This is a genomic window from Curtobacterium flaccumfaciens, from assembly GCF_004361695.1.
Classification (GTDB): Bacteria; Actinomycetota; Actinomycetes; order Actinomycetales; family Microbacteriaceae; genus Curtobacterium; species Curtobacterium flaccumfaciens_B.
The window spans coordinates 57,672-113,226 of the sequence record NZ_SNVW01000007.1; the positions used below are offsets into that span (position 1 = coordinate 57,672).

Consider the following 55,555-nt stretch of genomic DNA (forward strand, 5'->3'; position numbering starts at 1 on the left):
TGCCGGTCACCGTGACGCGGTCGCCGACGTCGACACCGAGGTCGGACGCGGCGGCGGCCGACAGGCCGACCTCGTCGTCGCGGCCCGGAGCGAGCGCAGCGACCGGCCCCGCGACCGAGCCCGAGCCCGACGCGGGCATCCCGAACAGGGCGACCCCGACCGCGGGTCCTCCGGCGCCCGAGTCCGCACCCGGACCCGCAGCCGCCGTCGCGCGGCCCTGCACGATGCCCACCGGCACCACCTGGTCGACGCCGGCCGCCGTCTGCCAGCCGACCCGCGCCTCCCGGCCGATCGTGGACTCGCCGAACGACGGCTGCCCGCTCGAGGGTTGCTGCAGCACCAGTCGGTCGCCCGGCAGGTCCAGCACTGCCGAGACGTTCTGCGCCGCGAGCCCGCCGGTGAGCCCCGCGAGGAACCCGACGAGCAGGGTGATGAGCGCCACGACGGAGCCGATGAGCACGAAGCGTCCGCGGGCGAACCGGAGATCGCGCCAGGCGACGAACACGGTGGTCCTTTCCCGGTCGCGGACCCTCCGCGACCATGCATCCGAGCCTCCCCGGGACGGTCCGCTGCGACATCGCCGACGAGGTTGGTCCGCCGATCGAACTTTCGGTTGATCCGCCGCGGTGCGCGGCTCCGTACGCTGGGACGGACATGGCGCACAGCACCCTCACCCCGGTCTTCGTCGGTCTGCGGACCGGCCTGCACGTGCTGTTCGCCGCGCTCCTCGTGCTCGTCGTCGTCCGCATCGTGGTGGTCGGTGCGTCGGGCTCGTGGGTGCCGCTGACCCTGTCTGCGCTGTTCGCGGGCGTCTACCTCCTCGGTGCCCTGGTCGCCCGTGCCGCCGGAGCACGCCGGACCGTCGTCGGAGCGGTCTGGATCGTCGCGCTCACCCTCGTGTGGATCGCGCTGCTCGTCCTCGTGCCCGAAGCGGCGTACCTCGTCTTCCCGCTCTTCTTCCTGTACCTCCACGTCCTGCCGCGCGTCGTCGGCCCGGCCGCGGTGGTCGTCGCGACCCTCGTCGCCGTCGTCGCCCTGGGCCTGCACGGCGGTTTCACCGTCGGCGGGGTCGTCGGTCCGCTCGTCGGCGCGGGCGTCGCGCTGCTCATCGGTCTCGGCTACCGGGCCCTCGCACGTGAGGCCGTGGAGCGTGAGGCCCTCGTCGCCGAGCTCCTCGCCACCCGCGACCGCCTGGCTGCCACCGAGCGCGAACAGGGCGTCCTCGCCGAGCGCGCTCGGCTCGCGCGGGAGATCCACGACACCGTGGCACAGGGGCTGTCGAGCATCCAGATGCTCCTGCACGCGGCCGAACGCGCCGACGGCGAGCGCCCCGGGCTCGACCACATCCGGCTCGCGCGGAAGACCGCCGCCGACGGCCTCGCGGACACCCGGCGCTTCATCCGGGAGCTCACGCCGCCATCGCTCGACCAGGGACTCGCGGCGGCACTCCGCCGACTCGCTGAACAGCAGTGGACGCGTGACGGGCTGACCGCGACCGTCGAGGTCCCCGAGGTGTCGCTGCCGATGGACGTCCAGACGGCGCTGCTGCGCATCGCCCAGGGCGCGGTCGCCAACGTGGTGCAGCACGCCCGTGCGACCACCGTCCGTCTGACACTCGGCGTGACCGACCGGGAGGCGCGACTGACGGTCGCCGACGACGGCGTCGGTTTCGACCCGGTCACCGCCCAGGCGCGCGCCGGGTCGACCGACTCGTTCGGGTTGCGTGCCATGCAGGACCGCGTGGAGCAGTTCGGCGGACGACTCGACATCACCTCCGGCCCCGGCCGAGGGACCACGCTCGTCGCCGCCCTGGAGGTCCCGTGATCCGCGTCCTGATCGCCGACGACCACCCGGTGGTCCGCGCCGGCCTCCGCGCGCTCCTCGACGACGAGGACGGCCTCGAGGTCGTCGGCGAGGCGTCGTCCCCGGCCGACGCGGTGTCGCTCGCCGAGACGCTGGCACCCGAGCTCGTCCTGATGGACCTGCAGTTCGGCCAGGAGGCCACCGGCGCCGACGCCACCCGCCGGATCCGGGCGCTCGACGCGGCGCCGTACGTGCTCGTCCTGACGAACTACGACTCCGACGGGGACATCCTCGGCGCGGTCGAGGCGGGCGCGAGCGGGTACCTGCTCAAAGACGCCCCGCCGCACGAGCTCATCGCGGCGGTCCGAGCGGCGGCGTCGGGCCAGAGCGCGCTCGCACCGGCGATCGCCGGACGGCTGCTGGCCCGGATGCGAGCGCCGCAGGTCGCACTGTCGGCCCGTGAGATCGAGGTCCTGCGGCTCGTCGCCGAGGGCGCGTCGAACGGCGACGTCGCCGCGCGCCTGCACATCAGCGACGCCACCGTGAAGTCCCACCTCGTCCACGTGTTCTCGAAGCTCGGGGTCTCCTCACGGACGGCCGCCGTGTCCGAGGCGCGATCGCTCGGCATGCTGCGCTGACGTCGGCCGGTGTTCCGGGCGATCCCCTTGACTCGGCGGCAGTGAAACGTTCTGATGGACCCATGATCGGGCGCCACCGCGCGGCACTCTTCGCCACGTCGACGATGACCGGGTTCGGGATCGCGTCGTGGATCACCCGCACACCCGCGGTCCGTGACGAGCTCGGCGCGTCGATCGAGGCGATGGGATTCGTCCTGCTCGGCCTGTCGATCGGGTCGATGATCGGGATCCTCGGTGCCGGAGCCCTGGTGCGGCGGCTCGGCACCCGGCCGCTCATCGTGCTCGGCGGGGCGCTCCCCGTCACCGGGATGCTCCTCGTCGCGCTGCTCACGCCGGCGCAGTCGTCCGTCGGGGTCTGGGTGGGATTGTTCCTGATCGGTTTCGGGTCGGGCGTCGCCGAGATCGGCCTCAACGTCGAGGCGGCGGCGGTCGAGCGGCAGCTCTCCCGCCCGGTCGTGCCGATGCTGCACGCCTGCTTCAGCCTCGGCACCGTGGTCGGCGGCCTCGCCGGCATCGCCCTCACCGCCGTCCGGACGCCCGTCCTCGTGCACCTGCTCATCGCCACGGTGGTGATGGCCGGGCTCGCGACCTTCGCCGCGACGAACCTCCGCCCGCTCCCCCGTGCGACCTCGGTCGAGCCGTCCGACGTCGTCGACGCAGCACCACGGCTCCGCGCCGTCATCACCGTGCAGGTCCTGCTCATCGCGGTGATCACCCTGGCGATGGCGTTCGCCGAGGGCGCGGCGAGCGACTGGCTGCCACTGCTCATGACGACCGACCACGACGCCCCGGAGGTCACCGGCTCCCTCGTCTTCACCGGCTTCGCCCTCGCGATGTTCGTCGGTCGCTCGGCGGGCTCGCCCCTCGTGGCGCGGTTCGGTCGGGCGCCCGTCATCCGGGTGTGCGCGATCGTCGGGGTCGTCGGGGTGCTGCTCGTGGTCGTGTCGCCCAACCCGTGGCTCACCGCGGCTGCCGCCGGGGTGTGGGGCCTCGGGATCGCCCTCGGGTTCCCGCTCGCGATCTCGGCCGCCGGCGACCACCCCACCGACGGCGACCGGCGGGTGTCCGTCGTCGCGACCGCGGGCTACATCGCCTTCCTCGCCGGGCCGCCCGCGCTCGGGTTCCTCGGCGAGCACCTCGGGCTGCAGACCGCGATGCTCGTGCCGGCCGCGCTGCTCGTCGTCGCGCTGCTGGCCGCTCCGGCCACCCGCAACCGCACCCGCGCGGTGCCCGACCGGACGACCGTGGGCACCTGATGCCCGGTTGCACCCGAGGGCGGCGGCGGATCGTGGACAAGATTCGCGCGACCGAGCGCCGTCCACCAGGATGAACCCGTGCTCGTCTCCATCGTCTACATGAGCCGCGCGGTCGTCCCCTTCGACGACGCCGCTCTCGCCGAGCTGCTGCGCGAAGCGCGGCTCCGGAACGAGGCACTCGGCGTCTCGGGCATCCTGCTCGCGAAGGACGGCCGCTTCATGCAGCTGCTCGAGGGCCCGGCGTTCAGCGTCGACGACCGGTTCGGCGTCATCGCGAAGGACCGCCGCCACGGCGAGGTGAAGTCCCTCATCCGCGAGGACATCGAGCGCCGCCGGTTCGACGGCTGGTCGATGGCGTACCACTCGCTCGACGACACGGACGTCGCCGCCGAAGAAGGCTTCAGCCCGTTCCTGTCCGACACCGTCGACTTCCCGCGGTCGTTCGACCGCACGACCGCGGCGTGGCTCCTCAAGTGGTTCCGCGACCGCGAACTCCGCGACGTCTGAACTCGGAACCCGGACCCCGGACCCCGACGCCAGCACACCGGCGACGCCGACCGTCAGCCCCGTGCGAACGCCAGGCTCTCCTCGACGATCCCGACCACCACGGCGAGCTCGTCCTCGTCGCGCGGCCCGTAGACCATGAACTCGGTCCCGAAGTCGGCGTAGCCGTGCGGCTCCGCCCAGCCCAGCGCCATCAGCTCCCGGCCCCGCTCGGGTGGCAGCACGAGGTGCACGCTCGTGTCGTCCACACCGTGCAGGTGGACGGGCTCCAGCCGGCGCCCCGGCGCGAGGGACCGTTCCGGCGCCGACTCGGCCTCGCGGTCGGTCGGGAACACGGCACGCGAACTCGCCGGTGAGACCTGGCTGTGCCCCTCGACGACGTCGGGCAGCGCGAACACCGCGGCGACGAGTCGGCCCCACAGCTCCGGCGGCGCGAGCTGGTCGACCTGGCGGTGCGGCCCCTCCACCGAGGTCGTGGGCACGGATCCTGCACGAGGTTTCGTCATGTCGCCAGTCTGCCGCGGATGCGTCCGGTGACGGCGACGACACCGCCGGCGGCGAGCAGCACCAGGCCGATGCCGCCCACAGCGAGTCCGAAGAGCGCGAGGATGCCGCCGCCGATGTTCGCTCCGCCGCCGTCGTCGACCGTGACGAAGAGGGACCACAGCGCCACGGAGACACTGACGAAGCCGATGGTGACGAAGAACGTCGCGACGGTGGTCAGCACTCGGGCTGCGCTCCGCGCACCGTCGGGGATGCTCATGCGGTCAGTCTGCCGTGGCGAACGTCTCCGCCGCCACTGCGAGCAACCGCTCCCGGTGCCGCGGATCCGCGGTCGCGCCGAGCACGACCTGCCACATCGTCCCGACGCGCTGGGACAGGTCAGCCCGACCGGTCCGGACGTCCGACACCAGCTGCACGCCCGTGAAGTACGGCACGAGGGTCGCACCGAGCTGCTCGGCGGACAGCTCGGTGCGGAGCTCTCCGCTGGCGATCGCCAGCCGGAACACGTCGACGATCCCCGCGATCCACTGCTCGTAGAAGCTGACGGTCGCCGCCGCGAACTCGCCGCGCTCGAGCGACAGCCGGATGCCGGCGCGCACGATCGGGTCGGTGCGGAGCAGGTCGGCGATGCTCCGTGACGCGGCGATGAGCGCGGCCGTCGGTGATGTCTCGGCGTGGCTCACGACGTCGAAGGTGCGGGCGTTCTGCTCGTCGATGACGGCGAGCGCCATCGCGAGCTTGGTCGGGAAGTGGAAGTGCAGGGCACCCTGCGAGACGCCCGCGGCGCGGGCGATGCCCGCGACGGTCGCGGCGGCGTAGCCGGCGCGGTCGAACTCCTCGGCCGCGGCCACCAGGATCAGCGCACGTCGTTCCACGGTTCCAGTCTCACTGACGGGAGGCGCGGTGCGGGCCCGCACCGCGCCTCCAGTCCGAGGGTGGTCACGTCAGGCGACCCGGCGGGCCCGGCCGACGCCCACCGGAGCGCACCGGTGATCAGGTGAGCGCGAGCAGGTTGTTGACCTGTTCGTTGATCCCGGTGAGCGTGCGGATCGACTTGCCGTTCGCGTAGACGTCGTCGAACGCGGGCTGCAGGAGCGCCTGGACGTCGGCGGGGTTCTTCGTCACCGGGAACAGGAACGTGGTCTTCTCCTCCACCTGGCGGGTGAACGCGGACACGTCGAGCCCACGCTTCCGGAACGAGGCCACGGCGGCCTCGGTGCCGGCGGGACGCGCGGGGAACACGATGCCGGCCTTGCCGACGATCTCCTGCGCGGTGTCGCTGCCGAGGAACGCGACCCACTTCGCGGCTGCCTCGGGGTTCCTCGCCTGCTTCGTGATCGAGTCACCGAGCCCGTTGAACATCGAGGCACGGTGGCCGATCGGTCCGACGGGCGTCGGCGCGAGGGCGATGTCGAGGTCCTTCATGTTGAGGTAGGAGCCGATCATCCACGAGCCGTTGAACGACAGCGCGCACTTGCCGGCACCGAGCTGGACCTCCGGACCGGTGGTGGTGGAGAACACCCCGTACTTCGCCATGTAGCCCTTCTCGGCGAGCCCGTAGTACCAGGCGAGGGTGTCCTGCACGACCTTCTCGTCGTAGCGGAACTTGTCGCCCCAGGGGTTCTCGTTCGTGTAGAACCAGTCGACCGACCCGGTGAAGGGCGACCACTGCGTCTGCCCGAAGCCGTCGCCGCCGGAGCCGTTCGACGAGATGCCGTAGACCGCGACGTCGTGCTTGTCGAAGCCGGGCTCGTCCCCGCGGCGGCCCTTGGCGTCGACGGTCAGGTGCGCGAGCATCCGCTCGAACGAGCCGCCGTCGTCGGGGTTCCACTCGAGGTCGGCGAGGTCCGCGTCGGAGACCCCGGCCTTCGCCATCGCCTTCCTGTCGTAGAACATCGCGATGGTGTCCCAGTCCTTCGGGGACCCGTACCGGTGACCGTCCTTCCCCTTCCAGAGCTCGGCGAGCCCGGACTGGTAGTCGTCGTCGCGGATGCCCTTGGTCGCCTCGAGCTCGTCGAGCTTGTAGAGGACGTCGAGGTCCGAGTACTGCGGGAACTTCGTCAGGTGGTCGGTGAAGACGTCGGGCGCGGTGCCGGCGATGAACCCGGCGGTGAGCTTCGTCCAGTAGTCGTTCCAGCCGAGCTGCGTGATCTTCACGGTGATGTCGGGGTGCTCCTGGTGGAACGCGTCGGCGACCGCCTGGTACGCGGGCAGCTGGTTGGAGTCCCACAGCCAGTAGCTCACGGTCGTGGCACCGCTCCGCGACGCCGTTCCGGTCCCACGGCTCGGCGAGGAGCACGCGGCGAGCGCACCGAGGGCGAGGGCGGAGGCGCCACCGGCGAAGAGCGCGCGGCGGGAGAGTTCGTTCGTCATGGTGTTGTCCTGTCCGACCCGGGTCACTTGATCCCGGAGAAGCCGATGGAGTTGACGATCCGCTTGGCGAAGAGGCCGAACAGCACGATCATCGGGAGCGCCGCCACCAGGGTCGCGGCCATCAGCCCCGCCCAGTCGGTGCCGGACTGCGGGGTCTGCGACTTGAAGACGCCGAGTGCGACGGTGAGCACGCGCGAGCTGTCGGTGTACGAGACCATGAGCGGCCAGAAGTAGTCGTTCCAGCTCGTGATGTACGTCAGGACGGCGAGGGTCGCGATCGGTGCGGCCGCCATCGGGATGACCAGGCGGAAGAACACCCGGACCTTGCCGGCGCCGTCGATGAGGGCGGCCTCTTCCACCTCCTTCGAGATGCCGAGGAAGAACTGCCGGAGGAAGAACACCGCGAACGGTGTCATGAACATCGTCGGCAGGGCGATGCCGAGCAGGTTGTCGACGAGTCCGAGCTCCTTGATGAGCGCGAAGTTCGGCAGCAGCGTGAAGATCGCGGGGACCATGAGCCCGGCGAGGAACACCGCGAAGACCTTGTCGCGGCCGGGCCAGCGCAGCCGGGCGAAGGCGTAGGCGGCCGCGGCGGAGAAGAACACCTGGCCGACGGTGACGAGGGTCGAGACGATCACGGAGTTGCCGAGGTAGCGCCAGAAGTTCAGCGCCGCACCGGAGCCGCCCTGCTCGAGCGCCTCCTTCGTGGACTGCAGCCCGAACACCCGCTCGAAGCCGCCCAGGCTGAAGCCGACCGGCAGCAGCGAGGTGGGGTCGGAGTTGATCGCGCCGTTCGAGGACAGTGCGGTGCGGAGGATCCAGTAGAACGGGAACAGGGTGATGACGATGACGGCGATCATCGCGATCCAGGCGAGGACGCGGCCGACCGAGGGACGACGGCGGTGGCCGGCTCCGGGTCGGGGCTGACGCTTCGTGGTGACGGAGCGGGTGAGTGTGGTGGTCATGATCGAGACGCTCCGTTCAGTCCAGGTCCGACTCACCCGAGCGGGTGAGGCGGTACTGGATGATCGTGATGATGCTGAGGACGACGAGGAGCGCGACCGACACCGCTGAGGCGTAGCCGAACTGGAACCGGCCGAAGGCCAGGTTGTAGATGTAGTTCTGCACGACGTTCGTGGCGTTCGCGGGGCCGCCCTGCGTGGTGACGGCGACGGTGTCGAACACCTGGAACGACCCGATCACGGTGATGATGAGCACCAGCGACAGGATCGGGCGGAGGAGCGGCACGGTGATCCGCCAGAACATCTTCCACTCGCTCGCGCCGTCGATGCGTCCGGCTTCGTACACGGTCTCGGGCAGCGACTGCAGGCCCGCGAAGATGAGCAGCGCCGTGTAGCCGACGTGGCGCCAGACGTTGATGAGGGCGATCGAGGGGATGCCCCAGACGTCGCTCTGCAGGAACGGGATGCGGTCGAGGCCGAGCGCGGCGAGCATCTCGTTGCCGATGCCGAGCTGCGTGTCGAGGATCCACAGCCAGACGAGCGCCGCGACGACGTTCGACACCAGGTAGGGCGCGAGGACGATCCCGCGCACGAAGGTCGACTTCGTCAGGCGGTGCATCATGACGGCGATGAACAGCGCGACGACGGTCTGGATGACGATGTTGATGAGGACGTACTCGACGGTGACGACCATCGAGTGCCAGAAGATCGAGTCCTGCACGAGCCGCACGTAGTTCTGCAGTCCGGTGAACTCGGGCGGGGTGAGCAGGTTGTACGAGGTGAAGCTGAGGTAGATCCCCCGGACGGTCGGCCACGCGAGGAAGACCGCGAACCCGATCGCCGCCGGGGCGATGAAGACCAGTGCGAGCCACAGGTCGTTCCTGGGCCGGCGTCGTGGGGAGGACGTCCGTGCACGGGCGAGATCGGTGGACCGATCCCTCCGTGGGCAGGCGGTCGTCAAGGGTGACGACACGGGGCTCTCGGTGGCCATCGCGACTCCTTCGTCTGCGGTGGACTGACGTGCGGCAGTCCGTGAGCCGGGAATCTACACGTGGGGACGTCAGCCCGCAAGGGTCGCTTCCCCGTTCTGATACAGGGGTTGTCACGAGTAGACAACCGTGCGAGCATGGCCTCCGATCGCATCGGAGCGACCCGCTCGGCGACACATCCCACACCCCTGGAAAGGTCACTGATGATCTCTGTCGGAATGGTCGGCGCGGGCCAGTTCGCCCCCCAGTTCGCCAAGCTGTTCAAGCTGCACCCCGACGTGGACCGCGTCTACGTCACCGACCTCGTCGACGACCGCGCGTCCGAGCTGGTCGAGTCGCAGCACCTCGACGGCACGTTCCCCGACTTCGACGCCGTGCTCGCGTCGGACGTCGACGCCGTCGCGATCTTCACGCAGCGCTGGACCCACGGCCCGCTCGTGGTCAAGGCCCTCCGCGCCGGCAAGCACGTGTACTCGGCCGTGCCGATGGCGATCTCCGTCGAGGAGATCCGCGACATCATCGAGGCCGTCCGCGAGACCGGCCTCACCTACATGATGGGTGAGACGAGCTACTACAACCCGGCGACGGTCTTCGCGCGCAAGCAGGTCGCCGAGGGCGCCTTCGGTCGCGTGTTCTACTCCGAGGGCGACTACGTCCACGACATGGACCTCGGCTTCTACGCCGCGTACCAGTTCAGCGGCGGCGAGGACTGGAAGCGCACCGCCAGCTACCCGCCCATGCTCTACCCGACCCACTCGGTCGGCGGTGTCCTCGGCGCGATCCCCGGCCACGCCGTCAGCGTCAGCTGCATCGGCGTCAAGGACGACCGCGGCGACGGCGTCTTCGACAAGGACGTCAGCCAGTTCGACAACGACTTCTCGAACGCCACCGCCCTGTTCGAGCTCGACAACGGCGGGGTCATGCGCATCAACGAGATGCGCCGCGTCGGGTACCCGTCGCACATCCGCGAGTCCCGCTTCCGCTACTTCGGCACCGAGGCGAGCTTCGAGCAGCTCGCCAAGGTCAGCGTCTGGCAGGACAAGGAGGACTCGCACGACATCAGCGACCAGATCAACACGAAGGCGACGATGGACCTCGACGACCCGCGCCTGGCCGGGGTCGACCCCTCGCTCCGTGACGCGTTCGTGTCCGGGTACGCCGAGGTGCACGACACCGACCGCCTGCCGGCCGAGTACGCCGGGGTCCCGACCGGGCACGAGGGCAGCCACCAGTTCCTCGCCGACGACTTCGTCCGCGCGGTCGTCGACCGGACCCTGCCGCCGGTGAACGCGTGGACCGCCGCGCGCTTCACCCTGCCGGGGATCATCGCCCACCAGTCCGCGCTGCAGGGCGGTGTCCGCCTCGAGGTGCCGGACTTCGGCGACGCCCCTGAGCCGGCCGCGACGGTGTCCTCGTCTAGTATCGCGAGCGAGTAGCAAGTGGTGTTCGGGTGTCGGTCCGCAACGGGCCGGCACCCGAACGCGGCTTCCGGACCCGACGAAGGTGGCTGACGTGACCGTCCCGACGACCCCGAGGGCGGTCACCCGCGCCGACGTCGCCCGGTACGCCGGCGTCAGCACGTCGGTGGTGAGCTACGTCGTGCACGACGGCCCGCGGCCCGTCGCCGCCGAGACGGCCGCTCGCGTCCGCGAGGCGATCCGGGTCCTCGGGTACCGCCCGAACGCCAGCGCCCAGGCGCTCCGCACCGGCTCGTCCAAGATGCTCGGCCTCATCGTCCCGGAGCTCGACAACCCCTTCTGGTCGGAGCTCGCCGTCGCCGTCACGCACGCCGCGGCCGCGCGCGGGTACGACGTCCTGCTCGCCAACAGCGACGGCGACGTCGCCCAGGAATGCGACCGGCTCCGCACCCTGTCCGCCCGGCAGGTCGACGGCATCATCGTCACGAGCATCATGACCCGGCCCGACCTGTCACGGGTCACCGACCCGGGCATCCCCATGGTGCTGCTCAACACCTTCTTCGAGGTCCCCGACCACCCGAGCATCGGCGTCGACGCCCTCCGCGGCGCGTACGACGGCACCCGGCACCTCGTCGAGCACGGGTACCGGTCGATCGGGCTCGTGATGGGCCACACCGGGTCGATGGAACTGCGCGAACAGGGCTGGATGCGCGCTCTCCGCGACGCCGGCCTGCCGGACGGCCCGATCGTCCGCACGGACTTCAACCGCCGCGGCGGGTACGAGGGCGGCCTCCGGATGTTCGCGGACGAGAACCGCCCACGAGCCGTCTTCGTCAGCTCCGACATGCAGGCGGTCGGCGTCCTCCGCGCACTCTGGGAGCTCGGACTCTCGGCACCCGACGACGTCGCGGTCGTGTCCTTCGACGGTGCTGCCGAGGCGGACTACACCAACCCCCAGCTCACGACGGTCCGGCAGCCCATCGAGACGATGGCCTCGGCAGCGGTGGACCGGGTCCTCGGTCTCGACGCCGACAACCAGTGGCACCGCGACCTGGTGCCCGCCGAGTTGGTCCTCGGCGCGAGTTGCGGGTGCGACGCGCGTCGCTGACGGACCCACCTGTGGGCCTGGAGGCGCGTGGCGGGCCCGCCTCGCGCCTCCAGTCTCAGAAGACGCCGAACCACTTTCGCGCCCGGCTTTCCGCTTCGTCGTACGCGGCTAGCCAGGATGCGGCGTGGCGCGCTCGCGCCTTCTGGAAGATCGCCAGCTGGATGCCGACCATGAACACGAACACGACGAAGAGAGCGATCCAGCCAAGGTACGAGAGCGCGACGTCACCCGCGCGCCCGGATTGACCCGAGAGCATCGGCGCTGTCACTGCCACAGCGATGGTTGCGAGAACTGTGAGGACAGCGAGTCCCGAGGTCACGATGTTGACGAGGAGCTCCGGCCCCTCGCTGGCGACCTCTCGGAGTTCTCCCGACACTTTTTGCCGCAACTCACGATTGCGCCGTGTGTCGCGAAGGTATCGAAGGACTTCACGTTCAGTGGGCACTCCCCCGTTCCCACGCTGCGGCATGTAGCTCTTCCAGGCGGCCGCCGCGGGCGGAGTCGCTCTCTTGGGCCGTGACAACAGTTCGGTACTCATACCGACACTCCTATCGGCGGGCGGAAGCCAATCGTCATCAACCGTCCGTGACGGCGGTGAGTCGCTCCAGCGGCACGCGCTGGTGCGTGTCCGTCGTCAGCGCCGCAGCCTCGACCGGATCGCCGGTCTCGGCGTCGACGAACCGGTAGTCCGACGTGCAGTCGGAGGGCCGGTGCCGGTCGGCCCAGCCGGCCAGGGCGAGGAGCACCAGCGAGAGGTCGCGACCAGCGTCCGTGAGGACGTACTCCTCCCGCGCGCGCCCGCCCTCCGGCTTGTAGGAGGTCCGCTCGAGCACGCCACCCTCGACCAGGGAGCCGAGGCGGGCGGTGAGGACCTCGCGCGGGACACCGAGGCTCTGCTGGAACTGGGTGAAGCGCGTCGAGCCGGCGAGGGCGTCGCGGACGATCATGAGCGTCCACTTCTCGCCGAGGACGTCGAGGGACCGTGCGATGGGGCAGCGCTCGTCGCCGCCGAGGATGCCGAGCATGGGTCCATATTACCTGGGTTCGGAATCCGTACACAACGTGCTAGGTTCACTTCTCGTACCCAACCTCTCTCGTCTGGAGCACTCATGACCGACCTCACCAACGCGATCGTCCTCGTCACCGGAGCGAACGGCGGCCTCGGCGCCGAGTTCGTCCAGCAGGCACTCGACCGCGGCGCCGCCAAGGTCTACGCGACCGCCCGCTCCCCGCGCACCTGGGACGACGAGCGCATCGTGCCGCTCGTCCTCGACGTGACGAGCCAGACGAGCGTCGAGGCCGCCGCCCGCGCCGCCTCGGACGTCACCATCGTCGTGAACAACGCCGGCGTCGGCGGGTCGGCGCCGCTCCTCGAGACCTCCGTCGAGGACGTCGAGCGCGTCTTCGCGACGAACGTCTTCGGTGCGCTCCGGGTCGCCAAGGCGTTCGCCGGATCACTCGGCGGCGGCGCGCTGGTCGACGTGCACTCCGTCCTGAGCTGGATCGCCCTCGGCGCCGGGTACTCGGCGTCGAAGGCCGCGTTCTGGTCGCTGACCAACTCGCTCCGGCTCGAGCTCGCACCGCAGGGCACGCAGGTGGTCGGCGCCCACCTCGGGTACACCGACACGGGGATGACGGCGGACCTCGACGTCGAGAAGGCCGACCCGGCCGTGATCGTCGGCGCGATCTGGGACGCCGTCGAGGCCGGAGAGCACGAGGTCCTCGCTGACCAGATCAGCCGCGACGTCCGTGCCGGACTGAGCGCTCCGCTGGTCGCGCTGTACCCGGGGCTCGCCGCGACGGTCTGACCTCGGCAGCCGCAGCCCCCGCCGCTACCATGACCGCATGGTGACGACGGGGGTTGTTGCGTCCGGGCGACGGACGGGGTGGAGGTCGCCGGGCTGGGCGGCGCTGTACTGGGTGACGGTCGCGCTCGGCGTGGTCGGCGGGGGTGGGTCCTGGCTCTGGCTGTACCTGGCCTCCGAGGAGTCCACGCGGGGCGCGACACCGGACCGGACGGGGGCGAACCCGGGCATCCCCTTGGGAGTGACCGGGCTCGTGATCGGGCACGTGGTGGGGGTGGGCCTGCTCCTGGTCACGGCGCGGCTCGCCCGGCGCCGGAGTCGTTCGGCCGTGGCGTTCGCGGCCCTCGGGCTCGTCGTGGGATCCGGCATCGGGTTGGCGCTGTCCCTCCAGCTGACCGACGGGCTGCTCGTCGCGCCCTGGCCGCACGCGTCGTACACGCCCTGACGGCTGCGTCCCGCCGGCCCGCTCGGCGTCAGCCGTGGGCGCCGCGGCCGGTGATGCCGCGTGTGCTCGCGGTGATCGACGCGCGCTCCTCGTCGGTGAGTCCGGCCGCGCGGAGGATGCGGTCGAGGACGTCGCTCTTCTGCTCGAGGTAGTCGTCGATGTCCGCCGCCGTCCGGGCAGCGCACCGCTTCACCGCGGCGTACTCGTCGCGCAGGGCGGTGTCCGATCGCAGGACGTCACGCACGCCGAGGTGGTTCCGCAGCGCGAGGGCCCCCTCCGCGACGACGTAGGTGTTGCTCGGGGCGAAGCGGTCCGGCGTCCGGAAGGCCTGTCGTCCAGGGATGCCGAGGTCGCCGCGGGGTTCGAAGCCGATCGTCGCGAGCGCCCGCACCGCGGCCGTGACGTGCTCGGGATCCACCACGACGTCGACGTCGATCACCGGCTTCGCCGCGAGGCCCGGGACCGCCGTGCTGCCGACGTGCTCGATCCGGTGCGGGACGGCCGCTGCCTCGAGGGCGGCGGCGTACTGCGCGCGGAGGCCGGCGAACCGCTCGGGCCACGAGGCGCGGTACTCGACGACCTCGATCACGATCGCGCTCCTGCGGAGGGTGTGGGATTCGAACCCACGAGACATCTCTGCCCACCTGTTTTCAAGACAGGCTCCATCGGCCGCTCGGACAACCCTCCAGTGACGCGGCCACGTGGCGAGACGTGACCGCGTCCCGGGAAGTCTAGCCGAGCCTCCAGGCCTCCCTCGCAGCCGGAGCACGCACACAGACGAGCGTGCGCGCCCACGCGGGAGACGTGACGCGCGTCAGCGCGGCAAGGACTCCAGCGCGGCGGCGAGGCCGTCGTCCGTCACGCCGCCGGTGAGCTCGTTGCCCGCGTCGATGACGTCCTCGGGCGCCTGCCCCATCACGACGCCACGGCCCGAGGTCGACGCCCACCGCAGCATGTCGATGTCGTTGCGGCCGTCGCCGGCGGCGAAGACCCGGGAGCGCGGGATGTCGAGCCACTCGCGCACGCGTTCCATCGCGGTGGCCTTCGTCACGCCCTCGGGAGCGATGTCGAGCCACGAGGTCCAACCGACCGAGTACGAGACCTTGTGCAGACCCATCTGCTCGACGATCTGCAGGAAGTCCTCGGTGTCGTGGCCGGGCGAGATGACGACGACGCGCGTCGCCTCGACGCCGAGCAGCCGTTCGAAGGGCACGTGCTCGCCCGTGACGGTCATCGCGTCGTCGGGGAAGTTGCCGGAGAGCAGGAAGTGCCCGGCCTCGTCCTCGACGCCGAACGCGGCGTGCTCGAGCGCACCGTGCACGGTCCGCAGGACCTCGGACGGGTCGAACCGCTCGACGTGGACCCGCTCGTAGGACCCGTCGGAACGGCGGGCGAGGGTGAGGGCGCCGTTCGCGCACACGAGGTACTTCGGTCGGATGCGGAGCGTCTCGAGCAGCGGCACGGTCATGCCCTCGCTGCGACCGGTCGACAGCATGACCTCGTGCCCGGCGGCCTCGGCGTCGCGGAGGGCGTCGATCACGGTCTCGGTGACGACCCCGTCCTCGCGCATGGTGGTGCCGTCGATGTCGAGCGCCACGAGCCACCGCTTGGTCCGGACGGACCCCCCGGAGTCTGAACCGCCGTCGACGAACCGCCCCTGCGTGCTCATCGGGGCTCGATCACCTCGACGCCACCGAGGTACGGACGGAGGACCTCCGGCACGACGACCGAGCCGTCGGCCTGCTGGTGGGTCTCGAGGATCGCGACGATCCAGCGGGTGGTCGCGAGGGTGCCGTTGAGCGTCGCGACGGGCGCGGTCTTCCCGCTCTCGGTGCGGTAGCGGATGTCGAGCCGGCGGGCCTGGAACGTGGTGCAGTTCGAGGTCGACGTGAGCTCACGGAAGGTGCCCTGCGTCGGCACCCAGGCCTCGATGTCGAACTTGCGCGCAGCACTCGTGCCGAGGTCGCCGCCGGCGACGTCGATCACGCGGTAGTGCAGCCCGAGGTCCTGCAGCATCTGCTCCTGGTACCCGACGAGCTTCTCGTGCTCGGCCTCGGCCAGGTCCGGGTGCACGTAGGCGAACATCTCGAGCTTGTTGAACTGGTGCACGCGGAGGATGCCGCGGTTGTCCTTGCCCGCCGAACCGGCCTCGCGCCGGTAGCAGGTCGACCAGCCGGCGTAGCGGAACCCGTCGCCGGACTCGTCGAGGGGCAGGATCTCGTCGGCGTGGAAGCCGGCGAGCGCGACCTCGCTCGTGCCGGTCAGGTAGAGGTCGTCGGCTTCGAGCCGGTACACCTCGGCCGCGTGCTCGCCGAGGAAGCCGGTGCCGGCCATCGTCTCGGGGCGCACGAGCGTCGGCGTGATGAGGGGCTCGAACCCGGCGGCGATCGCACGGTCGAGGCCGAGCGACATGAGCGCGATCTCGAGGCGTGCGCCGAGGCCGCGGAGGAAGTAGAAGCGCGACCCCGAGACCTTCACCCCGCGCGGGATGTCGATGATGCCGAGGTGTTCGCCGAGGTCGGCGTGGTCCTTCGGCTCGAAGTCGAACTCGGGCTTGGTGCCGACGGTGCGGAGCGTGACGAAGTCGTCCTCGCCGCCCTTCGGAACGTCGGGCAGGACCACGTTCGGGATCGCGCGGACGACCGTGTTGAAGGTGTCCTCGGCGGCGGTGACCTCGGCCTGGGCCTCCTTCACCTTCGCGGCGAGCGCCTGGGCCTGCTGCACGAGCGCGGCCTTCTCGTCCTTCGGGGCCTTCGCGACGGTCTTGCCGAACGCGTTCTGCTCGGCCCGGAGGGACTCGAACGCGGTGATCGCGCCACGCCTGGCGGCGTCCGCGGTGACGGCCTCGTCGACGACGGCGACGGAGGCGCCACGGGCCTCCTGCGAGGCCTTGATGACGTCCGGGTTGTCGCGCAGCAGCTGGGGATCGATCACCGGATCATCCTAACCAGCGCCGGTTGCGGGCTGGGTCCGAGACGGCCTGGAGGCGCGGTGCGGGCCCGCCACGCGCCTCCAGGCCGATTCACGGTCGCGCCCCGCATGCCACCGGCGCTTCCCGTCGGTAGCGTTGGAGCATGTCGACCCCTTCGGAGACCGCGCCTGCGCAGCAGGACGCCCTCCAGACCGAGCAGCGGACGGCCGCGGTGGTCTACAACCCCGTCAAGGTCCACCTGCCGACCCTCAAGCGCACCGTGGCCAAGCACCAGCAGGAAGCCGGCTGGGCCGAGACCCTGTGGTTCGAGACCACCGAGGAGGACCCGGGCGGCGGACAGGCACGTGCCGCCCTCGAAGCGGGTGCGGACGTCGTCGCCGCCGCGGGTGGTGACGGCACCGTCCGAGCGGTCGCCGAGGTGGTGCACGGCTCCGACGCCTCGCTGGCGCTCCTGCCGAGCGGGACCGGCAACCTGCTCGCCCGCAACATGAAGCTGCCGCTCGACGACCTCGGCGGCATGGCGAAGGCGATCTTCTCCGGGCACGACCGGCCGATCGACTTCGGCCTCCTCGGCGTCGAGCGCCCCGACGGCTCCCGCGACCGGTTCGGCTTCGTCGTGATGGCCGGCCTCGGGCTCGACGCCCGGATGCTCGCCAACACCCGGCCCGAGCTGAAGAAGCGCGTCGGCTGGCTCGCCTACCTCGACTCGCTGTTCCGCTCCGTGCGGGACACCGACGGCTTCGAGTTCCGGTACCGGCTCGACGAGTCGGCGCGCAACGGATCGGTGCGGGCGCACTCCGTCATCGTCGGCAACTGCGGCATGCTGCAGGCCAACGCGATGCTGCTGCCGGACGCCGAGATCGACGACGGGGTGTTCGACATCGTCGTGATGCGCCCGCGGGGGTTCTTCGGCTGGGTGCGGATCGGCGCGCGGGTGTTCTGGGAGAACGGGATCCTGCGGTGGTTCCGTCGCTCGGCGTTGTCCGACACGCTCATCGGCCGTCGGATCACGAACGCCGCGAAGCAGGAACGGCCGCTCCGCTACATGCGTGGCGAGGAGTTCACGCTGCGCCTCGAGAAGCCGGACGAGTTCGAGATCGACGGCGACCCCGTGGGCGAGATCGTCGCGTTCCGGGCCCGGATCGACCCCGGGTCGCTGGACGTCCGCGTCCCCGCGGTCGAGACGCACCCCGGTCGCGGCGGCCGCAGGCGGTAGGGCGCGGCGCGCGCCGCGGCCGCGGCCGCGCGCGGCTCCGCGGACGCGGCGCACAACCAAAGTCACCCGGAACCGCGTCATCGCGCGGTTCAAGGTGACTTCCGTTGTGCGGCGGCCACGGGGGCCGGACTGGCGCGCGGCGCCTTGCGTGCGGCGCGCGGGGCCGCACCTCGGTCGCGGCGTACAGCGCGCGGCGCGGCGCGCGCCGCGCAGCGCACGCGGCGCACAGCGCACAGCGCACAGCGCACAGCGCACAGCGCACAGCGCACAACCAAAATCACCCGGAACCGCGTCATCGTGCGGCTCCGGGTGATTTCCGTTGTGTGGTCGCGGCGGGACCGGGATCGGCCGCCCCGCCGACGCTGGCCGCGCCGGCGCAGCGGGCCCGCGCGCCCGCGCGCCCGCGCGCCCGCGCGCCCGCGCGCCCGCGCGCCGCGCGTCAGCGCGCGTCGGGCTCGCCGGAGACGATCGCGCGCAGCCAGTCCCGCGCCTCGACGAACGCCGCGTCCGAGTAGCGCGCCGGCACCTCGGGGCGGACCCCGTCGGCGCGCGGGTACGACCCGAGGAACGTCACGCGCGGGCTGAACCGCCGGAGGCCGAGCAGTGCGTCGGCCACGCGTTCGTCCTGCACGTGCCCGTCGAGGTCGATGACGAACCGGTACCGGCCGAGCTCGTCGCCGATCGGCCGCGAGGACAGCAACCCCATGTTGATGCCCCGCGTCGCGAACTGCTCGAGCATGTCCACGAGCGCACCGGGGTGGTCGGCGGGCAGCTCGACGATGACGCTCGTCTTGTCGGCGCCCGTGGGCTCGGGCAGCGCGAGGGTCTTCGACACCAGGACGAACCGGGTGACCGCGGAGGCGTTGTCCCCGATCGACGACGCCAGCACCGACAGCGCGTAGTGGTCCGTGATCCCGGGCGGCGCCACGGCGGCGTCGGCGACCGGGTGCTCGTCGAGCAGGGCCGCGGCGGCCGCGACGTTCGACGACGCCGGGATGTGCCCGTGGCCGCGGACGTTCGCCTCGAGCCAGTGGTGCGTCTGGGCGTACGCGACGGGGTGGGCGTTCACGGTCCGGACGTCGGCGAGTGCGGTGCCGGGCCGGGCGACGAGCACGAAGTCGACGGGGACGAGGTACTCCCCCACGATCCGCACGCCGGGGATCCGGGCGAGGGCGTCCTGCGTCGCGCTGACCCCGCCGTCGACGCTGTTCTCGATGGCGATCACGGCACCGACCGAGCGGCCGCTGACGACGTCGTCGAGGGCTTCGCCGACGTTGTTCACGCTCCGCCACGGCTTGCCGGCCGCTGCGTCGACGAGCTTGAGGGCCGCCTCGGTGAACGTGCCGGCGGGTCCGAGGTAGGAGTACGTGTCGGACGGCGCAGCCTGCTCACTCATGCGGCGAGCCTATTGCAGCACCGGGGATCGCCCGGCGCGTGTGACGGCCCGCTCAGTCGGTCGCGGTGCCGGTGAGTCGTGCCTCGCAGATGGCGGTGTCGGCGTCGTCGCGGGGGTAGTGCGGCGCCGCGAACCGGCCCTCCGGGTCGAGCCGGGTGAGGAGCGCCGCCGCGATCCCGTCGAGCTGGCCGACCTGTTCCTCGGAGAGCGCGTCGATGACCACGCGGCGAGCGGTGCGGACGTGGTCGGGCGCCGCGTCGACGATGGCCGCGTAGCCGTCGTCGGTGAGCCGGACGTCGGTCGCACGGCGGTCGTCGGTCGAGGGGCACCGGGCGACGAGCCCACGCTTCTCGAGGCGCGACACCACGTGGGACAGCCGAGGCAGCGACGCGTTCGTGGCCGAGGCAAGCGCCGACATCCGGAGCGTGCGGGAGTCGGTCTCGGACAGCATCGCGATGACCATGTAGTCGAAGTGCGTCAGGTCCGCATCGCGCTGGAGCTGCTGGTCGAGCGCCGCGGGCAGGAGCTCCATGACGGCGACGAGCTTCATCCACGCGCGCAGTTGCTCGCGCGTGAGCCAGGGGGTCTCGTCGGTCATGGCCACATCCTACCGAATGGTTGTCGCTTTAACCAGTGTTTTCGGGCGCCCGCGCTGCACGGCCACGGTCGCGGTCGCGGTCGCGACCGCGGTCGTCCCGACGCCCGACCACCACCGCGACCACGAGCACCGCCACGACGACCAGGAGCAGGACCCCCTCGACGGCGAGCAGCCGCGCGCCGTAGTCGAACGGCAGGACGGTGGGGTTCTTCTGCCCGTGGTGCTTCGCCGCGATCTCCGGCAGGACCACGAGCGCCAGCACGCTGCCGAGCACCACGGCCGCCTGCACGACGACGAGCGCCCACACCCGGACGGTGCGACCGGTCCGGCGCAGCAGCAGCCCGACCGCCACGACGAACGGCGACAGGATCGCGTCGTGGAGGACCACGGCGCCGAGCAGCCACGTCGCCAGGCCCCAGATCCGGTTCGGCCGGACCGTCGTCACCATGACGTACGCCCCGAACGCGATGACGAGCACGCCGACCACGACGAGCACGATGCGCGCTGCCCTCATGCGATCACCTCGATCTTCTCGATCCACTTCGTCTGGAGCACACCGGGCCGACCCGGGGCGATGATGCGTGCCGGGAACCCGTGGTCGAGGTCGAGCTTCTGCCCGTTGAGCTCGAGGGCGACCAGGGTGGTCGGGTCCTCGGCGTACTCCGGACCCATGTCCATCACCCGGTACCCGCCGTGCTGCTCGAGGCTGGTCACCCGGAGCCGCGACCCCGGCTCGGCCTGCACCGCGGCCAGCAGGTCGCGCATCCGCACGCCCTTCCAGGTCGCCATCTGGCTCCAGCCCTCGACGCACGAGATCGGCAGCTCCGCCTCGGCGGTGCCGAGCGCCACGAGTTCGACGCGCGAGAACGAGCGGGTGACGTCACGCCCGACGACGGTCAGGCTCCAGTCCGCGGCGGTCGCGGTCGCGAGCACCCCGGCGGCACGGGCGGTCCGGTTCACCGGCAAGTCGTTCGGACCACGGTGCCGCTGCCGTGCCCCGAACACGTTGAACGGTTCGGCCAGGCGGCTCGACTGCCCCGCGGTCAGGACGACGACGCCCGCCGTCGCGGCCGTCACGCCCGCCAGGAACCCACGTCGAGCGATCCGCTCGCGTCGACCCTGGGTCGCCTCCGGCGTCGGCCTGGAGGCGCGGCTCGGCCCCGCCGTGTCGGCCTGCGCCCCGGACGCGGGAGCGCCGTCGACCCAGCGGAGCACGCGGCCGGTGAGGCCGCGGGGGTAGGCGGCGACCGTCGGCGCGGCCGTGGGCTGCGAGGCGGACGCACCCCGTTCCTGCAGGCCCACCGGGAGCAGCTCACTGCCGGCGTCGGGATCCGCGACGAACCGTCCGTCGGCGTCGTACGAGTCCCGCTTCCGCCAGTACCGGCCGATGAGCCGCAGCTTCACGCCGATGTGCACGACGAGCGACCCGATGATGACGTAGGCCAGCGCGTTGTGCACCTGCTTGAACGGGAAGGGGAACGGGTACCACTGGTACGTGTTGAGCAGGCCGGTGCCGACCTGCACGATCGCCGACGCGACCAGCACCGCGATGGACAGCCGCTCGAGCAGGTGCAGCACGCCGCGCACCGGCGGGACCTGCACGAGCGCCGGCATCACGGCGTTGAGCTTGGCGAGGAGCAGCGGGATGATCGCGATCCCCGCGGTGATGTGGAGGCCCTGCGTGAACTGGTAGAGCTGCGCCGGGCGGGTCGTGAACCGCATGCCGGGCAGGGGCTGCTGGAGCAGGTAGCTGTAGACGCCCGTGCCGAAGCAGACGAGGAACGCGACCCCGAGCAGTCGGCCGAACACGACGGCCGAGCGCGCGTTCCGGTTCGGGGACGCCATCGCGGATCGTGCATCCAGCAGCAGGCCCCGGACCGCCGGTAGCCTCGTCGCACCATGAGCGAACGACTTCGGCCCGGCCGACTCCTGCCGACCGTGCTCGCCGTCGTCGGCGTTCTGGCGCTGGCGGGCGTCATCGCCTTCGGCATCACGCATCTGGGGTTCCTCCGGTCCGGTCATCGTTCCCCATTCGTTGCGTGGACCCTCATCGCTTGGACGGTGTTCGCCGGAGCCGTGCTCGCGCTCCGCTTCGTGCCCGTCCGCTGGATGACCTCGATCGTCGTCGGCGGCGCCGTGGTGATCGGTCTCGCGGCCATCGTCGGCCCGCCGAACACCAGCACCGACTCTGCTCGGTACGCCTGGGACGGCATCGTGCAACACGCCGGGGTGTCGCCGTACGCGCACACCCCGCAGTCCGAGGCACTCGCGCACCTGCGGCCCGACTGGCTGTTCCCGGACAAGGTCGACGGCACGTGCGACCCGCTCAAGCCGCGGTACCGGGGCCTCGGCGACGGCGCGTCCGGCCACTGCACGGCGATCAACCGGCCGGACGTCACGACGATCTACCCGCCGATGGCGCAGCTCTGGTTCGCCGTCGTGCGGGCCTTCGTGCCGGCGACCGCGCAGTACATGCCGTTCCAGATCGCCGGGCTGCTCGTGTCCCTCGGCGTGACGCTCGGGCTCGTCGCCGTCCTCCGCCGGGTCGGGCGTCCGACGTGGTGGGCGGCGCTCTGGGCCTGGTCGCCCCTCGTCGCGTCCGAGGCCGTCACGAACTCGCACGTCGACGTCCTCGGCGCCGCCCTCGCCACCGCCGGGATCGCACTCGTCGCCTTCGGCCGGCCGATCTGGGGCGGGATCGCCCTCGGGGCGGCGACCGCGACGAAGCTCATCCCGGCGATCGTCTACCCACCGGTCCTCGGCCGCTGGCGGAACTGGTGGGCGATCCCCGTCGGCATCGCCGTCTTCGGGCTGCTGTACGTGCCGTACGTGCTCACGACCGGGCTCGACGTGCTCGGCTACTTGCCGGGGTACCTGTCGGAGGAGGGCTACGAGGACGGCTCCCGGTTCGCCCTCGTGTCGCTCGTGTTCCGAGGGGACGCATCGACGGTGGTCGTCGGGCTGCTCGTGCTGCTCGCTGCGTTCGTGGCGTGGCGGCTGGCCGATCCCGCACGGCCGTGGTCCGGCGAGGTGCTCATGATCGGCGTGACGTTCCTCGCCGTGAGCCCGCGCTACCCCTGGTACGCGCTGCTGCTCATCCCGTTCGTGGTGCTCTCCGGCCGGTGGGAGTGGCTGTCGATCGGGCTCGCCATCGCCCTGCGCGGCGTGTGGCCGTCGGTGGACGCGTACCGGTGGTGGCTCGCGGCGGCGGTGCTCGTCATCGTGGTCGTGACGGTCGCGCGCACCAGCCGGACGGACTGGGTGCGGTGGGGGCGGCGGCTGTCGTTCCGGCGGCCCGACCCCGTACGCTGACGCTCATGGCACCCGCGACCCTGCTCGGTTCGACCGGCGGCGAACCCGCGCGCGGTGACGCCGCTCGTCCCGGTGACGCCGCTCGTCCCGGTGAGGCAGCTGGGCTCGTGGACCGCTTCGGGCGCCGGGCCGTCGACCTCCGGGTGTCGCTGACCGAGCGCTGCAACCTGCGCTGCACGTACTGCATGCCCGCCGCGGGGCTGCCCTTCGCCCCCGACGACGCCCTGATGACCGCGGCCGAGATCGAGCGGCTCGTGCGGCTCGGTGCGGAACGGTTCGGCGTGCGGAAGGTCCGGTTCACCGGCGGCGAGCCGATGCTCCGGCACGACCTGGTCGACGTGATCGCCCGCTGCGCCGCACTGCCGGACGCCCCGGAGCTCTCGCTCACCACGAACGCGATCGGCCTGGCGCACCGTGCGCAGGCACTCTTCGATGCCGGACTCCGCCGGGTGAACGTGTCGCTCGACACCGTCGACCCGGACGTCTTCACCACGGTGACCCGGCGTCCGTTCCTCGACAAGGTCATCGCCGGGCTGTCGGCCGCGCACGACGCCGGACTCGCGATCAAGGTCAACGCGGTGCTGCTGCGCGGCGTGAACGACGAGCTCGCGCCTGACCTGATGCGCTGGTGCCTCGACCGCGGCTACGAGCTCCGGTTCATCGAGCAGATGCCGCTCGACCCCGACCACGCCTGGGACCGCACGTCGATGGTCACCGCCGCCGAGACGCGCGCGATGCTCTCGGAGTCGTTCGCCCTCGTGCCGGACGACGCCCCGCGGGACGGCGCACCGGCCGAGCGCTTCCGGGTGCTCGAGCGTCGGCCCGACGGGGGTGTCGGCGCCGAGCTCGGCACGATCGGCATCATCGCGAGCATCACCGAGTCGTTCTGCGCCGACTGCACCCGCACGCGCCTCACCGCCGACGGCAACGTCCGGAGCTGCCTGTTCTCCGACGACGAGACGGACGTGCTCGGCCCGATGCGCTCCGGCGCGACCGACGACGAGGTCGCCGAGCTCTGGCGGCGCGCGATGTGGGCGAAGCCGCGGGACCACGGTGACGACAGCGACGACCTCGTGCACCCCACCCGCGGCATGAGCGCGATCGGCGGCTGACCGTGACGACGCTGCGGTTCTTCGCGGCCGCGCGGGCTGCGGTCGGCGTGGACGAGGTGGGCACCGAGTCCGACGTGCTCGACGGCGCGCTCCGTGCGGTGGACGCTGCCGATCCGGCACGGTGGGCGACGCTGCAGGAGCGGTGCTCGTACCTGGTCGACGGGGTGACCACCCGCGACCGGTCGACGTCGCTCGCCGGGGTGGCCGTCGTCGACGTCATGCCGCCCTTCGCCGGCGGCTGAGCGGGTCCTGTCGAGCGTTCCTGCCCATCGCGCGTGCCGTGGGAAGCGGAATCGCGCATTGGGTGCAGGAAGTTCTTGCCTCCTACGCGCGAATCGTCCTCCCACGCGCGGAACGTCCCCCTACGCGCGGAACGTCCCCCCGCCCGCGCTACGGGGAGACGGACAGGACGATGAACGCGGCGAAGATCACCAGGTGCACCCCGCCCTGCAGCCGCGTCGCACGTCCGGGCAGCACGGTGAGCACCGCCGCGACGATCGTCAGCGCGAGCAGCACGATCTGCGCCGACCCGAGGCCGAGCAGCAGCGTCCCCGGCATGAACAGCGACGCCACGGCGATCGACGGGATCGTCAGGCCGATCGACGCCATCGCGGACCCCATCGCGAGGTTGAGGCTCGTCTGGATCCGGTTCCGCGACGCGGCCTTCGACGCCGCGATCCCCTCGGGCAGCAGGATCAGCAGCGCGATGACCACGCCGACGAACGACGGCGGGAACCCCACCGCGGCGACGCCGGCCTCGATCGCGGGCGACTCGACCTTCGCCAGGCCGACGACGGCGACGAGCGCGAGCAGCAGCAGGCCGAGCGACACCATCGTGGCGCGGCCGGTCGGACGTGCGGCGTGGGCGTCCTCGGACTCCTCGAGCACGCCGCCGGTGCGGTTGACCGGCAGGAAGAAGTCCCGGTGGGCCACGGTCTGGGTGACGACGAACAGGCCGTAGAGCGCGAGCGACGCCAGCGCCACGAAGACGAGCTGGGCTCCGGTGAACGACGAGTCGTCGGTGCCGGTGGTGAAGGTCGGCAGCACGAGGGTGAGGACCGCGAGCGCGGCGACGGTCATCGTCGCCGCGGAGGCGCCCTCCTGGTTGAACCGCACGGTGTTGTGCCGGATCGTGCCGATCAGGATCGCGAGCCCGACGAGCCCGTTCATCGTGATCATCACCGCCGAGAAGACGGTGTCCCGCGCGAGCGTCTCGGCCTGGGCCCCGCCGGAGCTCGACAGCGAGATGATGAGCGCCACCTCGATGATCGTCACGGCGACGGCGAGCACGAGGGACCCGAACGGCTCCCCCACCCGGTGCGCGACGACCTCGGCGTGGTGCACGGCTGCCAGGACGGTGCCGGCGAGCACCACGGCGACGAGCACCACCACGGACGTCCCGAGGTCGTACCGACCCCACGAGGACACGAGCACGATCGCCGCGATGACGGGGACCCCGACGGGCCAGGCCTTGGCGGTCCAGGTGCGCATCAGGACATCCTCGCACTGGTCGGCTCGTAGACCACCACCTCGGCGGCGTCCACGGTGATCCGGACGGGCTCGCCCGGCGTCAGGTCGAGCCCGGCCGCGGCGGACACCGTGACGTCGGCGACGAGGTTGCCGGCCCGCACCCGGACGAGGCCGTCGCGCGGTTCGAGCGCGGTCACGACACGCGCCGGTCCGGCACCGGTGCGGCTGGGGACGGCGGCCGTCGGGTGGTAGGCGGCGAGGGCGGGGCGGCCGGGAGGCACGGTGCCGGTCGCCGACACCAGCTCGCCGCCGCCGTCGAGTGCGATCCCACCCGTCGTGGCCGTCCCACGGACGAGCGTCAGCCCGGAGAACGAGGCCGCGAACGCGCTCGTCGGGCGGCCGAGGACCCCGGCGGTGGGACCGGCCTCGACGACCCGGCCGGCTTCGAGCACCACGATCCGGTCGGCGAGCGCGACGGCCTCGAGCGGGTCGTGCGTCACGAGCAGCGTCGGACGGCCGGTGCGCGCCGTCCGGAGGGCCGCGCGGACCTCGGCGCGGGCGTCGACGTCGAGGGCCGAGGTGGGCTCGTCGAGGAGCAGCAGCGCCGGGTCCGTGGCGAGGGCCCGGGCGATGGCGACGCGTTGCGCCTGCCCGCCGGACAGCGTCCCCGGCGCCCGGTCTGCCAGGCCGGCCGCCCCGACGGCGGTGAGGGCCGTGGCGGACCGGTGGCGTGCCTCCCGGCTGCCCGAACCCGTGGCCCGCGGACCGTAGGCGACGTTGCGGGCGACCGACAGGTGCGGGAACAGGTCGGCGCGCTGCGCGACCAGGCCGATGCCCCGGTGGTGGGCCGGTGTCCCGGTGAGGACGCGACCGTCGAGGACCACCTCGCCGGTCCGCGTGCGGAGCAGGCCGGCGAGCGCCTCGACGACGGTGGACTTGCCGGCGCCGTTCGGGCCGACCAGTGCGACGCACTCGTCGGGGCCGATCTCGAGACGGACGTCGACGTCGCGTTCCGGGACCACGACGTGGGCCCGCAGGCCGCCGCTCACGCGAGGGCCGTCCGTGTCCGCAGGGCGGACGCCCCGATGACCACCAGGGCGACGACCACCAGGACCAGGGCGAGCGCGACGGCGGTGTCCGGGTCGATCTCGCGCTGCAGGTAGATCTCCAGCGGCAGCGTGCGGGTGACGCCCTGCAGGCTGCCCGCGAAGGTGAGGGTCGCACCGAACTCGCCGAGCGCTCGCGCGAAGCAGAGGACCAGTCCGGACAGGATGCCGGGCAGCACCCGCGGGGTCGTGACGGTCAGGAAGGTGCGGGTCGGACCGGCGCCGAGCGTGGCGGCGACCCGTTCGAACCGGTCTCCGCCGACGCGCAGGGCACCCTCGATCGAGGTCACCAGGAACGGCATCGCGACGAACGTCTGCGCGATGACCACCGCGGTCGTGGTGAACGCGATGCGGAGCCCGTGGTCGTCGAGGAACGCCCCGACGACGCCGAGCCGACCGAACGCCGCCAGGAGCGCCAGGCCCCCGACGACCGGCGGCAGGACGAGGGGCAGGAGCACCAGGGCCCGCGCGATGCCGACCCAGCGCGACGTCGACCGGGCGAAGAGCACGGCGAGCGGGTAGCCGAGCACGAACGCCGCGCCCGTCGCCGCCGCCGCGGTGCCGAGGCTCAGCCCGAGGGCGCTCAGCGACGCGGGCGAGGTGACGAGGTCCCCGAAGGACCGCCAGTCGACGCGGCCGACCATGGCGAGGACGGGCACGACCACGAAGAGTCCGCCGAGGACGGCCGGGATCGGCAGCCACCACGGCACCGGGGTGCGCGCCGGCCGCGGGGTCCGCGCCGGCACCGGTGGCCGCGCCGGTCGCGTGGTCCGCGCCGCGTTCATGCTGGTGCGGGCACGGGTCAGGGCTTCCCGAAGCCGGCCGCGGCCAGGACCTTCTGGCCCGAGGCCGACCGGACGTACGCGCTGAAGGCCGTGGCGAGCGACGGGTTCGCCGCGTCGCGCAGCACGCCGATCGGGTACGTGTTGACGGCGTCGTCCGCGGCGTCGAAGGACACGCCGTCCACCTTGCCGTCGGCCCCGTGGACGTCCGTGACGTAGACGAGGCCGGCGTCCGCCTGCCCGGACTCGACCTTCCCGAGGACGTCCGTGACGGACTGCTCCTCGCTGACCGGCCGGAGGTCGACGCCAGCGGCCGCCTCGACCTTCGCGGTCGCGGCGCCGCACGGCACCGGGGCGGCACACATCACGAGCTGGACGTCCGACGCCGTCAGGTCGCGCAGGTCCTCGATGTGCTTCGGGTTGCCCGGTGCCACCGCGATCTCGAGCACGTTCGTGGCGAAGTCCTCCGGCGACCCGGCGGCCAGGTCGGTCTTCTCCAACTTCGCCATGTTCGCCTCGTCGGCGGAGGCGAACACGTCGGCCGGGGCGCCGTTCTGGATCTGCGTGACGAGGTCGCTCGACCCCGCGAACGAGAACGAGATCGTCGTGCCCGGGTGTGCCGCCTCGTACAGCTTTCCGAGCGTGGTGAAGGTCTGCTGCAGCGATGCCGCGGCGAACACCGTGATCGACCCGGTGGGCCCGGCGGTGCCGCTCGCGGTCGACCCGCTGGCGCTGCCGCTCGCGCTCGACCCGCTGGCGCTGCCGCTCGCGCTCGGCGGGGTCGTCGAGCACCCGGCGAGGGCCAGTGTGGCGCATGCGGCAGCGGCGATCAGAGCGGATCGCGTGCGCGTGTGCGTCGTCATGTCTCGATCGTAGCCGCAGATGCGTCTCAGTCGAGCGTCGCGGTGGGGTGCCCTTCGCGCCGCCACGCCTCGATGCCGCCGTCGAGCACGGTGGCTGCGCGCCCCTCGGCGCGTGCGGTCCGCGCCCAGGCCGTGGCCCGGACGCCGCTGGCGCAGACCACGACGACCGGTACGTCACCGGCGACCGCACCCAGGGCGTCCGGACGGAGGCTGCCGGCGACGACCCCGGTGGCGAGCTCCTCCGGCGTGCGGACGTCGACCAGCACGGGGCGGTCGCCCGGTCCGCGCAGCCGCTCGGCGAGTGCCGACGGCGCGATGCGGGGTGGTGCGTCGTCGACCGTCGGCAGCGGCCGTCGGGACGACGGTCCGCGGCGGAGCGGGCTCTCGGTCCAGCGCCAGCGGCGGGCGTCGACGGTGAGCACCCGGCCGAGCAGCGGCTCCCCGATCCCGGCGACCAGGGCGGTGACCTGCGCCGCCATCACCGAGCCGATCGCGCCGCACAGCGCGGGCAGCACACCGTCGAGCGCGCAGGACCCTTCGTCTGGGAGTGCGTCGGGATGGAGGTCGTGGAAGTCGATCGGCTCCGAACCACTGTCGTGGAACACCGAGACCTGGCCGTCGAGCCCGAGCACCGTCCCCCAGACGAACGGCACGCCGGCGCGCGCGCATGCGTCGGAGATCGCCCGGGTGACCTCGACGCTGTCGGCCGCGTCGACGACGACGTCGTGCCCGGCGACGTGTTCGGGGCGGAACGCCTCGGCGACGGCCACGACCTCGAGCTCCGGGTCCACGCCGCGCACCCGCTCGGCAGCGCACTCGGCCTTCGACCGGCCGATGTCCGCCGCGGCGAAGAGGGTCTGGCGCGCGAGGTTCGACGCATCGACGACGTCGTGGTCGACGACGGTGACCCGGCGGAGTCCGGACCCGGCGAGGTAGGTGAGCACCGGCGCACCGAGGCCCCCGGCCCCGACGACCAGGACGCTCGCGTCGGCGAGGGCCCGGACGGCCCGGTCGCCGGCGCCCTCGAGCGCCGCGGTCCGGGAGGTCAACCGGCGTCGCGCGGCCGACACGTCCTCGGCCGTCACTCCGCTGCCTCCGCCGGGACCTCGACGGACACCATCGTGGCCTTGACCGACGCCACCGCGACCGTGCCGACCTCGAGCCCGAGATCGCGGACGGCTTCGGCGCTCATCAGCGACACGACGCGGTGCGGGCCGCTCTGCAGCTCCACCTGGGCCATCACGCCGTCGACGACGAGGTCGGTGACGATGCCCACGAACCGGTTGCGCGCCGAGCTCCTGGAGCCGGACGGATCGCTGAGCTGTCCGCCGCTGCCGCGGATGTGCGCGGCGAGCTCCCGCCCGTCGACCACGGTGCGGCCGGAGGCGTCGGTGGACCGGGTGAACGTCCCGCCGTCCACCATCCGGCGGACGGTGTCGTCGCTGACGCCGAGGTACCGCGCGGCGTCGCGGATGCGGAGCTTCGTCATGGTGTTCGCACCATACCGGTATGCGGAACTCTCAGAGAGGGCCACCGGGACGCCGGGTCCCCGTCCAGCCGGTCCGGCTACCGTCCAGACCGTGACTGCACCACCCACCGGCACCGTTCGCGTCCCCGCTCCGACGGGTGTTGCGCCGGTCCGGTCGCGGGTTCGTGCGGTCGGGTCCAGCATGGCGGGGGCCGTCGTCCGGACCCCGGAGCTCACGATCGGTGCGCTCGGCGTGCTCGTCACCGCGGCCTTCGCATGGGTGCCGTCCCTCTGGTACGACGAGGCGGCGACGGTCACGAGCGCGCAGCGGACCTGGCCGCAGCTCTGGGCGGAGCTCCACAACGTCGACGCCGTGCACGGGCTCTACTACTCGCTCATGCACGTCTGGTTCTGGCTCGTCGGCTACACGCCGTTCACGCTGCGGTTCCCGAGCGCCCTCGCCATCGGCGTCGCCGCGGGACTCGTCGTGGCCCTCGGGCGACGGCTCGGCGGCCGCCGGCTCGGCATCACCGCCGGCCTGGTGTTCCTCGCCCTGCCGCGCGTGCAGTGGGCCGGCTCCGAGGGCCGTCCCTACGCCACCATCACCACCCTCGCGGTCTGCCTGACGCTCGTCGGCCTGACCGCGGTCCGCCGCACCCGCACGGGCCGCAGCCTGCACTGGTGGGTGGCCTACGGCGCGCTGGCGCTCGTCGCGGTCACGTTCAACGTGTACCTGTCCCTGGCGGTCGTCGCCCACGCGGTGACCCTGCTCTGGACGATCGCGGTCCGCCGGGTCGAGGTCCGCCGCGCGACCGTGCACCGCACGTCGGCACTCCCCGGTGCCCCGCTCGTGACCGGCGGGGCACTCCTCCGCTGGGCCGTCGCGGCCGCGATCGCCGCCGTCGCCGTCTCCCCCGTCGTCGTCGAGATCGCGTCGCAGTCGAAGCAGGTGTCCTGGATCGCGGGCATCGGCGAACGGACCGTCGCGCAGGTGTTCGCCACCGCGTGGTTCGGCGCCGTCGACGTGTACGCCGCGTTCGCCTGGGCACTCATGGTGCTCGGCGTCGTGGCCGTGCTCGTCGAGGCGCACCGGCGCTCCCCCTCCGTCCGGGCACTCGTCCGGGCCCAGGCCGTCCGCGTCGCGGTGCCCCTCGTCGTCATCCCCACCGCCGCGCTCGTGCTCGCCACCGCGATGGGCAAGCACCTCTACTCCCCGAAGTACGCGACCCTGAGCCTGCCGTTCGTCGCGCTGCTCATCGCCCTGGCACTCACGCTCGTCCGTCCGAAGGCGCTGCTCGCCGGTGCCGTCGCGGCCGTCCTCGTGCTGTCCGTGCCGACGGCGATCGCGGTGAAGGAACCGCTCGCCAAGCAGGACTCCACCTGGGCACGCGCCGCGTCGATCATCGAGGCCGGGCGGAGCGCCAACCGCGCGGATGCCGACGAAGGTGTGGTCTTCGGCAGCGTCTACGGCCACCCCGGCACCACGGCGGACATCATCCGGGTCTCCTACCCGGCCGCGTTCGCCGGCATGACCGACCTCGGCGTCCGCAAGGTCGGTGCCGACACCGGCGTCCTCTGGAACCAGACGGGCGACCTCGCGACGACGATCCCGAGCAGGCTCGAGGACATCGACACGGTGTGGTTCGTCGGTGGCACCGTGAAAGCGCGGAACATCGAGCCCGAGGCCGCGGCGGTGCTCGCCGAGCACGGCTTCCGGGCGGAACAGCACTGGACGACGGGCACCGTGGTCATCACGGAGTACGTGCGCGGCTGACGCACGACCGTGCGGGTCGCGACCCCGCGTGCCTGTGCTGGTGGTCAGTGCACCACGCGGGCGCCGTGCACCGGGCCGGCGGCACGCACCGCGACCATCCCGGCCGCACTGAGCTCCACCTGCACCTCGAGCGCGGTGTCACGGTCGGCGACGAGGAACGCCACCGTCGGACCGCTGCCGGACACCAGCCCCGCGAGCGCCCCGGCCTTCTCGCCGATCTCGAGCGTCGACGCGAGCGACGGCTGCAGACGCATCGCCGGGGCCTGCAGGTCGTTGTGCAGGCAGTCGGCGAGCAGGTCCGGGTCGCCGGCGCGCAGGGCCTGCAGCACGTTCGCCTCGACCACGGGGGTCGTCGGCGCCGGCGCGATGTCGGCCCGGTAGCGCTCTCGGTGCTCGTCGAGGGCACGGTACACCGCCGGCGTGGAGAGTCCGTCGTCGCTCAGCGCGAGCACCCAGTGGAACTCGCCCTTCGCCAACGCCGGGCTGAGTTCGTCGCCGCGTCCGGTCCCGACCGCGGTGCCGCCCGCGAAGGCGAAGGGCACGTCGGCGCCGAGCTGCGCCGCGAGCCGGAGGAGTTCCTCACGCCCGAGGGCGGTCCCCCACAGGGTGTCCACGGCGAGGAGCGTCGCGGCGGCGTCGGCCGACCCGCCGCCCATGCCGCCGGCCACCGGCACCTGCTTGTCGATCGTCAGCCGAACCCCACCGCGGTAGCCGGACGCGTCGGCCACCAGCCGAGCGGCCCGGATCGCCAGGTTCGACTCGTCGACGGGCACCGAGCTGGTGTCGATCGGCCCGGTGAACGCCACCGAGAACTCGTCGTCGAGTTCGGCGGAGACGTCCTCGTACAGCGAGACCGCCTGGTACGCCGTCGCCACGTCGTGGTAACCGTCGTCCTGCAGCGCACCGACGGACAGGTACACGTTGATCTTGCCGGGGGCGCGCGTCCGTACGCGGGTCGGTGCGGCCAGCGTGGTCATGCCCCCAACCTATCCCGATGCGGCTGCTGCGAAGCCCCGCGCCAGGTCAGCCGTGATGTCGTCGATGTGCTCGAGGCCGACGGACAGCCGGATGAGGCCGTCCCCGACACCGGCGGCCGCACGCTCCGACGACGTCATCTGCACGTGCGTGGTCGACGCCGGGTGCACGACGAGCGAGCGCACGTCGCCGATGTTCGACACGTGGTCGAAGAGCTCGAGTGCGGCGACGAACCGGCGGCCCGCCTCGACCCCGCCGTCGAGGTCGAACGCGAGCACCGCCGAGGGCCCGGCCGGCACGTAGCGCTGCTGCAGGTGGTGCCACGGCGACGAGGGCAGGCCGGCGTAGTGCACGCCGAGCACCTGGTCGTGGGCGTCCAACCACGATGCCACCGCGGCGGCGTTCGACACGTGACGGTCCATCCGCAGGGACAGGGTCTGGATGCCCTGCAGGACGAGGAAGGCGTTGAAGGGCGCGATCGCCGGGCCGAGGTCCGCGGACAGCTTCGACCGGGTGCGCTGAATGAACGCCCGACGCCCGAACTTCTCGGCGAAGTTCGTGTTCGCGAACCCGGACTCCGCTGCGGTCGCGAGCTGCGGGTACTTCGCCGCCTGTGCCGCCCAGTCGAAGTTCCCGCTGTCGACGATGAGCCCGGCGATGGTGCTGCCGTGCCCGGCGAGGTACTTCGTCGCCGAGTGCACGACGATGTCCGCCCCGTGCTCGATCGGACGGACCAGGTACGGCGTCGCGATGGTGTTGTCGACGATGAGCGGCACGCCGTTCTCGTGCGCGACCCCGGCCACCCCTGCGAAGTCGAGGACGTCCCCACGCGGGTTCGGGATCGACTCGCCGAAGAACGCCTTCGTCTCCGGACGGACGGCCGCCGCCCACTCGTCGAGGTCGGTCGGGTCCTGCACGAAGGTGAACGCGATGCCGAGGTCCCGCAGCGTGGACGCGAACAGCGTGTAGGTCGCGCCGTAGAGCGAGGCGCTCGACACGACGTGGTCGCCGGCACGGGCGACCCCGAGCACCGCGAGCGACGTCGCGGCCTGCCCGGAGGCGAGGGCCAGCGCGCCGACGCCGCCCTCGAGGTCGGCGATCCGACGCTCGAGTGCCGCGGCCGAGGGGTTGTTCACCCGCGAGTACGTGTGTCCGGGCGCGTCGAGCATGAACCGGGCCGCCGCGTCCTCGCCGGACGGGTAGACGAAGGCAGCGGTCTGCGCGATCGGCGGGACGTTGCCGCCGAAGCCCGGGTCCGACTTCCACCCCGCGCGGATCTGCCGGGTCTCGAACGCCCAGTCGTCCTCGGTGCTGCCCATCAGACGACCGCCCCGGCCGGCACGCCGACCGACGGCCGCACGAGCGGGATGACCTGCTCGCCGAACCGGTCCATCTCCTCGAGCTGCGGCGAGAACTGCAGCAGCAGCGTGTCCACGCCGGCGTCCTCGTACTCGCGGATCCGCGCGGCGACCTGCTCCGGTGTGCCGACGAACCCGGGGCGGAGGCCTCGGTTCGACACCGAGTAGTCCTCCAGCGACGGCACGTGCTCGAGCTGCGACTTCGAGATGAAATCCTGGTACGACTCGTACGCCTGGCCGTGCTGCACGTCGGTGATGCGCGCCAGTTCGGCCAGCGCCTCTGCCTCGGTCTCCCGGACGATGACGTAGGCGGCCATGCCGAACGCCTCGAACGGCGCCAGGCCGGCCTCGGCGCGGCGGCGCTTCATCTCGTCGATCTTCGTGCGGAGCTCCTCGACGGTGCCACCGTGCGTGACGTAGGCGTCGGCGAACTTCGTGATGCTCGACTTGCCGGCCTCGCTCTCGCCGCCCGCGTAGATGCGGGGCGTGACGCGCGGCTTCGGCTCGAGGTGGGCGTTCTGGATGTCGTAGTACTCGCCCGTGAACGAGTACGGCGTCTCCCGCCAGAGGCCCTTCATGACCTCGACGAACTCCTCGGTGCGGCGGTACCGGTCGTCGTGCTCCGAGAAGATCCCGCCGTACTGCTTCGCCTCTTCGGCCCACCAGGCGCTCACGACGTTGAAGGTGAAGCGGCCGCCGGAGATGTCGTCGATCGTCGCGGCCTGCTTCGCCGTCACGGCCGGCAGGTGGTAGCCGGGACGCATCGCCGCCATGATCTCGAGGCGCTCGGTCGTCGCCGCGATCGCCGCCGCGAGGGACCATGCTTCCAGGCTCGGCGCGGCCGTCCCCTTGATGTCGTTGAGGTTCAGCTCCGGCACGAGCGTGAGGTCGAAGCCGATGCGCTCGGCGCGCTGCGCCAGGCGCTTCACGTAGTCGAAGGTGACCGGCATGTGCTCGTTCTCGACGTTGCGCAGCCAGCCGCCGAAGAGCGGGGTCCAGTATCCGAATCGCACGGGGTGAGTTCCTTGGGGAGGTGGGGAGTGCCCTGGAAGGGGCGCGGAGCGGACTGGAGGCCCGTGGCGGGCCCGCCACGGGCCTCCAGTCGGGTGGTTCTTGCGTTCTCAGGCCGTGAGTTGCGCCGCGTACTGCGTCTCCAGCAGGCCACCGAGGTACCGCGCGATGGAGCGCGGGCCGGAGGCCGGCGCGGTCTCCTCGACCGCGGGGTTGTAGTTCGTGTTCGTGTTGATGTCGTAGACGACGGTGCGGCCGTCCGTGGTCTCCATGAACTCGACGCCCGCGATCTGGATGCGCTGATCGGCCAGGAAGGTGCGGAGCTGCTGGACGAGGGGGTGCTCGGCGGTGACCTCGGTCCGGACTTCGAAGGCATTGGGCTGGCCTACGCCGGGCACGTCGCAGACTGCTCCAGCGATCGTCTGCGGGACCTCGCACGCGTCCGCCGGGCACAGTTCGAAGCTGCCGGCGCTCGTGTCCACGCGGACGGCGTAGACGAACTCGCCCCCGACGAACTCGACCCGGGTGATGAACGGCTCGCGAGCCGTCAGGTACTCCTGCAGCAGGGTGATGCCGTCGATCGGCGCCTCGAACTCCGCCGAGTCCACGTACGCGTCGAACTCGGCGAGCGAGTCGAAGCGGCGGACGCCGAGGCCCTTGCCGCCCTGGTTGTGCTTCGTGATGAAGGGGACGTCCTGGCCCTCCGTGAAGGTGCGCGCGGCCTGCTTGAGCGTCGTCGTGCCGAACACGGCGGTGGTGCGGGGCACGTCGAAGCCCGCGTTGCGGAGCAGCCCGTGCTGGGCGACCTTGGACACCTCGAGCTCGAGCACGTGGCTGCCGCCGACGACCTGGCGACCCGCACGCTCGAGCCAGCCGAGGACCGCGCGGGTGTACTCCTTCGAGTGCTCGTGGCCGCGGGTGTGGCTGCTCGCGGACATCCGGCTCCAGTAGACGCCCGGTTCGGGATCGGCGGCGAGGTCGATCTGGCCCTCGGTCAGCAGGACCTCCTCGACGGGGACGCCCTCGGCCTCGAAGGCGGCGGCGAGCGGCGGGAACCACTCGGGGTTCTCGTGGATGACGTACACGCGCGGAGTGCTCACCTCGCCACCATAGGCAGGTCGTGGTGCGCGTGGCCAAGTGTGTGACGCGGTGCGTCTTCGCGTGGGGCGTCTTCGCGTGGTGCGAGGTTGATCACTCGGTGCCGGCCTGTAGGGCGGCACCGAGTGGTCAACCTCGCACGAGCCGCACGAGCCGCACGAGCCGCACGAGCCGCGCGGGCCCGCGCGGCGTCAGCCGGCGAAGATCTGCTGTCCGAGGACGCCGAGGAGCTCGAGCTTCTGCGCGTCCTCGGTCCCCGCCGGTGCGGTGAAGAGCAGGAGCGCCTGGGTCTGGCTCGTCGTGTGGAGCACCTGGCAGTCCACGGTGATGCGGCCGAGCTCCGGGTGCACGAAGGTCTTGTGGTCTTCCCAGCGGCTGGCCACCTCGTGCAGGGACCAGAGTGCGCGGAACTCCTCGCTGCTCGCCTCGAGGTCGGCGATGAGCTCGACGGCCCGTGAGTCGTTCGGACCCGCAGCCCCCACGGCCGCACGGAGCGACGCGACCTGTGCCCGCGCCAGACGGTCGTGCTGCTCGGGGGCGTACTTCGCTCGCTCGTACTCCGTCATGAACCACCGCCACGGCTGGTACCGCTCGTTGCCCGGCAGACCGATCGTCGCGCCGAGCAGCGCCGCACCGAGCCGGTTCTCGACGAGGGTCTCACCGAGGTCGTTCACCACGATCGCCGGGGTGTCCTCGAGCCTGTCGAGCACCCGGAGGATCGCCGGGTCGACGTGGTCGGAGCGGTGCACGCGGGCCGGGGCATTGTGTCCCGCGAGGCGGAACAGGTGGTCACGTTCGTCGAACGTGAACCGGAGCGCTCGGGCGATCGCCGCCACCATCTGCTCGGACGGCTGTGGCCCGCGCTGCTGCTCGAGCCGCGTGTAGTAGTCGGCGGACATGCCCGCGAGGGCCGCGACCTCCTCCCGCCGGAGCCCCGGAGTCCGCCGACGCTGGCCGGACCCGAGCCCGACGTCCTCGGGGCGCAGCAGTTCGCGGCGGCGGCGGAGGAAGTCGGCGAGCCCGGGGCGGTCCATGTCCCTCATCGTGCACCGCCGCCGACGTCCGTGCCAGGGATCCGCGGTCCCCCGATGACGGCGCTCTGGTTCGGCCGGCCGGGTGGGCGGATCGTGGTCGACATGGACATCACGAACGCCACCGTCTTCATCCCCGGCGCGACCTCGGGCATCGGCCTCGGGCTCGCGCAGCGCCTGCAGGCCGCCGGCAGCACCGTCGTCATCGGTGGCCGACGCCGCGCGCTGCTCGACTCGCTGCACGACGAGTACGGCTTCGACACCGTCGAGCTCGACGTCACCGACCCCGCGTCGATCACCGCAGCGGCCGCATCCGTCATCGAGACGCACCCGGCGCTCGACACGGTCATCACGATGTCGGGCATCATGCGCGCCGAGGACCTTCGCTCGTCGGAGCACCTCACCGACGCCGTCGCCACCGTCGAGACCAACCTGCTCGGCACCATCCGCCTCATCGACGCGTTCCTGCCGCACCTGCTCAGCCGCCCGGCGTCGACGATCATCACCGTCTCGTCCGGGCTCGCCTACACGCCGCTCGCCGCGACCCCGACGTACAGCGCCACGAAGGCGGCCGTGCACTCGTACACGCAGTCCCTCCGACAGCAGCTCACCGACTCGTCCGTCGCTGTGCTCGAACTCGTCCCGCCGGCGGTCGCCACGGACCTGATGGGCGAAGGGGTCGACTTCGGCGGGATGCCGCTCGACGACTTCCTGACCGAGGTGGTCTCGCTGCTGCAGTCCGGCGCTGCGCCGGAGATCCTCGTGCAGAACGTCCTCCCGCTCCGGTGGTCGGAGCGCGACGGGACGCAGCAGCAGCTCATCGAGATGCTGGCGGCTCGTCGGCACTGAACCCGGGCCGCCGGCGCGCTCAGTCGGTGGCGCCGTCCGCCTCGCCACGGGCCTCGCGCCGGCGGACGACGCCGTCGACGAACCGGTTGACGAGCCGCCAGGCGGGCCACGTGAGGGCACCCACGAGGGCGGAGTCGACCGGACGGCCGATGGCGCGGATCACCACGTACGCGCCCGTCGCTGCCATGGCAGTCGACAAGACGCCCGTGACGCGGCGCCGGTCGTGGTTGTCCTGGTCGTGGTCGTCGTCGTGGTGGTCGTGGTCGTGGTCGTCGTCGTCGTCGTCGTCGGGGAGTCGGTCGAACGCGATCCCCCACGCGACGAACAGCACACCCAGCACGACAGCCACCCACGCGGCGTCGTCGGACGGATCGCGGAGCAGCGCCCGCACGGCGAACACCACGATGGCGCACCCCGCGACCACTGCCGTCAGCAGGACGATCAGCGAGGAACGGGAGCGAGGTGCAGACACCCGTCGGAGCCTAGGGCCGACGGACCGGTCCGCGCGCGCCCCCGTTCACGTGGTCGGGCGCCGGTCAGAGCCCGGCGAGCAGGCCCTGGAGTTCCGCCTTGGCGTCCGGCATGCGCTCCGGCCCGGTGAGCCGTTCGCGCTGCACCGCGATCCGGACCGTGCCCGCCCGGGAGCCGTCCTCGGTGTTGAGGAGCACTGACTCGCGATCGGGGAACGTCCACCGTGCCGACGGACGCTTCCCGCCTCGGCTCTCCGAGGTCGGAGGGAAGCCGAGCGCGTCGATGAACACCGGCACGACGTCGTCGAGCACCGCTTCACGTTCGCCGGGCACCTGCCGGGACGTCGACACCGCGAAGGAGCCGTCGGACCGCTGCCCCGGGATCCGCAGTCCCCGCGCCTGCTCGTACCCGATGGTGACGCCCTGCGCCCACCATGAGTCGACGCCCTGGTCGACGAGCCAGGTCGCGATCGCCGGATGACCGATCGTCCGTCCGTCGGCCGCGTCGATGCGGGCGTACCAGTCCTCCGGGGTCCTCCCCGTGGCGGCGAGCACCTTGTCGGCGGCCATGCCCTGCGCGTGCGATCGCACCGTCCCGTCGGTCATGCCGTCATCGTAGGGGCGGTGCGATCGCATCGCGCTCGTGGTCCCTTCAGGAACCGGACCAGCCGCTCGATCGGCGGACTGGGCTTGGCGCGACCGTGAACGTACTGCCGCTCGGTCGGATCGGCGCGCCTCGATCTCCACCGGCGTGAGGATTCGAGGCGCGAACGCCTGCGAGTGTCGAAGGCGTCCGAGTTGACGATGGGCGCTGCCTGCCGGTAGATCATGCTCGCGTGCGGTCGGCGGATCGGGAGAGGATGGGCGGTGATGAACGACCGCCTCGCCACCGTCCAGCGCATCGTCGCCGAAGCCGGCATCGACTCCACCGCCCGTGAACTGCCCGACTCGACGCACAGCGCCGCGCAGGCCGCCGCCGCGCTCGGCACCGAACCAGGCGCGATCGCGAGCAGCCTGCTGTTCCTGGCCGACGGCGAACCCCTGCTCGCGATGACGTCCGGGCGACACCGGGTCGACACGGACCTCCTCGCCGGCCAGCTCGGGGTCACCGAGCTCAGCATGGCCACGGCGAAGCAGGTGCGGGAGATCACCGGTCAGCCCATCGGTGGCGTCTCGCCCGTCGGACACCCCGCGCCGATCCGGACCGTCATCGACGAGGCGCTGCGCGAGTACGGCACGATCTGGTCCGCCGCAGGCACCGCGAACAGCGTGCTGCCCCTGACCTTCGAGGAGCTGCTCACCCTGACGGGTGGCACGGTCGTCCGGGTGAACGAGCACTGACGCGATGACTCGGACACGAGTGACCCTCGGGCGCCGCGAAGACCTCGGCGCCGACTGCGCGAACTGCTTCGGGCTGTGCTGCGTCGCGCTGGCGTTCGCGAAGTCCGCCGACTTCCCGTTCGACAAGGCCGCGGGCGACCCCTGCGAGAACCTCGACGACGCCGACGGCTGCCGGATCCACCCGCACCTCCGTGACCGCGGATTCGCCGGGTGCACGGTGTTCGACTGCTCCGGCGCCGGGCAGAAGGTCTCGCAGCACACCTTCGCCGGCAGATCGTGGCGGGACGACGCCGAGACGCAACGGTCCATGTTCGCGACGTTCCCGATCGTCCGGCGGCTGCACGACCTGCTGCGGTACCTCGACGAGGCGGTCACGCTCGCGAGCCGAGACCGGCCGGCTGCCGACGCCGCTCGGTGGCTCGAGGCGTTCGAGCGCGTCCGCCGACTGAGCGACGGCACCCCCGAGGACCTCGCCACGCTCGACGTGGACGCCGAGTACGACCGCGCCCGCCCGCTCCTGGTCGAGGCCAGCGAACGCGCTCGTGCGGGCGTGCGGACGGGATCGCCGGACCCTCGACTCGTGCCCGGCTCGGACCTCGTCGGTGCCGACCTCCGTCGCGCCGACCTCCGCGGGCGGACCCTGCGCGGCAGCCTCGCGATCGCTGCCGACCTGCGCGGGACGACGCTCGACCGGTGCGACCTGCTCGGGGTGGACCTCCGTGACGCGGACGTACGGGGCACCGACCTGCGCGGCGCGCTGTTCCTGACCCAGATGCAGGTCAACGCTGCCCGAGGTGACGCCGAGACGCTGCTGCCGGACGGGTTCCAGCGCCCCGGCCACTGGCGGACGGCGACGACACCGGAAACGCACACAGAAAGGACACCGGGACCGACACCCGCACCGGCCGGGCCGGGGACTGCTACTCCGCGGCGCTCAGGACCGTCCGGCCGAGGCGCACGAAGTCGTCGGCGCTGAGCATCTCACCACGCGCGGTCGGATCGACCCCGGCGGCGGTCAGCAGCTCGGACGCGCGGGCACTCCCGCCGAGCACGCCCGACAGGCTCTGCCGCAGCATCTTCCGCCGCTGCTGGAAGGCACCGTCGACCAGGGCGAACACCTGTGCCCGGAGCCGCTCGTCACCCGGCTGCTCGTGCCGGTCGAAGGCGACGAGCACGCTGTCGACGTTCGGCACCGGCCAGAAGACCTGCCGGCTGACCTGCCCGGCGATCGACCACGAGCCGTACCAGGCGGCCTTCACGCTGGGCGAGCCGTAGACCTTGCTGCCCGGGTCGGCGGCGATGCGGTAGCCGACCTCGGCCTGCACCATCACGAGTGCCCGCTCGATCGAGGGGAAGGTCGCGAGCAGGTGCAGCAGCACCGGGACGGACACGTTGTACGGCAGGTTCGCGACGACGTGGGTCGGTGCTTCCGGCAGGTCGCCGGCGGTGACGGCGAGGGCGTCCTGGTGCACGACCCGGAGCCGGGCGTCCGGCTGCATGGCGGCGACGGTCGCAGGCAGCTGGGCGGCGAGGCGGCCGTCGATCTCGACCGCGGTGACGGACGCTCCGGTCTCGGTCAGCCCGAGCGTCAGCGAGCCGAGCCCGGGGCCGATCTCGAGCACCTTCGACTCCGGCGTGACCCGGCCGGACGCGACGATCCGCCGGACGGTGTTGGCGTCGTGCACGAAGTTCTGGCCGAGCTTCTTCGTCGGGGTGACGTCGAGCTTGGCCGCGAGGTCCCGGATCTCCGCCGGGCCGAGCAGGCTCGCCACGACTACCCGTCCACCGTGACGGGCTCGGCGTCCCACGCGCCGTAGACGAGCTCGGTGGTCGAGGCGATCTGCGCCGCGAGCATCGAGGGGTCCGTGCCGATGGTCTCCGCCATCGATCTCAGGGTGAGCGGGATGAGGTACGGCGCGTTCGGCCGACCGCGGAACGGGGTCGGGGTGAGGAACGGCGCGTCGGTCTCGATCATGATGAGGTGCCGCGGCGCGACGCGCAGGGCCTCGCGCAGGGGCTCCGCGTTCTTGAAGGTGACCGTGCCCGCGAAGGACATGTACCAGCCGCGCTCGGCACAGAGCCGGGCGAGGTCAGGCCCGCCGGAGAAGCAGTGGAACACCGTCTTCTCGGGAGCGCCGACGCGGTCGAGGACCTCGACGACGGCGTCGTGCGCGTCGCGGTCGTGGATCGTCAGCGCGAGGTCGTGCTCCTTCGCGATGCGGATGTGTTCCTCGAAGGAGCGGATCTGCGCGTCACGGCCGTCTTCACCGGTGCGGAAGAAGTCGAGGCCGGTCTCGCCGATCGCCCGGACCCGCGGCAGCGCGGCGAGTCGTTCGATCCCGGCGAGGTGCTCGTCGAGCAGCCCCTGTTCCTGCAGCGACGGCGCCTCGTTCGGGTGGAGCGCCACGGCCGCCAGGACACGGGGCTCGCGCGCGGCGATCGCGGCCGACCACTCGGAGGTCGCCAGGTCGGTGCCGACCTGCACGACACCGCGCACCCCGACGCTCGACGCACGGTCGAGGTGCTCGCGGTAGTCGAGCGCACCGTCGCCGCCGTCGGCGATCTCCATGTGCGTGTGGTTGTCGTAGACCGGCACCACGAGCGCCTCGGGCAGCGGCGGGTAGGTCAGGTCACGCTTGGAGCCGTCCCCGTCGCCGCGGGCGCGGAGGTGGGCGTCGGTCACGCTGCGCCCTGCTCCGCCTGCTCGATGCGCGGGAACAGCCCGCTCTCGAGCGGGACGACCTGCTCCGCGCCCTGCCACTCCCATGCCCGGTCGACGCGCTGCTCGGCGACGGAACCGCCCGCACCGATCGAGGCCCAGAGCTTCTCGGTCGCCTTGGGCATGACCGGGGACAGCAGCACCGCGACGGTGCCGAGGCCGCGGAGCGCGGTGGTCAGGACGGTGCCGAGGCGTTCGCGGTTCGCGTCGTCCTTCGACAGCGCCCACGGCTGCTGCTCGGTGATGTAGCCGTTCAGGGCGTCGACGAGCTCCCACACGGCGGCGATCGCCTCGTGCGGGGCGAACGCGGCGATGGCGGCGTCGGCGCGCTCGGTGACGGAGACGGCCAGGGCATCGATCGCCTGGTCCGACGGGGTCAGGTCGCCGCGCGACTGCACCGCACCGTCGAAGTACTTCTGCAGCATCGCGACGAGACGCGAGGCGAGGTTGCCGAAGCCGTTCGCGAGCTCGGCCTGGTAGCGGGCGGAGATGTCCTCCCAGCTGAAGTTGCCGTCCTGCCCGAAGGTGATCGCGCGGAGGAAGTAGTAGCGGAACGCGTCGGAGCCGAAGGTGTCGGTGATCTCCGACGGCGCGATGCCGGTCAGCTTCGACTTCGACATCTTCTCGCCGCCCACGAGCAGCCAGCCGTGGCCGAACACGCGCTCGGGGACGGGGAGCCCGGCCGCCATGAGCATCGCCGGCCAGATCACGGCGTGGAACCGGGCGATGTCCTTGCCGACGATGTGCACGCTCGGCCAGAGTCGCCGGAACGCCTCGTCGTCGTCGCTGCCGTAGCCGAGGGCTGTCACGTAGTTGAGCAGGGCGTCGAACCACACGTACAGCACGTGGTCGCTGTCCCACGGGATGGTGATGCCCCAGTCGAAGCTGGACCGCGAGATCGACAGGTCGCGCAGCCCCTGCTTGACGAAGGAGATGATCTCGTTCCGGACGCTCTCCGGCTGGATGAACAGCGGGTTCGACTCGTACAGGTCGAGCAGGCGCTGCTCGAAGTCGGACATCCGGAAGAAGTAGTTGCGCTCGGACAGCACCTCGACCGGGATCGAGTGGATCGCGCAGACCTGCTGCCCCTCGTACGCACCGGTGCCGGGGACGAGGTCGCTCGGCTGCTTGTACTCCTCGCACCCGACGCAGTAGAAGCCCTCGAACTCGCCGGCGTAGATGTAGCCGTCGTCGTAGAGCTTCTGCAGGAACGCCGTGACGCCCTTCTCGTGGCGCTCGTCGGTGGTGCGGATGAAGTCGTCGTTCGCCACGTCGACGGTGTCGAGCAGGGGCTTCCAGGCCTCGGTCACGAGGCGGTCGGCCCACTCCTTCGGGGTCACGTCGTTCGCGGAGGCGGTGCGCAGGATCTTCTGCCCGTGCTCGTCGGTGCCGGTGAGGAGCCAGGTGTCGTCGCCGCGCTGACGGTGCCAGCGCGCGAGGACGTCCGCGGCGACCTCGGTGTAGGCGTGCCCGATGTGGGGCACGTCGTTCACGTAGAAGATCGGCGTGGTGATGCTGAACGAGGACCCGTCGGACATGCCGACCATCCTACGGGCGCGCCGGGGCAGCATGACGCGCCCCGCGCGCAGCCTGTGGAGAACCGGACGGGAGGCGCGTGGCGGCGCCGTCCCGCGCCTCCAGTCCGGCCGTGGAGCCCTGTTACCGCGCGGCCAGCGCGCCCTCGTAGAGGTCCCGTTTCGACAGCCCCGTCGCGTCCGCGACGGCCGCCGCGGCCTCCTTCATGCGGGAACCGGCGGCGACCCGCTCGAGCACCAGCCGCACGCCGTCCTCGAGCGAGACGTCGTCGCCGGAGCCGGACGATCCCTCGACGACGATGCAGATCTCGCCCTTGACCCCGTCCGCGGCCCACGCCGCGAGCTCCGCGACGGAGCCGCGCCGGACCTCTTCGTAGAGCTTCGTGAGCTCGCGGCAGACGACCGCCCGTCGGTCGTCGCCGAAGCCGGCGGCCATGTCGGTGAGCGTGTCCGCCAGCCGGTGCGGCGACTCGAAGAACACCATCGTGCGCTGCTCGCCGGCCAGCGACGCGAAGAGCCGGCGGCGCTCCCCCGCCTTGCGCGTCGGGAAGCCCTCGAAGCTGAAGCGGTCCGTGGGCAACCCGGACACGGCGAGCGCCATGAGCACCGCGGACGGCCCCGGCAGCGCGGTCACGGTCACCCCGGCGGCCGCGGCGGCCTCGACCAGGGGGAACCCGGGGTCGCTGATCGCCGGCATCCCGGCGTCGGTCAGGACCACCACGTCCTCGTCGCGGGCGAGCTCCACGACCTCGGCCGCCTTCGCGCGCTCGTTGTGCTCGTGCAGCGCGATGAGCCGCGGCCGGTTCTCGATGCCGAGCGCACGCATGAGGTGGATCGCGGTGCGGGTGTCCTCGGCGGCCACGACGCTCGCGTTCGAGAGCGTCTCGATCAGCCTCCGGGAGGCGTCGCCGAGGTTGCCGATGGGCGTTGCTGCGAGGACGATCACCACCCCATTGTCGTCGCAGCGCGCCGCTCGCCCGCATCCGTAGGATGTGCGCGATGACCAGCGAGCTGACCGACGACCGCACCGCCGTCCCCGCGGGGCCGGTCGGCTCCCGCCTCGACGACTGGTGGGGACGCGTCCTGTCCGTGGGGTGGCGCGTCGCCGCCTGGCGCTGGGCGGGGCCGATCGCGGTGACCCTGCTGGCCGCGGTGCTGCGCCTGGTGAGCCTCGGGCACCCGCACTCGCTGGTGTTCGACGAGACGTACTACGTCAAGGACGGCTGGTCGATCGTGCACCTCGGGTACGAGAGCACCTGGCCGTCGAACCCGAACGACGACTCCCTGCCGACGACGGACCAGCGGTTCGCGGACGGGCAGACGGACATCTACACGAGTGCGGCCGAGTTCATCGCGCACCCGCCGCTCGGCAAGTACCTCATCGGCCTCGGGATGCTGCTGTTCGGCGCGGGCGACTCCTTCGGCTGGCGCTTCGCGGTCGCCGTGCTCGGCATCGCGACGGTGTTCCTCACCGCGGTGATCGCCCGGTCGCTGTTCCGCTCGACGCTGATCGGGACGCTCGCCGGGTTCTTCCTGGCCGTCGACGGGCAGGCGATCGTGATGTCCCGGGTGACGCTGCTCGACGGGATCCTGACGTTCTTCGTGGTCCTCGGGTTCGGCGCGCTGTTGCTCGACCGGCGGTGGACGGAGCGACGGCTCGACCGGTGGGTCGCCCGCCGGGCCGCGGCCGGGCGGGACACCCTGTGGGGGCCGGTGCTCTGGTGGCGACCCTGGTTGCTCGCGATGGGTCTCGCGCTCGGGCTCGCGACCGCCACGAAGTGGTCCGGCATGTACTTCCTCGCGTTCTTCGCGGTGTACTCCGTGCTGACCGACATGATGCTGCGGAAGCGCGCCGGGGTGGAGTTCTGGTCGTCGAGCGCGTGGCTGCAGCAGGGCCCCGTGTCGTTCCTGCTCACCGTGCCGATCGCTGCGGTCACCTACCTGGCGTCGTGGACCGGCTGGTTCGTCTCGAAGGACGGCTGGGACCGGAACTGGATCGTCTCCGGCGGGCAGCGTTGGACCGGTGTGCTGTCGTGGGTGCCGGACAGCGTGCAGAACTGGTGGCACTACCAGTCCGAGATCTACGGGTTCAACATCGGCCTGCACACGCCGCACTCGTACCAGGCGAACCCGCTGCTCTGGCTCGTCATGCAGCGGCCGACGTCGATGTACTACGTCGGCACGAACGCCGGCCAGGACGGCTGCACGTCGAACCGGTGCGGCGAGGCGATCACCGGCATCGCGAACCCGTTCATCTGGTACGCGGCGGTCATCGCGACCGTGGCACTGCTCGTGCTCTGGATCCTGCGGCGCCGGTGGGAGTACGCGTTCGTGCTGATGGGCGTCGCGGCGGGGTACCTGCCGTGGCTGCTGTACGTGAACCGGACGGTCTTCCAGTTCTACACGATCGCCTTCGAGCCCTTCATGGTGATGGCGCTGGCGGCCGCGATCGGGTTGGTGCTCGGGTCACGGACGGACCCACGGCCACGACGGACCCGCGCGGTCGTCTGGGTCGGCGTGTACCTCGGGGTCGTGGTGCTGGCGTCGGCGTACTGGTACCCCATGTGGACCGGCATCCAGATGCCGTGGGACTTCATCCGGTCCCACTACTGGGTGCCCAGCTGGCTGTAGCGGCTCCCCTGCTCCACTGCCTGGAGGCGCGGTGCCGGTCCGGCAGGTGCCCCCGCCGGTCAGGTGGTCACGACTGCGCGTGCAGCGCGCGCTCGATGGACTCGCGGTCGAGGGGCGAACCGAGCATCGGCGCCTCGGGATCCCCGGGCAGCACCCCCTCGACGACGAGCTCGGCGTAGCGGCGCCAGGCGTTCGGGTCGTGCTCGCGGGTGGCATCCGCGACGGCACCGACCATCGAGGTGAGCATCGGCAGGTCGCGGTAGTCGAACCCGGGCCGGACCACCCCGGCGGCGCGGGCACGACCGATGATCTCGGTCACCTGCGACTCGAGCCGGTCGCGCTCCTGCACGATCGACGGGCGGGACTTGCCGGCACGCACGATGGCGTCGGCGAGCGCACGGTCGCGTGCGCGGAACTCGAACACGCCCATCAGGTACACCCGGAGCGACTCGCGGGGATCGGTCTCGTCGGCAGCGCGGGCCGCGGCGTCGTTCATCGCCTCGAACTTGGTGGCGAGGAGCGCCTCGATCAGGGAGTCCTTGTCGGCGAACCGCCGGTAGACGGTCCCCACGCCGACCCCGGCCTCGTGCGCGATGTCGTTGAGCGTGACGGAGAGGCCGCGCTCCGCGAAGCACTTGCGTGCCGTCTGCAGGATCAGCTCGCGGTTGCGGGCGGCGTCGGCTCGGAGGGGGCGCTCGAGTTCAGCGGAGTCGGTGGTGCTCACGGGATCGAACGTAGTTGAACTTTCTGGGAATAAGTGGATGCGGTCCTTCCGTTTCGGTCTACACTGACCACAAGCGGATGCATCGCATCCGCTTGATTCCATCTCCCTGAGGACGCTCGACGGTGCGCGCTCCTCCCTCCACCTTCTCGAAGGAGGCTGCCGTGACGGCAGAACGAACCGTGCCGACCCCCACCGGGGCAGCACCCACGACTCCCGGCGCCACCCCCGCCAAGGCCAACCACCGTTGGATCGCCCTGGCGGTCATCGCCCTCGCACAGCTGATGGTCGTGCTCGACGCGACCATCGTGAACATCGCGCTGCCCTCCGCACAGGCGGACCTCGGCTTCGGCACCGACCAGCGGCAGTGGATCGTCACCGCGTACTCGCTCGCGTTCGGCTCCCTGCTCCTGCTCGGCGGCCGCCTCGGTGACCTCTTCGGTCGCAAGAACACCTTCATCATCGGGCTCGTCGGCTTCGCGGTCGCGTCGGTGCTCGGCGGCCTGGCGGACTCGTTCGGCCTGCTCGTCGCGGCCCGTGCCCTGCAGGGCGTGTTCGGCGCGCTGCTCGCCCCGTCCGCGCTCGGCATGCTCACCACGACCTTCCGCGACCCGAAGGAGCGCGGTCGCGCGTTCGGCATCTTCGGGTCCATCGCCGGCTCGGGTGCGGCCATCGGCCTGCTCCTCGGCGGCGTCCTCACCGAGTACGCCTCGTGGCGCTGGTGCCTCTACGTCAACGTCGTCTTCGCCGTGCTCGGCGTGATCGGCGCGCTCGTCTTCATGGAGAAGCCGCCGAAGGTCGACCGGCCGCGCATCGACGTGCTCGGGGTCGTCACGATCACGCTCGGCCTGGTCGGCGTCGTCTACGGATTCTCGAACGCCGAGACGAACGGCTGGGACTCCCCCGTCACGATCGCCATGCTCGCCGTGGGCGTCGTGCTGATCGCCGCGTTCGTCGTCATCGAGACCCGCGTCGCGCACCCGCTGCTCCCGCTCCGTGTCGTGCTCGACCGTGACCGCGGCGGGTCGTTCATCGCGATCGGCCTGGTGGCGATCGGCATGTTCGGCATCTTCCTGTTCCTGACCTACTACCTCGAGCAGACCCTCGGGTTCTCGTCGCTGCAGACCGGTCTGGCGTTCCTGCCGATGCCCCTGTCGATCATGATCTCGGCGACGCAGATCGGTGGGCGACTGCTGCCCCGCGTCGGCCCGAAGGTGCTCATCTTCGCCGGTGGCCTCGTCGCGGCGACCGGGCTGTTGCTGCTCCTGCGCACCGACCTCGACAGCTCGTACGCCGGCACCGTCCTGCCCGCGCTGATCGTCATCGGCCTCGGCATGGGGACGATCTTCTCGTCCGCGATGAACACCGCGACGACCGGGGTGGCCCGCGCCGACGCCGGCGTGGCCTCGGCGACGGTGAACACGATGCAGCAGATCGGTGGCTCGATCGGCACCGCGCTGCTGTCGACGATCTTCGCCGACGTCGTGAAGGACAGCCTCTCCGGGCTGTCGGCGGCGCCCACGAAGCTGCAGCAGGCGCAGGCGGTCCTCGACGGCTACCACGTGGCGTTCGGCATCTCGGCGGGCGTGCTCGTCCTGGTCGCCCTGGCCGGTGGGCTCCTCATCAACCGGCAGAAGGTCCGGCTCGACAAGCTCGCGCACGCCAGCGCCGCGGTGACCGGGAGCATCCCGACCGCCGCGCACTGACCTCCAGCGCAGTACGACACGGCCCGTCCCGGTCTCCGGGGCGGGCCGTTCGGCGTCCGGGCGGGGTCGCGCGCTCGGGTGCGCCGGCGGGTGTGGGTGCGGACGCGCCGGTGGGCACGGGTGCGGGTCGCGCGCTCGGGGTGCGCGCACGCCGAACGACTTCGTCGACGTCGTACGACAACGACGTCGTCGCTCCGTGCACACGCCGGCAGTTGCACGCGCCCGCGTGCGACACCGTGGACGTCGTACGACGTCCACGGTGTCGTCCGGTGTCGTCCGGAGTCGCCGCCCGGAGGTCCCACCTCGCGCGGCCGACCGAATCACGACGGACCGAACCGGGCCCGCGTTGCGCAGTGTGTCCGATTCCCTCGCAGACGTCAGGGGTCCCGTTTAGCCTGGGCGCCATGGCCCCCGTCCTGACCTCGCCGCTCGTGTCGACGCAGTGGCTCGCAGACCACCTCGGTGCTGACGAGCTCGTCGTGCTCGACGCCTCCGTGCACGCGGAGGGCACCGGTCTCGACACGATGTGGCACACCGCGCAGGACACCTACGAGCAGCGCGGCCACGTGCCCGGCGCCCGCTACGCCGACCTGGTCGAGGCGTTCTCCACGCCCCAGGCCGACGTGCCCTTCACCCGTCCCGGCGCCGAGCGGTTCGAGGCCGCCGCGCGCGACCTCGGCGTGACGAACACCTCGACGGTCGTGGTCTACGACGACAGCCTCGGCGAGTGGTCGGCGCGTCTGTGGTGGATCTTCCGGTCGTTCGGGTTCGACTCGGTCGCGGTCCTCGACGGCGGCTTCACGAAGTGGCGCGACGAGGGCCGTCCGGTCCGGGTGGGTGCCCTCCGGACCCCGGCGCGCCGGACGTCCGGCGCCCCGACCCCGACCGGCGGGACTCCGGCCGACGAGGCCCCGGCGGTCACGAACAAGGCCACGACCGCGACCAGCGGAACCCCGGCCGACGAGGCCCCGGCGGCCACGATGCCGGCCAGCGGGACCCCGGCCAACGGGTCCCCGGTCGACGAGACCCTGATCGACGGGACTCGTCCCGACACGGTCCCAGCAGGCGGGACACGTGCCGACAGGGCCCCGGCCGACAGGGCCTCGGCCACCGTGGCCCGGGTCGACTGCGCCCCTGCCGACGGGACCTCGGCGGCGAGCACCCCCACCGACGTCTTCCTCGCGGGCGAGGAGCGCCCGCTCTGGGCCGACCACGAGCGCGTCCGCCGTGCCGTCAGCGGCGAACAGCCCGCCTCCCTCGTGCTGGCGGCCCCGCAGTCCTCACTCGGCACCGAGCACCCGCCGGTCGTGCCGGGCAGCACCTCGATCGCGCTCGACACCATCGTCGACCCGAAGACGAACGCCTACCTGCGGGGGCCGGCACTCGCGGCCGCCTTCGCCGAGGTGATCGATGCCGAGGAGATCGTGACGTACTGCGGCGTGGGCAGCGCCGCGTGCGTCGACGCCCTGGCGCTGACGGTCCTCGGGCACGAGAAGGTCCGGGTCTACGACGGCTCCCTGCTCGACTGGTGGCGCCGCGAACCGGAGCCGCTCGCTTCCTGACGACGGATCGGCGCGTGCACGGGGCGCGCGCGCACTACCGTTGCACGCATGAGCACCAGACGCGCGGTCGTCCTCGGCGGTACCGGCGGGATCGGTTCGGCCGTCGCGCGTGCGCTCCTCGACGCCTCGGGCCGGGGTGGTGACGACTGGCAGGTCGAAGTGGTCGCCCGTCGTGGCGGCCCGGTGGCCGATGCCCTGACCGCTGCCGGCGCGACGTTCGTCCCCGGCGACCGGCGGGACACGAGCACGCTCCGCGAGCTCCTCCGCCCCGGGGCCGACCTGCTGGTGGACACCGTCGGGCTGACCCGCGACGACGCCGTCCAGCTCCGCCCGTTCCTCGACGACGTCGGCTCGACGGTGTTCGTGTCGTCGAAGGCCGTCTACGTCGACGAGCAGGGGCGGCACGCGAACTCCGTCGAGAAGCCGGTGTTCGGCGGTGCGGTCACCGAGCTGCAGCCCACCGTGACCGCGTCCGACGGTGACCCGACGAGCCGCGACGGCTACGGTGCCGCGAAGGTCGCCGCCGAGCAGGTCCTCCTCGACCACGGCGCCCCGGTCACGGTGCTCCGTCCGTCGAAGGTGTACGGCGTCGGCATCGGCCGGCCACGCGAGTGGTTCGTGGTCCGCCGGGTGCTCGACGACCGGGAGCGCATCCTGCTCGCGGACCGGGGTCGCGGGGTCGACCACACCACCGCGGCCAGCGGCATCGGATCGCTCGTCCGACTGCTCGCGGACAGCCCGGACCGTCGCATCCTCAACGTCGCCGACGAGACCGCGCCGTCCGTGCTCGAGATCGTCCGGACGATCGCCGGGCACCTCGACCACCCCTTCGACGAGGTCCTGCTCGACGAGGACGCCCCGGACTTCGTCGGCACCACGCCGTGGTCGTCGCCGTCCCCGTTCGTGCTCGACACGACGGCCGCGCGGGCGCTCGGCTGGCAGCCGCCGTCCTTCGCGACGGCAGTCGTCCCCGAGCTGGACTGGCTCGTCGAGACCGCGCACGCCGTCCCCGTCGACGGCGACGTCCCGTGGGCGGACGACCCGTTTTGGGACCGGATGTTCGACTACGGCCCGGAGGACGCCGCCCTCGCCCTGCTCTCGCTCGGCCTGGGCTGACGCCGTGCCCCGCTCCGAGGTCTTCTTCATCGGTGGGCGTTCCGGCGTGGGGAAGTCCACCGCGGCCGAGGCACTGCACGACCTGCTCGTGGCGGCCGACGTCCGGCACGCGGTGATCGAGGGCGACCTCCTCGACCTGGCGCACCCGGCTCCGCACGTCGAGCACCCGGAGGCGCACCTCGCGGAGCGGAACCTCGCCGCGATGTGGGCGGCGTACCGCGAGATCGGGCACCACCGGCTGGTCTACACGAACACCGTGTCGGTCCTCGAGCACGAGCGGCTCGCCCGCGCGATGGGCGACGACCCCGTGGTCACCGCGGTACTGCTCAGGGCCGGTGACGACGTGACGGCGGAACGGCTCGCTAGGCGAGCGGGCGGTGCGGTGCCGACAGCGCAGCTCGCGCACAGCACACGGACGGCCGGGAGGCTCGACGCGGCCACCGCGGACACGGTCACCAGGATCGACACGGACTCCACTGCCCCCGCCGACATCGCACGCCGGCTCGCGTCCCTGACCGGGTGGCTTCCCCGCTGAACCCTGTGGAGGGGGCCGATCCGTCCACAGCGGGCGCTCCCGACGCCCGCGCCCAGGCCGGACCGTGCACGCTGGAGCCATGAATGACAACCGACTCGGCGCCTCGGTCAGCCCCTACCTCCGCCAGCACGCCGGCAACCCGGTGGACTGGCGCGAGTGGGGCCCTGACGCCTTCGCCGAGGCACGGGAGCGCGACGTGCCCGTCCTGGTGTCGGTCGGGTACGCCACGTGCCACTGGTGCCACGTGATGGCGCGCGAGAGCTTCTCCGACCCCGAGGTCGGCGCGCTCCTGCGGCGGGACTTCGTCGCCGTGAAGGTCGACCGCGAGGAACGCCCCGACGTCGACGCCAGCCTGATGGCAGCGGCGAGCGCCTTCACGCAGCAGCTCGGTTGGCCGCTGACGACGTTCCTCACGCCGGACGGGCACGTGTTCTTCGCGGGCACGTACTTCCCGCCGTCACCGGTCGGGCAGGTGCCGTCGTTCCGGCAGATCACCGCGGCCGTCCTCGACGCCTGGACGGCGCGTCGGCACGAGGTCGACGCGAACGCGAGCGCCATCGCGACGGCGATCCGGCAGGGTGCCGAGGCGGACGCGTCCGCCCGCTCTGGTGGGGAGGGTGCCGGGGCCGAGCCGCGCCTCCCGGCCGCCGCGCGCATCCGGGCCGTCACCGACCAGCTGTCGCAGGCCGAGGACACCACCTTCGGTGGGTTCGGCGGTGCACCCAAGTTCCCGAGCGCGCCGCTGCTGGAGTTCCTCGCCGATGTGGCCGCAGACGGCGGCGACAGCGACAGCCGCGACGACAGCGGCGGCAGCGACGGCAGCGGCGACGGCGACGGCGACGGCAGTGTCGCGGCCGGCCTGCTCGACCGGTCCCTGCACGCGATCAGGCGTTCCGAGCTGACCGACGCCGACGGCGGCGTCTTCCGGTACGCGACCCGGCGCGACTGGACCGTCCCCCACTACGAGCGCATGCTCTACGACAACGCCGGGCTCCTCGCCGTCGCCGGCCCCGAGCAGGCGCGGGGCATCGCGGACTTCCTGCGCGACACGCTCCGCCGCGAGGACGGCGCGTTCGTCGCCGCCCAGGACAGCGAGTCGACGATCGACGGCCGACGTGTCGAGGGCGAGTGGTACCGGCTGCCGCTCGACGAGCGTGCGCGGCTCGACCCGCCGCCGCTCGACGACCAGGTCCTGACCGGCTGGAACGGGCTCGCGATCCGCGGGCTCGCCATCGCGGGGACCCGGCACGGCGACGACGAGATGATCGCGCTCGCACGCGGCGCAGCCGATGCGCTGCTCGCCAGCCACGTCGTCGACGGGCACGTGACGGTGCGGTCGAGCACGCCGCGCGGCGCGTCCGCGGCGCCGCCCACCATCGAGGACGTCGGGCTCCTCGCCGAGGGGCTGCTCGAGCTGGCGCTCGTGACCGGCGACGTCCGCGCCGCCGAGGTCGCACGCTCCCTGGTCGACGACGGCCTGGCCGAGCGGTTCGACGTCGACCCGGTGCTCGCCGCCGCCGGCACGGCCACGGGCGAGCAACCGCAGACCGCCCTGCGCTCGGGGACGGTGGCGCTGGCGTCGGCCGCGGCGACGCTCGCGGCACTCACCGGCGACGCGGCGTACCGGACCGCTGCCGCCCGGCTCGTCGCGGACCGCGCGGAGACCGGGACGGAGCGGCCGCTCGGGCACGCCGATGCCCTCGGGGTCGCCCTCGCGCTGCAGCGACCGTCGCGCGAGGTCGTCGTCGTGGCGTCCGACCCGTCGGACCCGCTCCGGACGGCGGCGCGGGCCGCACGTCGGCCGGGCACGGTCGTCGCCCTGGTCACGCCGGCGCAGGCGTCCGAGTGGGCCGCGGCGGGCTTCGAGCTGTTCGAGGCACGCGACTCCGCGGACCCCGCGGGCTACGTCTGCCACGACCGGGTCTGCGCGCTCCCAGCCCGAACCAGTGACGAACTCACCACGCAGCTCGGCGTCGCTGCCGATCGCGGCTGAGCAGGACTGCGCGCGGCTGTAAGCTGGAATGCTCATGTCGACCACGCCCGTCATCACGTACCCGCCCGAACTGCCGGTCTCGCAGCGGCGGGACGACATCGCGGCCGCCATCCGTGACAACCAGGTCGTGATCGTGGCCGGCGCCACGGGCTCCGGCAAGACCACGCAGCTGCCGAAGATCGCGCTCGAGCTCGGTCGGAAGAGCATCGGGCACACGCAGCCGCGCCGGATCGCCGCGCGCACCATCGCCGAGCGCGTGTCCGAGGAGCTCGGCGGCGAGCTGGGCGGACTGGTCGGCTACCAGGTGCGCTTCACCGACCGGGTGAGCTCGGACACCCGCATCAAGGTGATGACGGACGGCATCCTGCTCAACGAGATCCACTTCGACCGCGACCTGAAGCGCTACGACACGATCATCATCGACGAGGCGCACGAGCGGTCCCTCACGATCGACTTCCTGCTCGGGTACCTCAAGCGGCTGCTGGCCCGTCGCCCCGACCTCAAGCTGATCATCACGAGTGCGACGATCGACCCGGAGTCGTTCTCGAAGCACTTCGGCGACGCCCCGATCATCGAGGTCTCCGGGCGCACCTACCCGGTGGAGATCCGGTACCGGCCGCTGGTGGCCGAGGACGCCGGCGACGAGGGCGACGTCGACGACGAGTCCGACTCGCGCACCGGCGACAGCGGCAGCAACGCCGACGACCGGGACACCATGCAGGGCATCACCGACGCCCTCGACGAACTCGCGCGTGAGGACCCGGGCGACGTCCTCGTGTTCCTGTCCGGCGAGAACGAGATCCGCGACGCGCAGGACGCCATCGAGGGCAAGCACTACCCGGGCACCGAGGTCCTGCCCCTGTACGGCCGACTGTCCGCCGCCGACCAGCACCGGGTCTTCAAGCGACGGCACACCCCGGGCATCCGCCGGCGGGTGATCCTCGCGACGAACGTCGCCGAGACCTCCCTGACCGTCCCCGGGATCAAGTACGTCATCGACGTCGGGACCGCCCGCATCTCGCGGTACTCGCCGCGGGCGAAGGTGCAGCGGCTCCCCATCGAGGCGGTCT

57 protein-coding genes and 1 tRNA gene (2 of these 58 only partly in view) are annotated in these 55,555 nt (G+C 72.1%); 23 read left to right on the plus strand and 35 right to left on the minus strand.

All coding sequences use genetic code 11. From position 1 onward, the window contains the following. A protein-coding gene (locus EDF64_RS11175) for an FtsX-like permease family protein (protein ID WP_133520067.1) crosses the window boundary here: on the minus strand, positions 1-505 show its 5' portion. Its footprint begins 611 nt before the window's first position; the window shows 505 of its 1,116 coding nt (coding positions 1-505); its start codon is at positions 503-505; its stop codon lies beyond the left edge, outside the window. Positions 506-654: 149 nt separating this feature from the next. Between EDF64_RS11175 and EDF64_RS11180 the strand changes: the two genes are divergently transcribed. The 4 genes from EDF64_RS11180 to EDF64_RS11195 all read left to right on the plus strand — a co-directional run bounded on the left by EDF64_RS11180 (position 655) and on the right by EDF64_RS11195 (position 4,204). Further along, positions 655-1,824 carry a sensor histidine kinase gene (locus EDF64_RS11180; RefSeq protein ID WP_133520068.1) on the plus strand — a complete coding sequence of 390 codons (1,170 nt, stop codon included), beginning with the start codon at positions 655-657 and terminating at the stop codon, positions 1,822-1,824. After that, on the plus strand, positions 1,821-2,441 hold the full coding sequence (locus EDF64_RS11185; protein ID WP_133520069.1) for a response regulator: 621 nt from the start codon (positions 1,821-1,823) through the stop codon (positions 2,439-2,441). Before EDF64_RS11180 ends, EDF64_RS11185 begins: the two co-directional genes overlap by 4 nt. Before the next feature lie 62 nt (positions 2,442-2,503). After that, positions 2,504-3,697 (plus strand): MFS transporter, encoded by a 1,194-nt coding sequence (locus EDF64_RS11190; protein ID WP_243736352.1) that lies wholly within the window; start codon positions 2,504-2,506, stop codon positions 3,695-3,697. Positions 3,698-3,775: 78 nt separating this feature from the next. Then, positions 3,776-4,204, plus strand: coding sequence for a BLUF domain-containing protein (locus tag EDF64_RS11195; RefSeq protein WP_133520070.1), 429 nt, complete (start codon positions 3,776-3,778; stop codon positions 4,202-4,204). 53 nt (positions 4,205-4,257) lie between these two features. Here the strand turns inward: EDF64_RS11195 and EDF64_RS11200 are convergent, their stop codons facing one another. The 6 genes from EDF64_RS11200 to EDF64_RS11225 all read right to left on the minus strand — a co-directional run bounded on the left by EDF64_RS11200 (position 4,258) and on the right by EDF64_RS11225 (position 9,031). Continuing rightward, on the minus strand, positions 4,258-4,707 hold the full coding sequence (locus EDF64_RS11200) for a luciferase family protein (RefSeq protein ID WP_243736353.1): 450 nt from the start codon (positions 4,705-4,707) through the stop codon (positions 4,258-4,260). Then, positions 4,704-4,964: a hypothetical protein gene (locus EDF64_RS11205; RefSeq protein ID WP_133520071.1), complete on the minus strand. Its 261-nt coding sequence runs from the start codon at positions 4,962-4,964 to the stop codon at positions 4,704-4,706. The genes EDF64_RS11200 and EDF64_RS11205 overlap by 4 nt, the downstream gene beginning before the upstream one ends. Positions 4,965-4,968: 4 nt before the next feature. Further along, positions 4,969-5,580 (minus strand): ScbR family autoregulator-binding transcription factor, encoded by a 612-nt coding sequence (locus EDF64_RS11210; protein WP_166645698.1) that lies wholly within the window; start codon positions 5,578-5,580, stop codon positions 4,969-4,971. A gap of 118 nt (positions 5,581-5,698) precedes the next feature. Continuing rightward, the gene (locus EDF64_RS11215; protein WP_243736354.1) at positions 5,699-7,078 is read right to left on the minus strand and encodes an ABC transporter substrate-binding protein; all 1,380 of its coding nucleotides are present in this window, start codon (positions 7,076-7,078) and stop codon (positions 5,699-5,701) included. A 23-nt stretch (positions 7,079-7,101) separates the two neighbouring features. Beyond that, entirely contained in the window at positions 7,102-8,043 is a 942-nt protein-coding gene (locus EDF64_RS11220; protein ID WP_133520074.1) for a carbohydrate ABC transporter permease, read from the minus strand. A gap of 16 nt (positions 8,044-8,059) precedes the next feature. After that, positions 8,060-9,031 (minus strand): carbohydrate ABC transporter permease, encoded by a 972-nt coding sequence (locus EDF64_RS11225; RefSeq protein WP_243736355.1) that lies wholly within the window; start codon positions 9,029-9,031, stop codon positions 8,060-8,062. Positions 9,032-9,232: 201 nt separating this feature from the next. On the opposite strand from EDF64_RS11225, the gene EDF64_RS11230 reads away from it, so the two are divergent. Together EDF64_RS11230 and EDF64_RS11235 are read left to right on the plus strand one after the other, a co-directional pair. Then, complete coding sequence (locus EDF64_RS11230) at positions 9,233-10,465, plus strand: Gfo/Idh/MocA family protein (protein ID WP_432207026.1); 1,233 nt, start codon at positions 9,233-9,235, stop codon at positions 10,463-10,465. A gap of 76 nt (positions 10,466-10,541) precedes the next feature. Further along, a complete protein-coding gene (locus EDF64_RS11235) occupies positions 10,542-11,555 on the plus strand; it encodes a LacI family DNA-binding transcriptional regulator (RefSeq protein ID WP_243736356.1) in 1,014 nt (337 codons plus the stop codon). Positions 11,556-11,610: 55 nt separating this feature from the next. Here EDF64_RS11235 and EDF64_RS11240 read toward each other — a convergent pair whose 3' ends face one another. Together EDF64_RS11240 and EDF64_RS11245 are read right to left on the minus strand one after the other, a co-directional pair. Next, positions 11,611-12,093, minus strand: coding sequence for a hypothetical protein (locus EDF64_RS11240; protein ID WP_133520076.1), 483 nt, complete (start codon positions 12,091-12,093; stop codon positions 11,611-11,613). Positions 12,094-12,130: 37 nt separating this feature from the next. Beyond that, complete coding sequence (locus EDF64_RS11245) at positions 12,131-12,580, minus strand: winged helix-turn-helix transcriptional regulator (protein WP_133520077.1); 450 nt, start codon at positions 12,578-12,580, stop codon at positions 12,131-12,133. Positions 12,581-12,664: 84 nt separating this feature from the next. Here EDF64_RS11245 and EDF64_RS11250 point away from each other — a divergent pair, with 84 nt between their 5' ends. Next, positions 12,665-13,363, plus strand: coding sequence for an SDR family oxidoreductase (locus tag EDF64_RS11250; protein ID WP_133520078.1), 699 nt, complete (start codon positions 12,665-12,667; stop codon positions 13,361-13,363). Between the two features lie 37 nt (positions 13,364-13,400). After that, positions 13,401-13,805 carry a hypothetical protein gene (locus EDF64_RS11255; protein ID WP_133520079.1) on the plus strand — a complete coding sequence of 135 codons (405 nt, stop codon included), beginning with the start codon at positions 13,401-13,403 and terminating at the stop codon, positions 13,803-13,805. Between the two features lie 28 nt (positions 13,806-13,833). Here EDF64_RS11255 and EDF64_RS11260 read toward each other — a convergent pair whose 3' ends face one another. From EDF64_RS11260 to serS, 4 genes are all read right to left on the minus strand, one after another. Continuing rightward, positions 13,834-14,394, minus strand: a complete 561-nt coding sequence (locus EDF64_RS11260; protein WP_133520080.1) for a GrpB family protein — start codon at positions 14,392-14,394, stop codon at positions 13,834-13,836. 13 nt (positions 14,395-14,407) lie between these two features. After that, positions 14,408-14,492 (minus strand) — tRNA-Ser (locus tag EDF64_RS11265). A 127-nt stretch (positions 14,493-14,619) separates the two neighbouring features. Then, positions 14,620-15,474, minus strand: coding sequence for an HAD family hydrolase (locus EDF64_RS11270; protein WP_133520081.1), 855 nt, complete (start codon positions 15,472-15,474; stop codon positions 14,620-14,622). Beyond that, positions 15,471-16,739: a serine--tRNA ligase gene (gene serS, locus EDF64_RS11275; protein WP_133520082.1), complete on the minus strand. Its 1,269-nt coding sequence runs from the start codon at positions 16,737-16,739 to the stop codon at positions 15,471-15,473. The genes EDF64_RS11270 and serS overlap by 4 nt, the downstream gene beginning before the upstream one ends. A 140-nt stretch (positions 16,740-16,879) precedes the next feature. Here serS and EDF64_RS11280 point away from each other — a divergent pair, with 140 nt between their 5' ends. Then, the gene (locus tag EDF64_RS11280) at positions 16,880-17,953 is read left to right on the plus strand and encodes a diacylglycerol/lipid kinase family protein (RefSeq protein ID WP_133520083.1); all 1,074 of its coding nucleotides are present in this window, start codon (positions 16,880-16,882) and stop codon (positions 17,951-17,953) included. A 439-nt stretch (positions 17,954-18,392) separates the two neighbouring features. Here the strand turns inward: EDF64_RS11280 and pheA are convergent, their stop codons facing one another. Genes pheA through EDF64_RS11300 form a run of 4 tightly spaced genes read right to left on the minus strand, consistent with a single transcriptional unit; the run spans position 18,393 to position 21,792 of the window. Continuing rightward, entirely contained in the window at positions 18,393-19,349 is a 957-nt protein-coding gene (gene pheA, locus EDF64_RS11285; protein WP_133520084.1) for a prephenate dehydratase, read from the minus strand. Positions 19,350-19,401: 52 nt separating this feature from the next. Beyond that, positions 19,402-19,947, minus strand: a complete 546-nt coding sequence (locus EDF64_RS11290; RefSeq protein WP_133520085.1) for a MarR family winged helix-turn-helix transcriptional regulator — start codon at positions 19,945-19,947, stop codon at positions 19,402-19,404. A 28-nt stretch (positions 19,948-19,975) separates the two neighbouring features. Beyond that, positions 19,976-20,461 carry a hypothetical protein gene (locus tag EDF64_RS11295; RefSeq protein WP_133520086.1) on the minus strand — a complete coding sequence of 162 codons (486 nt, stop codon included), beginning with the start codon at positions 20,459-20,461 and terminating at the stop codon, positions 19,976-19,978. Then, entirely contained in the window at positions 20,458-21,792 is a 1,335-nt protein-coding gene (locus EDF64_RS11300; protein ID WP_133520087.1) for a molybdopterin-dependent oxidoreductase, read from the minus strand. Before EDF64_RS11300 ends, EDF64_RS11295 begins: the two co-directional genes overlap by 4 nt. 54 nt (positions 21,793-21,846) lie before the next feature. On the opposite strand from EDF64_RS11300, the gene EDF64_RS11305 reads away from it, so the two are divergent. From EDF64_RS11305 to EDF64_RS11315, 3 genes are read left to right on the plus strand one after another with little or no spacing between them, the layout of a single operon-like run. Beyond that, a complete protein-coding gene (locus EDF64_RS11305; RefSeq protein ID WP_133520088.1) occupies positions 21,847-23,259 on the plus strand; it encodes a glycosyltransferase family 87 protein in 1,413 nt (470 codons plus the stop codon). 5 nt (positions 23,260-23,264) lie between these two features. Continuing rightward, positions 23,265-24,371 (plus strand): GTP 3',8-cyclase MoaA, encoded by a 1,107-nt coding sequence (moaA, locus tag EDF64_RS11310; RefSeq protein WP_133520089.1) that lies wholly within the window; start codon positions 23,265-23,267, stop codon positions 24,369-24,371. Positions 24,372-24,373: 2 nt separating this feature from the next. Then, complete coding sequence (locus EDF64_RS11315; protein WP_243736357.1) at positions 24,374-24,613, plus strand: MoaD/ThiS family protein; 240 nt, start codon at positions 24,374-24,376, stop codon at positions 24,611-24,613. Positions 24,614-24,761: 148 nt separating this feature from the next. Here the strand turns inward: EDF64_RS11315 and EDF64_RS11320 are convergent, their stop codons facing one another. Genes EDF64_RS11320 through EDF64_RS11345 form a run of 6 tightly spaced genes read right to left on the minus strand, consistent with a single transcriptional unit; the run spans position 24,762 to position 30,081 of the window. Next, the gene (locus tag EDF64_RS11320) at positions 24,762-25,862 is read right to left on the minus strand and encodes a calcium:proton antiporter (protein ID WP_133520091.1); all 1,101 of its coding nucleotides are present in this window, start codon (positions 25,860-25,862) and stop codon (positions 24,762-24,764) included. After that, the gene (locus EDF64_RS11325) at positions 25,862-26,890 is read right to left on the minus strand and encodes an ABC transporter ATP-binding protein (protein ID WP_133520092.1); all 1,029 of its coding nucleotides are present in this window, start codon (positions 26,888-26,890) and stop codon (positions 25,862-25,864) included. Before EDF64_RS11325 ends, EDF64_RS11320 begins: the two co-directional genes overlap by 1 nt. Continuing rightward, positions 26,887-27,693, minus strand: a complete 807-nt coding sequence (locus EDF64_RS11330) for an ABC transporter permease (RefSeq protein ID WP_243736358.1) — start codon at positions 27,691-27,693, stop codon at positions 26,887-26,889. The genes EDF64_RS11325 and EDF64_RS11330 overlap by 4 nt, the downstream gene beginning before the upstream one ends. A gap of 56 nt (positions 27,694-27,749) precedes the next feature. Beyond that, positions 27,750-28,592, minus strand: coding sequence for a molybdate ABC transporter substrate-binding protein (modA, locus tag EDF64_RS11335; protein WP_133520094.1), 843 nt, complete (start codon positions 28,590-28,592; stop codon positions 27,750-27,752). Between the two features lie 26 nt (positions 28,593-28,618). After that, the gene (locus EDF64_RS11340) at positions 28,619-29,677 is read right to left on the minus strand and encodes a HesA/MoeB/ThiF family protein (RefSeq protein WP_133520095.1); all 1,059 of its coding nucleotides are present in this window, start codon (positions 29,675-29,677) and stop codon (positions 28,619-28,621) included. Next, complete coding sequence (locus EDF64_RS11345) at positions 29,674-30,081, minus strand: TOBE domain-containing protein (RefSeq protein WP_133520096.1); 408 nt, start codon at positions 30,079-30,081, stop codon at positions 29,674-29,676. The genes EDF64_RS11340 and EDF64_RS11345 overlap by 4 nt, the downstream gene beginning before the upstream one ends. A 91-nt stretch (positions 30,082-30,172) precedes the next feature. Between EDF64_RS11345 and EDF64_RS11350 the strand changes: the two genes are divergently transcribed. Next, positions 30,173-31,834, plus strand: coding sequence for a glycosyltransferase family 39 protein (locus tag EDF64_RS11350; protein WP_133520097.1), 1,662 nt, complete (start codon positions 30,173-30,175; stop codon positions 31,832-31,834). Positions 31,835-31,878: 44 nt separating this feature from the next. Here the strand turns inward: EDF64_RS11350 and EDF64_RS11355 are convergent, their stop codons facing one another. The 5 genes from EDF64_RS11355 to EDF64_RS11375 all read right to left on the minus strand — a co-directional run bounded on the left by EDF64_RS11355 (position 31,879) and on the right by EDF64_RS11375 (position 37,310). Next, positions 31,879-32,811: a 4-(cytidine 5'-diphospho)-2-C-methyl-D-erythritol kinase gene (locus tag EDF64_RS11355; protein WP_133520098.1), complete on the minus strand. Its 933-nt coding sequence runs from the start codon at positions 32,809-32,811 to the stop codon at positions 31,879-31,881. Between the two features lie 9 nt (positions 32,812-32,820). Beyond that, a complete protein-coding gene (locus EDF64_RS11360) occupies positions 32,821-34,128 on the minus strand; it encodes an O-acetylhomoserine aminocarboxypropyltransferase/cysteine synthase family protein (protein WP_133520099.1) in 1,308 nt (435 codons plus the stop codon). Continuing rightward, positions 34,128-35,180 (minus strand): LLM class flavin-dependent oxidoreductase, encoded by a 1,053-nt coding sequence (locus tag EDF64_RS11365; protein ID WP_133520100.1) that lies wholly within the window; start codon positions 35,178-35,180, stop codon positions 34,128-34,130. Before EDF64_RS11365 ends, EDF64_RS11360 begins: the two co-directional genes overlap by 1 nt. A gap of 108 nt (positions 35,181-35,288) precedes the next feature. Beyond that, on the minus strand, positions 35,289-36,278 hold the full coding sequence (locus tag EDF64_RS11370) for an ATP-grasp domain-containing protein (RefSeq protein ID WP_133520101.1): 990 nt from the start codon (positions 36,276-36,278) through the stop codon (positions 35,289-35,291). Positions 36,279-36,467: 189 nt separating this feature from the next. Continuing rightward, the gene (locus EDF64_RS11375; protein ID WP_133520102.1) at positions 36,468-37,310 is read right to left on the minus strand and encodes a helix-turn-helix transcriptional regulator; all 843 of its coding nucleotides are present in this window, start codon (positions 37,308-37,310) and stop codon (positions 36,468-36,470) included. A 54-nt stretch (positions 37,311-37,364) separates the two neighbouring features. On the opposite strand from EDF64_RS11375, the gene EDF64_RS11380 reads away from it, so the two are divergent. Beyond that, on the plus strand, positions 37,365-38,156 hold the full coding sequence (locus tag EDF64_RS11380) for an SDR family oxidoreductase (RefSeq protein ID WP_243736359.1): 792 nt from the start codon (positions 37,365-37,367) through the stop codon (positions 38,154-38,156). A gap of 19 nt (positions 38,157-38,175) precedes the next feature. Here EDF64_RS11380 and EDF64_RS18225 read toward each other — a convergent pair whose 3' ends face one another. Further along, complete coding sequence (locus EDF64_RS18225; protein ID WP_166645695.1) at positions 38,176-38,628, minus strand: hypothetical protein; 453 nt, start codon at positions 38,626-38,628, stop codon at positions 38,176-38,178. 64 nt (positions 38,629-38,692) lie between these two features. Continuing rightward, positions 38,693-39,232: a hypothetical protein gene (locus tag EDF64_RS11385; protein WP_133520103.1), complete on the minus strand. Its 540-nt coding sequence runs from the start codon at positions 39,230-39,232 to the stop codon at positions 38,693-38,695. Positions 39,233-39,496: 264 nt separating this feature from the next. Here EDF64_RS11385 and EDF64_RS11390 point away from each other — a divergent pair, with 264 nt between their 5' ends. Both EDF64_RS11390 and EDF64_RS11395 read left to right on the plus strand, forming a co-directional pair. After that, entirely contained in the window at positions 39,497-39,967 is a 471-nt protein-coding gene (locus EDF64_RS11390; protein ID WP_133520104.1) for a YbaK/EbsC family protein, read from the plus strand. 4 nt (positions 39,968-39,971) lie between these two features. Continuing rightward, positions 39,972-40,943 carry a pentapeptide repeat-containing protein gene (locus EDF64_RS11395; protein WP_133520105.1) on the plus strand — a complete coding sequence of 324 codons (972 nt, stop codon included), beginning with the start codon at positions 39,972-39,974 and terminating at the stop codon, positions 40,941-40,943. On the opposite strand, the gene rsmA is transcribed toward EDF64_RS11395, so the two are convergent. From rsmA to rsmI, 4 genes are all read right to left on the minus strand, one after another. Continuing rightward, complete coding sequence (rsmA, locus tag EDF64_RS11400) at positions 40,888-41,739, minus strand: 16S rRNA (adenine(1518)-N(6)/adenine(1519)-N(6))-dimethyltransferase RsmA (RefSeq protein ID WP_133520106.1); 852 nt, start codon at positions 41,737-41,739, stop codon at positions 40,888-40,890. The genes EDF64_RS11395 and rsmA overlap by 56 nt on opposite strands. Before the next feature lie 2 nt (positions 41,740-41,741). Next, on the minus strand, positions 41,742-42,650 hold the full coding sequence (locus EDF64_RS11405; RefSeq protein ID WP_133520107.1) for a TatD family hydrolase: 909 nt from the start codon (positions 42,648-42,650) through the stop codon (positions 41,742-41,744). Then, positions 42,647-44,224, minus strand: coding sequence for a methionine--tRNA ligase (gene metG / locus EDF64_RS11410; RefSeq protein ID WP_133520108.1), 1,578 nt, complete (start codon positions 44,222-44,224; stop codon positions 42,647-42,649). Before metG ends, EDF64_RS11405 begins: the two co-directional genes overlap by 4 nt. A gap of 121 nt (positions 44,225-44,345) precedes the next feature. Beyond that, on the minus strand, positions 44,346-45,167 hold the full coding sequence (gene rsmI / locus EDF64_RS11415; RefSeq protein WP_133520109.1) for a 16S rRNA (cytidine(1402)-2'-O)-methyltransferase: 822 nt from the start codon (positions 45,165-45,167) through the stop codon (positions 44,346-44,348). A gap of 53 nt (positions 45,168-45,220) precedes the next feature. Between rsmI and EDF64_RS11420 the strand changes: the two genes are divergently transcribed. After that, positions 45,221-46,852, plus strand: a complete 1,632-nt coding sequence (locus EDF64_RS11420) for a dolichyl-phosphate-mannose--protein mannosyltransferase (protein ID WP_133520110.1) — start codon at positions 45,221-45,223, stop codon at positions 46,850-46,852. A 67-nt stretch (positions 46,853-46,919) separates the two neighbouring features. On the opposite strand, the gene EDF64_RS11425 is transcribed toward EDF64_RS11420, so the two are convergent. Then, on the minus strand, positions 46,920-47,576 hold the full coding sequence (locus tag EDF64_RS11425) for a TetR/AcrR family transcriptional regulator (RefSeq protein ID WP_166645700.1): 657 nt from the start codon (positions 47,574-47,576) through the stop codon (positions 46,920-46,922). 161 nt (positions 47,577-47,737) lie between these two features. Between EDF64_RS11425 and EDF64_RS11430 the strand changes: the two genes are divergently transcribed. The 6 genes from EDF64_RS11430 to hrpA all read left to right on the plus strand — a co-directional run. Then, the gene (locus tag EDF64_RS11430) at positions 47,738-49,279 is read left to right on the plus strand and encodes an MFS transporter (RefSeq protein WP_133520112.1); all 1,542 of its coding nucleotides are present in this window, start codon (positions 47,738-47,740) and stop codon (positions 49,277-49,279) included. A 404-nt stretch (positions 49,280-49,683) separates the two neighbouring features. Next, entirely contained in the window at positions 49,684-50,841 is a 1,158-nt protein-coding gene (locus EDF64_RS11435) for a sulfurtransferase (RefSeq protein WP_133520113.1), read from the plus strand. A gap of 48 nt (positions 50,842-50,889) precedes the next feature. Beyond that, positions 50,890-51,957, plus strand: coding sequence for an NAD-dependent epimerase/dehydratase family protein (locus EDF64_RS11440; RefSeq protein WP_133520114.1), 1,068 nt, complete (start codon positions 50,890-50,892; stop codon positions 51,955-51,957). Positions 51,958-51,961: 4 nt separating this feature from the next. After that, complete coding sequence (locus tag EDF64_RS11445; RefSeq protein ID WP_133520115.1) at positions 51,962-52,492, plus strand: AAA family ATPase; 531 nt, start codon at positions 51,962-51,964, stop codon at positions 52,490-52,492. 79 nt (positions 52,493-52,571) lie between these two features. Then, entirely contained in the window at positions 52,572-54,485 is a 1,914-nt protein-coding gene (locus tag EDF64_RS11450; protein WP_133520116.1) for a thioredoxin domain-containing protein, read from the plus strand. A 34-nt stretch (positions 54,486-54,519) separates the two neighbouring features. Next, a protein-coding gene (gene hrpA, locus EDF64_RS11455) for an ATP-dependent RNA helicase HrpA (protein ID WP_133520117.1) crosses the window boundary here: on the plus strand, positions 54,520-55,555 show its start. Its footprint extends 2,816 nt past the window's final position; 1,036 of the gene's 3,852 nt are visible here — the first part of the coding sequence; its start codon is at positions 54,520-54,522; its stop codon lies beyond the right edge, outside the window.

What these genes read in the sequence shown, in the direction of transcription:
- EDF64_RS11180 (WP_133520068.1), top strand. Translation starts at nt 655, where the DNA reads ATGGCGCACAGCACCCTCACCCCGGTCTTCGTCGGTCTGCGGACCGGC.
- EDF64_RS11190 (WP_243736352.1), top strand. Translation starts at nt 2,504, where the DNA reads ATGATCGGGCGCCACCGCGCGGCACTCTTCGCCACGTCGACGATGACC.
- EDF64_RS11200 (WP_243736353.1), bottom strand. Translation starts at nt 4,707, where the DNA reads ATGACGAAACCTCGTGCAGGATCCGTGCCCACGACCTCGGTGGAGGGG.
- EDF64_RS11205 (WP_133520071.1), bottom strand. Translation starts at nt 4,964, where the DNA reads ATGAGCATCCCCGACGGTGCGCGGAGCGCAGCCCGAGTGCTGACCACC.
- EDF64_RS11215 (WP_243736354.1), bottom strand. Translation starts at nt 7,078, where the DNA reads ATGACGAACGAACTCTCCCGCCGCGCGCTCTTCGCCGGTGGCGCCTCC.
- EDF64_RS11220 (WP_133520074.1), bottom strand. Translation starts at nt 8,043, where the DNA reads ATGACCACCACACTCACCCGCTCCGTCACCACGAAGCGTCAGCCCCGA.
- EDF64_RS11225 (WP_243736355.1), bottom strand. Translation starts at nt 9,031, where the DNA reads ATGGCCACCGAGAGCCCCGTGTCGTCACCCTTGACGACCGCCTGCCCA.
- EDF64_RS11230 (WP_432207026.1), top strand. Translation starts at nt 9,233, where the DNA reads ATGATCTCTGTCGGAATGGTCGGCGCGGGCCAGTTCGCCCCCCAGTTC.
- EDF64_RS11240 (WP_133520076.1), bottom strand. Translation starts at nt 12,093, where the DNA reads ATGAGTACCGAACTGTTGTCACGGCCCAAGAGAGCGACTCCGCCCGCG.
- EDF64_RS11245 (WP_133520077.1), bottom strand. Translation starts at nt 12,580, where the DNA reads ATGCTCGGCATCCTCGGCGGCGACGAGCGCTGCCCCATCGCACGGTCC.
- EDF64_RS11250 (WP_133520078.1), top strand. Translation starts at nt 12,665, where the DNA reads ATGACCGACCTCACCAACGCGATCGTCCTCGTCACCGGAGCGAACGGC.
- EDF64_RS11255 (WP_133520079.1), top strand. Translation starts at nt 13,401, where the DNA reads ATGGTGACGACGGGGGTTGTTGCGTCCGGGCGACGGACGGGGTGGAGG.
- EDF64_RS11270 (WP_133520081.1), bottom strand. Translation starts at nt 15,474, where the DNA reads ATGAGCACGCAGGGGCGGTTCGTCGACGGCGGTTCAGACTCCGGGGGG.
- EDF64_RS11280 (WP_133520083.1), top strand. Translation starts at nt 16,880, where the DNA reads ATGTCGACCCCTTCGGAGACCGCGCCTGCGCAGCAGGACGCCCTCCAG.
- pheA (WP_133520084.1), bottom strand. Translation starts at nt 19,349, where the DNA reads ATGAGTGAGCAGGCTGCGCCGTCCGACACGTACTCCTACCTCGGACCC.
- EDF64_RS11290 (WP_133520085.1), bottom strand. Translation starts at nt 19,947, where the DNA reads ATGACCGACGAGACCCCCTGGCTCACGCGCGAGCAACTGCGCGCGTGG.
- EDF64_RS11295 (WP_133520086.1), bottom strand. Translation starts at nt 20,461, where the DNA reads ATGAGGGCAGCGCGCATCGTGCTCGTCGTGGTCGGCGTGCTCGTCATC.
- EDF64_RS11300 (WP_133520087.1), bottom strand. Translation starts at nt 21,792, where the DNA reads ATGGCGTCCCCGAACCGGAACGCGCGCTCGGCCGTCGTGTTCGGCCGA.
- EDF64_RS11305 (WP_133520088.1), top strand. Translation starts at nt 21,847, where the DNA reads ATGAGCGAACGACTTCGGCCCGGCCGACTCCTGCCGACCGTGCTCGCC.
- moaA (WP_133520089.1), top strand. Translation starts at nt 23,265, where the DNA reads ATGGCACCCGCGACCCTGCTCGGTTCGACCGGCGGCGAACCCGCGCGC.
- EDF64_RS11320 (WP_133520091.1), bottom strand. Translation starts at nt 25,862, where the DNA reads ATGCGCACCTGGACCGCCAAGGCCTGGCCCGTCGGGGTCCCCGTCATC.
- modA (WP_133520094.1), bottom strand. Translation starts at nt 28,592, where the DNA reads ATGACGACGCACACGCGCACGCGATCCGCTCTGATCGCCGCTGCCGCA.
- EDF64_RS11345 (WP_133520096.1), bottom strand. Translation starts at nt 30,081, where the DNA reads ATGACGAAGCTCCGCATCCGCGACGCCGCGCGGTACCTCGGCGTCAGC.
- EDF64_RS11355 (WP_133520098.1), bottom strand. Translation starts at nt 32,811, where the DNA reads ATGACCACGCTGGCCGCACCGACCCGCGTACGGACGCGCGCCCCCGGC.
- EDF64_RS11360 (WP_133520099.1), bottom strand. Translation starts at nt 34,128, where the DNA reads ATGGGCAGCACCGAGGACGACTGGGCGTTCGAGACCCGGCAGATCCGC.
- EDF64_RS11375 (WP_133520102.1), bottom strand. Translation starts at nt 37,310, where the DNA reads ATGGACCGCCCCGGGCTCGCCGACTTCCTCCGCCGCCGCCGCGAACTG.
- EDF64_RS11380 (WP_243736359.1), top strand. Translation starts at nt 37,365, where the DNA reads ATGACGGCGCTCTGGTTCGGCCGGCCGGGTGGGCGGATCGTGGTCGAC.
- EDF64_RS11385 (WP_133520103.1), bottom strand. Translation starts at nt 39,232, where the DNA reads ATGACCGACGGGACGGTGCGATCGCACGCGCAGGGCATGGCCGCCGAC.
- EDF64_RS11390 (WP_133520104.1), top strand. Translation starts at nt 39,497, where the DNA reads ATGAACGACCGCCTCGCCACCGTCCAGCGCATCGTCGCCGAAGCCGGC.
- EDF64_RS11395 (WP_133520105.1), top strand. Translation starts at nt 39,972, where the DNA reads ATGACTCGGACACGAGTGACCCTCGGGCGCCGCGAAGACCTCGGCGCC.
- metG (WP_133520108.1), bottom strand. Translation starts at nt 44,224, where the DNA reads ATGTCCGACGGGTCCTCGTTCAGCATCACCACGCCGATCTTCTACGTG.
- EDF64_RS11420 (WP_133520110.1), top strand. Translation starts at nt 45,221, where the DNA reads ATGACCAGCGAGCTGACCGACGACCGCACCGCCGTCCCCGCGGGGCCG.
- EDF64_RS11435 (WP_133520113.1), top strand. Translation starts at nt 49,684, where the DNA reads ATGGCCCCCGTCCTGACCTCGCCGCTCGTGTCGACGCAGTGGCTCGCA.
- EDF64_RS11440 (WP_133520114.1), top strand. Translation starts at nt 50,890, where the DNA reads ATGAGCACCAGACGCGCGGTCGTCCTCGGCGGTACCGGCGGGATCGGT.
- EDF64_RS11450 (WP_133520116.1), top strand. Translation starts at nt 52,572, where the DNA reads ATGAATGACAACCGACTCGGCGCCTCGGTCAGCCCCTACCTCCGCCAG.